Origin of the sequence: Methylobacterium sp. J-078 (assembly GCF_022829285.1) — a bacterium.
Taxonomy (GTDB): domain Bacteria; phylum Pseudomonadota; class Alphaproteobacteria; order Rhizobiales; family Beijerinckiaceae; genus Methylobacterium.
Genome location: NZ_JAKSYI010000062.1, coordinates 1 through 55,829, shown reverse-complemented (window position 1 = coordinate 55,829; position 55,829 = coordinate 1). Strand labels below are relative to the sequence as shown.

Annotated in this window: 57 protein-coding genes and 1 tRNA gene (1 of these 58 running past the window's edge); 40 read left to right on the top strand and 18 right to left on the bottom strand. The window is 66.7% G+C overall.

Annotated features, from left to right (window positions below):
- On the top strand, positions 1-45 hold the final stretch of the coding sequence (locus tag MKK58_RS09610; RefSeq protein WP_243911863.1) for a hypothetical protein. 171 nt of this gene lie to the left of the window's left edge; the window shows 45 of its 216 coding nt (coding positions 172-216); its start codon lies beyond the left edge, outside the window; its stop codon occupies positions 43-45.
- Here MKK58_RS09610 and MKK58_RS09605 read toward each other — a convergent pair.
- Both MKK58_RS09605 and galU read right to left on the bottom strand, forming a co-directional pair.
- Positions 33-971, bottom strand: coding sequence for a DUF817 domain-containing protein (locus tag MKK58_RS09605; protein WP_243911862.1), 939 nt, complete (start codon positions 969-971; stop codon positions 33-35). The two genes, MKK58_RS09610 and MKK58_RS09605, sit on opposite strands and share 13 nt — an antisense overlap.
- A 281-nt stretch (positions 972-1,252) precedes the next feature.
- A complete protein-coding gene (gene galU, locus MKK58_RS09600) occupies positions 1,253-2,119 on the bottom strand; it encodes a UTP--glucose-1-phosphate uridylyltransferase GalU (protein WP_243911861.1) in 867 nt (288 codons plus the stop codon).
- Between the two features lie 167 nt (positions 2,120-2,286).
- Here galU and galE point away from each other — a divergent pair, with 167 nt between their 5' ends.
- From galE to MKK58_RS09585, 3 genes are all read left to right on the top strand, one after another.
- Positions 2,287-3,276: a UDP-glucose 4-epimerase GalE gene (gene galE / locus MKK58_RS09595; protein ID WP_243911860.1), complete on the top strand. Its 990-nt coding sequence runs from the start codon at positions 2,287-2,289 to the stop codon at positions 3,274-3,276.
- 104 nt (positions 3,277-3,380) lie between these two features.
- Complete coding sequence (locus MKK58_RS09590; RefSeq protein WP_243911920.1) at positions 3,381-4,499, top strand: lytic murein transglycosylase; 1,119 nt, start codon at positions 3,381-3,383, stop codon at positions 4,497-4,499.
- Between the two features lie 69 nt (positions 4,500-4,568).
- Complete coding sequence (locus MKK58_RS09585) at positions 4,569-5,981, top strand: DUF459 domain-containing protein (protein WP_243911859.1); 1,413 nt, start codon at positions 4,569-4,571, stop codon at positions 5,979-5,981.
- 24 nt (positions 5,982-6,005) lie between these two features.
- On the opposite strand, the gene gor is transcribed toward MKK58_RS09585, so the two are convergent.
- From gor to MKK58_RS09535, 10 genes are all read right to left on the bottom strand, one after another.
- Positions 6,006-7,403: a glutathione-disulfide reductase gene (gene gor, locus MKK58_RS09580; RefSeq protein ID WP_243911858.1), complete on the bottom strand. Its 1,398-nt coding sequence runs from the start codon at positions 7,401-7,403 to the stop codon at positions 6,006-6,008.
- A gap of 162 nt (positions 7,404-7,565) precedes the next feature.
- The gene (gene rpmG, locus MKK58_RS09575; RefSeq protein ID WP_018044575.1) at positions 7,566-7,733 is read right to left on the bottom strand and encodes a 50S ribosomal protein L33; all 168 of its coding nucleotides are present in this window, start codon (positions 7,731-7,733) and stop codon (positions 7,566-7,568) included.
- Positions 7,734-7,850: 117 nt separating this feature from the next.
- Entirely contained in the window at positions 7,851-9,023 is a 1,173-nt protein-coding gene (locus MKK58_RS09570) for an MFS transporter (protein ID WP_243911857.1), read from the bottom strand.
- 81 nt (positions 9,024-9,104) lie between these two features.
- Complete coding sequence (locus MKK58_RS09565) at positions 9,105-10,382, bottom strand: efflux RND transporter periplasmic adaptor subunit (RefSeq protein ID WP_243911856.1); 1,278 nt, start codon at positions 10,380-10,382, stop codon at positions 9,105-9,107.
- A 61-nt stretch (positions 10,383-10,443) separates the two neighbouring features.
- Positions 10,444-13,668 carry an efflux RND transporter permease subunit gene (locus tag MKK58_RS09560; protein WP_243911855.1) on the bottom strand — a complete coding sequence of 1,075 codons (3,225 nt, stop codon included), beginning with the start codon at positions 13,666-13,668 and terminating at the stop codon, positions 10,444-10,446.
- Positions 13,669-13,842: 174 nt separating this feature from the next.
- Positions 13,843-14,067 (bottom strand): YbdD/YjiX family protein, encoded by a 225-nt coding sequence (locus MKK58_RS09555; RefSeq protein WP_243911854.1) that lies wholly within the window; start codon positions 14,065-14,067, stop codon positions 13,843-13,845.
- A gap of 5 nt (positions 14,068-14,072) precedes the next feature.
- A complete protein-coding gene (locus MKK58_RS09550; RefSeq protein WP_243911853.1) occupies positions 14,073-16,139 on the bottom strand; it encodes a carbon starvation CstA family protein in 2,067 nt (688 codons plus the stop codon).
- Positions 16,140-16,295: 156 nt separating this feature from the next.
- The gene (locus tag MKK58_RS09545) at positions 16,296-16,928 is read right to left on the bottom strand and encodes a TPM domain-containing protein (protein ID WP_243911852.1); all 633 of its coding nucleotides are present in this window, start codon (positions 16,926-16,928) and stop codon (positions 16,296-16,298) included.
- Positions 16,918-17,721, bottom strand: coding sequence for a TPM domain-containing protein (locus tag MKK58_RS09540; protein ID WP_243911851.1), 804 nt, complete (start codon positions 17,719-17,721; stop codon positions 16,918-16,920). The genes MKK58_RS09545 and MKK58_RS09540 overlap by 11 nt, the downstream gene beginning before the upstream one ends.
- 6 nt (positions 17,722-17,727) lie before the next feature.
- Positions 17,728-18,366 (bottom strand): LemA family protein, encoded by a 639-nt coding sequence (locus tag MKK58_RS09535; protein WP_243911850.1) that lies wholly within the window; start codon positions 18,364-18,366, stop codon positions 17,728-17,730.
- Positions 18,367-18,582: 216 nt separating this feature from the next.
- Between MKK58_RS09535 and MKK58_RS09530 the strand changes: the two genes are divergently transcribed.
- From MKK58_RS09530 to MKK58_RS09485, 10 genes are all read left to right on the top strand, one after another.
- Positions 18,583-18,885 (top strand): SelT/SelW/SelH family protein, encoded by a 303-nt coding sequence (locus MKK58_RS09530; protein ID WP_243911849.1) that lies wholly within the window; start codon positions 18,583-18,585, stop codon positions 18,883-18,885.
- Between the two features lie 71 nt (positions 18,886-18,956).
- Positions 18,957-21,107, top strand: a complete 2,151-nt coding sequence (locus tag MKK58_RS09525) for a sensor histidine kinase (protein WP_243911919.1) — start codon at positions 18,957-18,959, stop codon at positions 21,105-21,107.
- 413 nt (positions 21,108-21,520) lie between these two features.
- Positions 21,521-22,894, top strand: coding sequence for a methyl-accepting chemotaxis protein (locus MKK58_RS09520; RefSeq protein ID WP_243911848.1), 1,374 nt, complete (start codon positions 21,521-21,523; stop codon positions 22,892-22,894).
- Between the two features lie 73 nt (positions 22,895-22,967).
- Complete coding sequence (locus tag MKK58_RS09515; RefSeq protein WP_243911918.1) at positions 22,968-24,500, top strand: class I adenylate-forming enzyme family protein; 1,533 nt, start codon at positions 22,968-22,970, stop codon at positions 24,498-24,500.
- A 96-nt stretch (positions 24,501-24,596) separates the two neighbouring features.
- Positions 24,597-24,688: transfer RNA gene (locus MKK58_RS09510), tRNA-Ser, on the top strand.
- Positions 24,689-24,824: 136 nt separating this feature from the next.
- Entirely contained in the window at positions 24,825-26,024 is a 1,200-nt protein-coding gene (locus MKK58_RS09505; RefSeq protein ID WP_243911847.1) for a tyrosine-type recombinase/integrase, read from the top strand.
- 3 nt (positions 26,025-26,027) lie between these two features.
- Complete coding sequence (locus MKK58_RS09500) at positions 26,028-26,612, top strand: hypothetical protein (protein ID WP_243911846.1); 585 nt, start codon at positions 26,028-26,030, stop codon at positions 26,610-26,612.
- An 84-nt stretch (positions 26,613-26,696) separates the two neighbouring features.
- Positions 26,697-26,948, top strand: coding sequence for a helix-turn-helix domain-containing protein (locus MKK58_RS09495; RefSeq protein WP_243911845.1), 252 nt, complete (start codon positions 26,697-26,699; stop codon positions 26,946-26,948).
- A gap of 216 nt (positions 26,949-27,164) precedes the next feature.
- Complete coding sequence (locus MKK58_RS09490; RefSeq protein ID WP_243911844.1) at positions 27,165-27,437, top strand: hypothetical protein; 273 nt, start codon at positions 27,165-27,167, stop codon at positions 27,435-27,437.
- Positions 27,434-28,702 (top strand): AAA family ATPase, encoded by a 1,269-nt coding sequence (locus MKK58_RS09485; protein WP_243911843.1) that lies wholly within the window; start codon positions 27,434-27,436, stop codon positions 28,700-28,702. Before MKK58_RS09490 ends, MKK58_RS09485 begins: the two co-directional genes overlap by 4 nt.
- Positions 28,703-29,249: 547 nt before the next feature.
- Here the strand turns inward: MKK58_RS09485 and MKK58_RS09480 are convergent.
- From MKK58_RS09480 to MKK58_RS09470, 3 genes are all read right to left on the bottom strand, one after another.
- Positions 29,250-29,606, bottom strand: a complete 357-nt coding sequence (locus MKK58_RS09480; RefSeq protein ID WP_243911842.1) for a VanZ family protein — start codon at positions 29,604-29,606, stop codon at positions 29,250-29,252.
- A 311-nt stretch (positions 29,607-29,917) separates the two neighbouring features.
- Positions 29,918-30,244: a hypothetical protein gene (locus MKK58_RS09475; RefSeq protein WP_243911841.1), complete on the bottom strand. Its 327-nt coding sequence runs from the start codon at positions 30,242-30,244 to the stop codon at positions 29,918-29,920.
- A 2-nt stretch (positions 30,245-30,246) separates the two neighbouring features.
- Positions 30,247-30,486, bottom strand: coding sequence for a hypothetical protein (locus MKK58_RS09470; RefSeq protein WP_243911840.1), 240 nt, complete (start codon positions 30,484-30,486; stop codon positions 30,247-30,249).
- Between the two features lie 289 nt (positions 30,487-30,775).
- Between MKK58_RS09470 and MKK58_RS09465 the strand changes: the two genes are divergently transcribed.
- From MKK58_RS09465 to MKK58_RS09420, 10 genes are all read left to right on the top strand, one after another.
- The gene (locus MKK58_RS09465; protein WP_243911839.1) at positions 30,776-31,165 is read left to right on the top strand and encodes a hypothetical protein; all 390 of its coding nucleotides are present in this window, start codon (positions 30,776-30,778) and stop codon (positions 31,163-31,165) included.
- Entirely contained in the window at positions 31,162-32,640 is a 1,479-nt protein-coding gene (locus MKK58_RS09460; RefSeq protein WP_243911838.1) for a hypothetical protein, read from the top strand. The genes MKK58_RS09465 and MKK58_RS09460 overlap by 4 nt, the downstream gene beginning before the upstream one ends.
- 11 nt (positions 32,641-32,651) lie before the next feature.
- Positions 32,652-32,981: a hypothetical protein gene (locus tag MKK58_RS09455; protein ID WP_243911837.1), complete on the top strand. Its 330-nt coding sequence runs from the start codon at positions 32,652-32,654 to the stop codon at positions 32,979-32,981.
- Between the two features lie 41 nt (positions 32,982-33,022).
- On the top strand, positions 33,023-33,688 hold the full coding sequence (locus MKK58_RS09450; RefSeq protein WP_243911836.1) for a hypothetical protein: 666 nt from the start codon (positions 33,023-33,025) through the stop codon (positions 33,686-33,688).
- 166 nt (positions 33,689-33,854) lie between these two features.
- The gene (locus MKK58_RS09445) at positions 33,855-34,184 is read left to right on the top strand and encodes a hypothetical protein (protein WP_243911835.1); all 330 of its coding nucleotides are present in this window, start codon (positions 33,855-33,857) and stop codon (positions 34,182-34,184) included.
- A complete protein-coding gene (locus MKK58_RS09440) occupies positions 34,184-34,735 on the top strand; it encodes a hypothetical protein (protein ID WP_243911834.1) in 552 nt (183 codons plus the stop codon). Before MKK58_RS09445 ends, MKK58_RS09440 begins: the two co-directional genes overlap by 1 nt.
- A complete protein-coding gene (locus MKK58_RS09435; RefSeq protein WP_243911833.1) occupies positions 34,725-36,629 on the top strand; it encodes a hypothetical protein in 1,905 nt (634 codons plus the stop codon). The genes MKK58_RS09440 and MKK58_RS09435 overlap by 11 nt, the downstream gene beginning before the upstream one ends.
- Before the next feature lie 178 nt (positions 36,630-36,807).
- On the top strand, positions 36,808-37,302 hold the full coding sequence (locus MKK58_RS09430) for a Panacea domain-containing protein (RefSeq protein WP_243911832.1): 495 nt from the start codon (positions 36,808-36,810) through the stop codon (positions 37,300-37,302).
- The gene (locus MKK58_RS09425) at positions 37,303-37,635 is read left to right on the top strand and encodes a hypothetical protein (RefSeq protein WP_243911831.1); all 333 of its coding nucleotides are present in this window, start codon (positions 37,303-37,305) and stop codon (positions 37,633-37,635) included.
- 221 nt (positions 37,636-37,856) lie between these two features.
- The gene (locus tag MKK58_RS09420) at positions 37,857-39,245 is read left to right on the top strand and encodes a hypothetical protein (protein ID WP_243911830.1); all 1,389 of its coding nucleotides are present in this window, start codon (positions 37,857-37,859) and stop codon (positions 39,243-39,245) included.
- 42 nt (positions 39,246-39,287) lie between these two features.
- Here MKK58_RS09420 and MKK58_RS09415 read toward each other — a convergent pair whose 3' ends face one another.
- Positions 39,288-39,524 (bottom strand): multiprotein-bridging factor 1 family protein, encoded by a 237-nt coding sequence (locus MKK58_RS09415; RefSeq protein ID WP_243911829.1) that lies wholly within the window; start codon positions 39,522-39,524, stop codon positions 39,288-39,290.
- 150 nt (positions 39,525-39,674) lie between these two features.
- Here MKK58_RS09415 and MKK58_RS09410 point away from each other — a divergent pair, with 150 nt between their 5' ends.
- From MKK58_RS09410 to MKK58_RS09385, 8 genes are all read left to right on the top strand, one after another.
- Positions 39,675-39,932 carry a hypothetical protein gene (locus tag MKK58_RS09410; protein WP_243911828.1) on the top strand — a complete coding sequence of 86 codons (258 nt, stop codon included), beginning with the start codon at positions 39,675-39,677 and terminating at the stop codon, positions 39,930-39,932.
- Between the two features lie 12 nt (positions 39,933-39,944).
- Positions 39,945-40,889 carry a hypothetical protein gene (locus MKK58_RS09405; RefSeq protein ID WP_243911827.1) on the top strand — a complete coding sequence of 315 codons (945 nt, stop codon included), beginning with the start codon at positions 39,945-39,947 and terminating at the stop codon, positions 40,887-40,889.
- The gene (locus MKK58_RS09400) at positions 40,886-41,134 is read left to right on the top strand and encodes a hypothetical protein (RefSeq protein ID WP_243911826.1); all 249 of its coding nucleotides are present in this window, start codon (positions 40,886-40,888) and stop codon (positions 41,132-41,134) included. Before MKK58_RS09405 ends, MKK58_RS09400 begins: the two co-directional genes overlap by 4 nt.
- 1,536 nt (positions 41,135-42,670) lie before the next feature.
- Complete coding sequence (locus MKK58_RS09395; RefSeq protein WP_243911825.1) at positions 42,671-43,588, top strand: toprim domain-containing protein; 918 nt, start codon at positions 42,671-42,673, stop codon at positions 43,586-43,588.
- Positions 43,581-45,017, top strand: a complete 1,437-nt coding sequence (locus tag MKK58_RS09390) for an AAA family ATPase (protein ID WP_243911824.1) — start codon at positions 43,581-43,583, stop codon at positions 45,015-45,017. The genes MKK58_RS09395 and MKK58_RS09390 overlap by 8 nt, the downstream gene beginning before the upstream one ends.
- An 83-nt stretch (positions 45,018-45,100) precedes the next feature.
- Positions 45,101-45,226: a hypothetical protein gene (locus tag MKK58_RS26830; RefSeq protein ID WP_279578301.1), complete on the top strand. Its 126-nt coding sequence runs from the start codon at positions 45,101-45,103 to the stop codon at positions 45,224-45,226.
- Positions 45,219-45,623 (top strand): HNH endonuclease signature motif containing protein, encoded by a 405-nt coding sequence (locus MKK58_RS27130; protein WP_409565225.1) that lies wholly within the window; start codon positions 45,219-45,221, stop codon positions 45,621-45,623. Before MKK58_RS26830 ends, MKK58_RS27130 begins: the two co-directional genes overlap by 8 nt.
- Positions 45,623-47,248 (top strand): terminase large subunit, encoded by a 1,626-nt coding sequence (locus MKK58_RS09385; protein WP_243911823.1) that lies wholly within the window; start codon positions 45,623-45,625, stop codon positions 47,246-47,248. Before MKK58_RS27130 ends, MKK58_RS09385 begins: the two co-directional genes overlap by 1 nt.
- A gap of 13 nt (positions 47,249-47,261) precedes the next feature.
- Here the strand turns inward: MKK58_RS09385 and MKK58_RS09380 are convergent, their stop codons facing one another.
- Positions 47,262-47,495: a hypothetical protein gene (locus MKK58_RS09380; protein WP_243911822.1), complete on the bottom strand. Its 234-nt coding sequence runs from the start codon at positions 47,493-47,495 to the stop codon at positions 47,262-47,264.
- 279 nt (positions 47,496-47,774) lie between these two features.
- Here MKK58_RS09380 and MKK58_RS09375 point away from each other — a divergent pair, with 279 nt between their 5' ends.
- The 8 genes from MKK58_RS09375 (at position 47,775) to MKK58_RS09340 (ending at position 53,503) form a co-directional block, all read left to right on the top strand.
- A complete protein-coding gene (locus MKK58_RS09375) occupies positions 47,775-48,008 on the top strand; it encodes a hypothetical protein (RefSeq protein WP_243911821.1) in 234 nt (77 codons plus the stop codon).
- A complete protein-coding gene (locus tag MKK58_RS09370) occupies positions 48,005-48,304 on the top strand; it encodes a hypothetical protein (RefSeq protein ID WP_243911820.1) in 300 nt (99 codons plus the stop codon). The genes MKK58_RS09375 and MKK58_RS09370 overlap by 4 nt, the downstream gene beginning before the upstream one ends.
- 243 nt (positions 48,305-48,547) lie before the next feature.
- Positions 48,548-49,039: a hypothetical protein gene (locus MKK58_RS09365; RefSeq protein WP_243911819.1), complete on the top strand. Its 492-nt coding sequence runs from the start codon at positions 48,548-48,550 to the stop codon at positions 49,037-49,039.
- A gap of 87 nt (positions 49,040-49,126) precedes the next feature.
- Entirely contained in the window at positions 49,127-50,386 is a 1,260-nt protein-coding gene (locus MKK58_RS09360; protein ID WP_243911818.1) for a phage major capsid protein, read from the top strand.
- Positions 50,386-50,928 carry an HK97 family phage prohead protease gene (locus tag MKK58_RS09355; RefSeq protein WP_243911817.1) on the top strand — a complete coding sequence of 181 codons (543 nt, stop codon included), beginning with the start codon at positions 50,386-50,388 and terminating at the stop codon, positions 50,926-50,928. Before MKK58_RS09360 ends, MKK58_RS09355 begins: the two co-directional genes overlap by 1 nt.
- Position 50,929: 1 nt before the next feature.
- Entirely contained in the window at positions 50,930-52,153 is a 1,224-nt protein-coding gene (locus MKK58_RS09350) for a phage portal protein (protein WP_243911816.1), read from the top strand.
- An 8-nt stretch (positions 52,154-52,161) separates the two neighbouring features.
- Complete coding sequence (locus MKK58_RS09345; protein ID WP_243911815.1) at positions 52,162-52,416, top strand: helix-turn-helix transcriptional regulator; 255 nt, start codon at positions 52,162-52,164, stop codon at positions 52,414-52,416.
- Positions 52,406-53,503 (top strand): tyrosine-type recombinase/integrase, encoded by a 1,098-nt coding sequence (locus MKK58_RS09340; RefSeq protein ID WP_243911814.1) that lies wholly within the window; start codon positions 52,406-52,408, stop codon positions 53,501-53,503. The genes MKK58_RS09345 and MKK58_RS09340 overlap by 11 nt, the downstream gene beginning before the upstream one ends.
- 172 nt (positions 53,504-53,675) lie before the next feature.
- On the opposite strand, the gene MKK58_RS09335 is transcribed toward MKK58_RS09340, so the two are convergent.
- Positions 53,676-55,139, bottom strand: coding sequence for a site-specific integrase (locus MKK58_RS09335; RefSeq protein ID WP_243911813.1), 1,464 nt, complete (start codon positions 55,137-55,139; stop codon positions 53,676-53,678).
- Positions 55,140-55,829: the final 690 nt, after the last annotated feature.

The window sequence follows — 55,829 nt, the reverse complement described above, 5'->3', positions numbered from 1 at the left end:
GGCGAAGTCCTGTCCCCGAACTGGATCCGGACCTACCTCAACTGAAGCCCGCAGGTCGGTGCCGTCCCGGCGCCGCACGCTTCGCGAGCCGACCGCCGGAACTCCCGCGGCCGGCTCACGAGCGTCACCAGCACGTACGAGACGATCATCAGCAGGAACCACGACCCGAATTTCTGCCACGGCACCGGGGCCCAGCCGGCCACCTGCGCCGGATAGAGCCAGACCCGGGTGTAGGTGCCGATGTTCTCGGCAATCCAGATGAACACCGCCACGAGGCAAAAGCCCAGCAGCAGCGGCATCCGGCGGTGGACCTGCCAGACCTTGAAATACACCCAGGTTCGGCCGAACAACAGCGCGGTCGCCGCGAACAGCACGATCCGCATGTCCCAGACGACGTGGTGACTGAAGAAGTTCAGGTAGATCGCCCCGGCCAGCGGCAAGGTGAAGCGCAGGCGCGGATGGTGCGCGAACCGGAAATCGAACAGGCGCCAGACGCGCGCGATGTATGACCCGACGCTGGCATACATGAAGCCCGTGAAGAGGGGCACGCCCGCGATCCGCAGGAGGCTCGCCTCCGGGTAGATCCACGATCCGACGCTGGTCTTGAAGATCTCCATCACCGTGCCGACGACGTGATAGAGGGCGATGATCTTCGCCTCCTCCCAGGTCTCCATCCGCGCGAGGAGCAGCCCGGCCTGGATGGCGATGGCCGCCAGGGTGAGCGCGTCGTAGCGGCTCAGGGCGGCATCGGGCGGATAGAACAGGTAGCTCCCGATCAGGGCCGCGCAGAGCAGGCCGCCGAACAGACAGGCCCAACCCTGCTTGATCCCGAAGCGCAGAAACTCGTAGCTCCCGGCGACCCAGGGCCCCCGCGCCTGCGCCCAGGCCCCGACGCGCGCCTCCGCTGCGATGAAGCGCGCCAAAGGTGGCCAGAGCCGCGCCGCGCTCGCGGCCGTCGTCCCGTCTTCCATACCGTGCCCCCCGTCCCCGGCAGCCTAGGCGTGGGTTGAGACAAAAAAAGGCCGCTCCGAAGAGCGGCCCGAAGTCTAGGGAGGAAACGCCCAAGAAGGGCTGCCGAACCGCGACGCCATCGCGATCCCGCAATGCACAACCTAAGCTGCGACGCACAAAACGCAAGGGCGTCGCGTACCGGCTCCCGCACTTTTCTGGCATGCCACCCGCGCGCCCGGCGCATCGCTGCGCCGGCGCCCGGTTTCGTCGCCCCGTGGGCGCTCGCCCCGGGGGGGGGCGCTCAATGGTCCTTGAGAAGCTGGGCGATCTCGGCCTTCAGGGCTTCGGCGAGGTCCTTGCGCTCCAGCGCGTAGGCGATGTTCGCGGTCAGGAAGCCGAGCTTCGATCCGGTGTCGTAGGTCCGGCCCTGGTAGTGCATGCCGAAGAACTTCTGATCCTTGGCGAGCTTGATCATCGCGTCGGTGAGCTGGATCTCGCCGCCCGCGCCGGTCTCGCCGGCCGAGAGGATGTCGAAGATCTCGGGCTGCAGGATGTAGCGCCCGGAAATGATGAAGTTCGACGGCGCGGTGCCGGCCTTGGGCTTCTCCACCATGCCGTCGATCTCGAAGGTCTGGCCGAAGGTCTGGCCGACGCCGACGATCCCGTACTGGTGGGTCTCCTCGGGCTTCACCTCCTCGACGGCGATCACGTTGCCGCCATGGCGCTCGTAGGCCGAGAGCATCTGCTGCATGCAGCCGCGGCTGAGCATGTCGGGCAGCAGCACCGCGAAGGGCTCGTCGCCCACGATCTCGCGCGCGCACCAGACCGCGTGTCCGAGGCCGAGGGGGGCCTGCTGGCGGGTAAAGCTGGTCTGGCCGGCGGCCGGCAGATCGCGCTTGAGTTCCTCGTAGGCCGCGGTCTTGCCGCGCTCCTGCAGCATCCGGTCGAGCTCGAAGGCGACGTCGAAATGGTCCTCGATCACCGCCTTGCCGCGACCGGTCACGAAGATGAAGTGCTCGATGCCGGCTTCGCGGGCCTCGTCGACGACGTGCTGCACCACGGGCCGGTCGACCACGGTGAGCATCTCCTTCGGCACGGCCTTGGTGGCCGGGAGGAAGCGTGTGCCCAAGCCGGCGACGGGCAGGACGGCCTTGCGAATCGGTTTCATCGAGCGGGACCCGGTAACGAGGAAAGTGAGAAGAACCCGGAAGGGATTGACGAACCTTCAATGCAGCCGCGCTTAAACCCGGACGGCATCGCCATCGACCGGACGGGCATAACCGAGAAGCCGGTTTTCCGATATATCGGCGATGGTACGATTGGGGAGCGGGTCTGATGGCGGTTCTGGTGACGGGCGGGGCCGGCTATATCGGCAGCCACATGGTTCTGGCCCTGCTGGATGCCGGCCATGAGGAGGTGGTGGTTCTCGACGACCTCTCGACGGGCTTCGACTGGGCCCTGCCGCCCGAAGTCCGGCTGGTCGTGGGCGACGTCGCCGACCAGTCCCTCGTGACCGAAATCATCCTCCAGAATCGCATCGACGCGATCGCGCATTTCGCCGCGCGGATCGTCGTGCCGGACTCGGTGGCCGATCCCCTGCACTACTACCTCGCCAACACGGTGAAGACCCGCGCGCTGATCGAGACGGCGGTGCGCTGCGGGGTCAAGCACGTGATCTTCTCCTCCACCGCCGCCGTTTACGGCGAGCCCGAGACCGTGCCGGTGCCGGAGAACCTCCTGCCCGCGCCGATCAACCCTTACGGCCGCTCGAAGCTGATGAGCGAATGGATGATCGCGGACGCTGCCAAGGCGCACGGCTTCTCCTACGTGATCCTGCGCTACTTCAACGTGGCGGGGGCCGACCCGCGCGGACGCACCGGGCAGTCGACCCCGAACGCCACGCACCTCATCAAGGTGGCGACCCAGGCAGCCCTCGGCCAGCGCACGCATCTCGAGGTGTTCGGCACCGATTACCCTACCCGGGACGGATCGTGCCTGCGCGACTACATCCAGGTCTCCGACCTCGCCGAGGCCCACCGCGTGGCCCTGAGCCACCTGCGCTCCGGCGGCGAGAGCCTGACCCTGAATTGCGGCTACGGCCGGGGCTACTCGGTTCTGGAGGTGATCGAGGTGGTCAAGCGCGTCTCCGGCCGGGATTTCGAGGTCCGGCTGTCGCCGCGCCGGCCCGGGGACCCGGCCCAGATCATCGCCGAGGCCCAGCGCATCCGCGACCTCGGCTGGTCGCCGAAGAACGACGATCTCGATGCGATCGTCGCGCAGGCCTTCGCCTGGGAAGAGGCCCTGACCCGGCGCAACCGCACGTGAGGCTTCTCCCGGCCCTGGTCCTGGCCGGCGCGATCGGGCTCGGGGCGCCGGCCGGGGCCGCCCCACAATCCGCCAAGGCTCCTGCGGCCGCGGCGACGCCCGAGGTGACGGCGCGCTTCACGGCCTTCGTCGAAGCCCTGCGGCCGGAGGCCGAGGCGCGCGGGATCTCGCGAGCCACCTTCGACGCCGCCTTCGCGGGGATCGCTGGGCCCGATCCCGACATCCTGGCCCGCACGCGCCGGCAGGGCGAGTTCGGGCGCCCGGTCTGGGACTACCTCGTGGGTGCGGTCTCACCCGCCCGGATCGCCCGGGGACAGGCCCAGGCCGCGCGGCTCGCGACGACGCTCGCCGCCATCGAGGCGCGCACCGGCGTGCCGCGCTGGATGGTGCTGGCGATCTGGGGCGTCGAATCGGATTTCGGGGCCAGCGGCGGCACGGTCTCGACCATCCGCGCCCTGGCGACCCTGGCGGAGGCCCGGTTCCGCGGCACCCTGTTCCGCGACGAACTCCTGGCCGCCCTCGCGATCCTTCAGCGCGGCGACATCACGCCCGAGCGCATGAAGGGCTCCTGGGCGGGCGCCATGGGACAGGTGCAGTTCCTGCCCTCGAGCTTCCTCGCCCACGCGGTGGATTTCGACGGCGACGAGCACCGCGACATCTGGGGTTCGCAGGCCGATGCCCTGGCCTCGATCGGCACCTACCTGAAGACGCTGGGCTGGAACCCCGCCCTGTCCTGGGGCTACGAGGTCGCCCTGCCCCGCGACTTCGATCTCGGCCGGTATCGCGGCAACCTCTCGGACTTCGCCCGGCGCGGTGTGCGCCGCACCGACGGCAAGGCGCTGCCGGGGGCGGGCAACGCCAGCCTGTTCCTGCCCGGGGCACTCGGCGGCCCGGTCTTCCTCATCACCGACAATTTCGAGGTCGTGCGGGCCTACAACACGTCGGATTCCTACGCCCTCGCCGTCGGCCACCTCGCCGACAGGCTGGCCGGCGCGCCCGCGCTCTCCGCGCCCTGGCCCATCAAGGCCCCGCGCCTGGACAAGGCGGGCCTCCAGGCCCTGCAGGCGGCCCTGTCGGCGCGCGGCCTCTATGCGGGCGAGGCAGACGGCCGGGCCGGACCGAAGCTGCGGGAGGCCGTGCGGCAGTTCCAGATCGCCGAGGGCCTTCCGGCGGACGGCTACGCGACGCCCGCCCTGCTGGCCCGCCTCGGGGGCAACCTTTAGACCTGTGCCGCGTCGTCGTCTAAGGTGGTGGCATCGATCGGCTCGCCGGTCAGAAGCGTGAGGCGTTCCATGACCTTGCCGGCAGCACGCGCGGCCCGGTGTTTCCTGACGCTGTGTGCCCTCGCGGGCGTTCTCGCCGTGTTCGCGGCGGGCGATCCCGCCCGCGCGCAATGGGGCGATTCCTACGACGCACCCCGGGGCGGCGATTATGATTCCCCGCGCCGCCGCGCCCGCGACTATTATCGCGACGACGGCGGGTACGGCGGGCGCTCAGCGGCCCGTCGCTACGCGCCGCCGCCGCAGGAAGCGCCCCGGCAGTTCTACTGGCCGTGGGAAGACCGTCCGCAGCAGGCCCAGCCCGCGCCGGTGCCGAGCGCCCGCCCGCAGGCGCCGCGCACCCGCTCCTACGCGGACGACCCGCGCGGGTCCCGCGAGGAGGCGCGGCCGCCGCGCCGCCGGCCGCGCCCGGTGCCCGCCGTCGCCCAGCCGAAACCCGTCGTGCCGAAGGCGGAGCCGACCACGCGGATCGCGGTGTTCGGCGACACCCTGGCGGGCCATCTCGGCAGCGGCCTCTCCAACGTCTTCGAGGACAATGCCGAGATCGGCGTCGTCGATCGCTCGAAGGCCGATAGCGGCCTCGTGCGCAAGGACGTGGTCGATTGGCCCAAAGCCGCCGAGGAGTTCCTGAAGGCCAATCCGAAGACCAGCTATGCCCTCGTCATGCTCGGCGCGAACGACCGCCAGCCCATTCGCGAGGGCGACCAGACCCTGGAGCCCCTCGGCGATCGCTGGCGCGCCGTCTACGCCGAGCGCGTGGACGCCCTGATCAAGGTCTTCTCGGACCAGAAGGTGCCGGTGATCTGGGTCGGCGCCCCGCCGATGCGCAGCGAATCTCTGTCCAAGGACATCGCGGCCATCAACGAGATCTTTCGCGAGCGCGTGGCGAGGGCCGGGCAGACCTACGTGGACATCTGGCCGGCCTTCGTCGACGACCGCAACCGCTACACCGCCACCGGTCCCGACCTGGAAGGGCAGGACGCGAAGCTGCGCACCGCCGACGGCGTGCATTTCACCAAGGCCGGCGCGCGCAAGATGGCGCATTTCGCCGATGTCGAGCTGAAGCGCATGATGGGCACGGGGCCGACCGCGCCGGCCGCGGTCCCGGCCATCGCCACCGCGCCGCCGCCGGTCCAGCCGGGCGAGGCGCCCAAGCTCGACGACGCGGCCTCGATCGACCGCCAGATCACCGCCATGCTCCCGAGCCTGCCAGAGCCGCCCGGCATCCCGGCCCTGCCGGTCAAGCCCCTCGCCGGCCCCGTGGTGCCCCTCGGCCGCGCCGAGGTGACGCCCGGCGGCACGCTGGTGAGCGGACGCCCGCGCGACACCGACCCGTCCGGCACGGTGGAGCGCGCGCTGATGCGGGGGGCGGCCCCACTGCCCCAGCCCGGCCGGGCCGACGATTTCAAGTGGCCGCCGGGGTGAAGCGGCCCCGGAGCACGTCCGTGCCTAGCCGACGCCGACCGGGTGCTTCGTCACGACGGGGCTGCGCATGGTGACGAGTTCTTCCCCGGCCGTCGGGTGGACCGCGATGGTGCGGTCGAAATCCGCCTTCGTGGCGCCCATGGTCACGGCGATGCCGACCGCCTGGATGATCTCGCCGGCATCGTGCCCGACCACGTGCACGCCGACCACGCGGTCGCTGGCGCAGTCGACGATCACCTTCATCAGCAACCGCTCGTCGCGCCCCGAGAGGGTCGCCTTCATGGGGCGGAAGCTGGAGCGGTAGACGTCGATGGCGCCGAAATGCCGGCGCGCCACGTCCTCGTTGTGGCCGACGACGCCGATCTCGGGCGTCGAGAACACGGCGGTCGGGATGAGGCCGTGATCGACGCACCAGGGCTTGTTCCCGAACACCGTGTCGGCGAAGGCATGGCCCTCGCGGATGGCGATCGGCGTGAGGGCCGCGCGGTCGGTGACGTCGCCGACAGCGTAGATCGACGGGACCTTCGTCCGTGAATACGCGTCGACGGGGATCGCCCCCCGGGCATCCGCCTCGATGCCGACGGCCTCCAGCCCGAGGCCGGCGATCTTGGGGCGCCGGCCGGTGGCGGTCAGAACCTGGTCGACCTCCAGGGTCGTGCCGTCGTCGAGGGTCGCGCGGATGCCGTTCTCCACCTTGTCCAGGCGCTCCACCATCCGGTTGAGGCGCAGGTCCATGCGGTGTGCGTAGGCCGCGTCGAGGGCGTCGCGCACCTCCTCGTCGAAGCCGCGCAGGAGCTTGTCGCCCCGATGCAGCAAGGTGATGCGCGCGCCCAGATGCGCGAACACCCCGGCGAACTCCACCGCGATGTAGCCGCCGCCGACCACGAGGATCCGCTCCGGCAGGGTCTCGAGCTCGAACACCTCGTTCGAGGTGATCGCGAGTTCTGCGCCTGGGATCAGCGGCTCCTTGACCGGCTCGGCGCCCACCGCGATGAGGATGAAACGGGCGGTCACGCGCTTGTCCTGGCCGACCAGCCGCACCGTATGGGCGTCCTCGATCACCGCGCGATCGGCCACGACGGTGACGCCCGCCTTGCCGAGGTTGGTGTCGTAGATCCCCTCCAACCGGGCCACCTCGGCGTCGCGGCGCGCCTTCAGCACGCGCCAATCGAAGCGCGGCGCGGGCACATCCCAGCCGAAGCCCGCCGCATCCGCGAACTCGTCGGCGAAGCGCCCGGCATAGACCATCAGCTTCTTGGGCACGCAGCCCCGGATCACGCAGGTGCCGCCGACCCGGTACTCCTCGGCGAGCTGCACGCGCGCGCCGTGGCCGGCCGCGATCCGCGCGGCGCGCACGCCCCCGGAGCCGCCGCCGATGACGAACAGGTCGACGTCGTAGGAATGGGCCAAATCGTCAGCCATGGAGTGATCCCGCGCGAGGAGACGTTCGGCCCTGCATCGCCGAACCCGACGTCATATCGAGCGCCGGGCCGTTCCGAGGACCCCTGAACAACGAAAAGGCCGCCCCTCCTCCCGGAGAAGCGGCCCGACGGCCGGTGCGACGCGGCAGGCGCGCCGCTGGACTTACTTGATCTTGGTTTCCTTGAAGTCGACGTGCTTGCGCACGACGGGGTCGTACTTCTTCATGGACAGCTTCTCGGTCTGCGTGCGGGAGTTCTTCTTCGTGACGTAGAAGTAGCCCGTATCGGCGGTCGAGATCAGCTTGACTTTAACGGTGACGGCCTTGGCCATGGACGCGGCGCTCCTGTGATCGCGGCATTCCGCATCAGCGAAACGCAAAAGGGCCGGCGATGGCCGGCTGAATACCGGCCCGTGATTGCCCCAATCGCCGGGATTCGTCAAGGCGCCTCACGCACGGGGCCGCTGAACGAGGCGCACGCCCACGACCCCCGCATAGGCGAGGAAGAGGAGGCAGAGGCTGTAGGCGAAGCCCTGCGGCGGGAGCAGATCCATGCCCCCGCCGATGATCGGCGGCCCGAGCATCAGCCCGACATTGTAGAGCACCACGAAGGCTGCGTTGGCGCCCGCGAGCTCCGGCCCCCGCACCGTCGCACCGAGATGGGCGAGGCCCACGGTGTAGAGGGTGCCGGCGATGCCGCCCCACAGGAACAGCAGGACCAGCAGCGCGGGAAACGAAGCGGACGCCAGGGGGATCAGGCTCGATCCGAGGGCGCCTCCGAGGCCCACCATCAGCAGGACGCGGCGACGGTCCATCCGGTCGGCAAGCCAGCCGAACGGGATCTGGAACAGGACGTTACCCAGTGCCAGCGCGCTGACGAGACCCGCCGCGGTCTCGGCGTCGTAGCCCAAGCGCAACCCGTAGAGGGGCAGGATCGCGAAGCCCCCCGTCTCCACGGCGCCGTAGGTCAGGGCCGCGAGGGCGGCGGCGGGCGCGAGGCGCAGGTAGGCCGCGAAGGAGCGGGTTCGGCCCGGCCCGAGCACCGGTGAGAGCCGGCGCGCCAGGAGAAGCGGCACCATCGCGGCGAGGAAGAGGGCCGCCCCGGCGAGGTAGGGCCCGAACCCTCGGGTGCCCAGGAGCGTCAGCAGCGCCGGGCCGACCGCGAAGCCCAGCGCCAGGACCGTGGCGTAGATGCCCATCACGAGGCCGCGCCGTTCGGGTGGAGCCGCCGCGTTGATCCAGTATTCCGACAGGACGAACAGCGCCCCGAGGCTCGTCGAGAATACGAAGCGCAGGGCGAACCACCAGGCGAGGCCCGGCAGGAGCTTGAACGCCACGAGGCAGGCGGCGCCGACCGCGATGGCGAGGAGGAGCAGACGCACGACCCCGATGCGCGCGGCCAGACGCGGCACGAACGGCACCGTGACGATGGCCGCTAGCCCCGCCACCGCGGTGTTGATGCCGATCACCGTGCTCGACGCGCCCATGCGCTCCATCTCGATGGAGAGAAGCGGGATCGTCAGGCTGAGACCGATGCCCACCACCGCCACGCAGGTGATGGCCGCCGCGATCGAGGCCGCGCGGGCGCTGTCCGCGAGGTCTGGCTGGGTCTGGGCCGTCATGGCGGGGTCCGCTGCGGGCTGCGAGGGCGCCGGGACCGCCTTGTCCACGCCGTGGCCGATCGGCGCAACCGGGTGGTACGGCTACCGCGCGGCCGATTTCAACGGCTTGTTGTCCGCCGGCGGCGGCTGTCGCTCGATCTTCTGGCCGTCGCGCAGGTCGGCGGGCGGGCTCAGCACGATCTCCTCGCCGCCCTCCAGGCCCTGGCCCAGTTCGACCGTCGTTCCGAGATCGCGCCGGATCTTGACGCTGTGCCACGCCACTGTGCCATCGTCGCGCGACACCGCGACCTGGGTGCCGCGCTGGTTGAAGACAAGGCTCTCGGCCGGGACGACCACGTTCGGCTCGGTGCGCGGCACCTTGAAGGTCACGTAGACGTAGAGGCCGGCCCGGAGGGCGCCGTCCTTGTTCGGCACGTCGACCTGCGTGGTGAGGGTGCGCGATGCGGTGAGCAGCGCCACGGAGCTGCGCGCGACCTTGCCGGAGAAGGCCCTGTCGGCCATCTGCGGCACCTTGATCGTGGCATCGACGCCCGGTTTGACCCCCACCGCGACGTTCTGGGGCACGTTGACGGAGACGCGCAGGACGTCGTCGCGGTCCATCGACAGGAGGGCCGTGCCGGTGCCGTCGGCGTGGACGAGGTCGCCCACATCGACGCCGCGCTGCGTGATGACCCCGTCGAAGGGGGCGACGATGTCCTTGAAGCCCGTCAGCGCCCGCAGGCGCTCGACGGTGGCGGCCTGCGCCTTGATGTTGGCCTGGGCCACCTTCACCCCCGCCTCCGCCGAGGCGAGGGTCGCGGCCTGGCTCAGGACGCTGGCCTGGGAGTTGTCGGCGTTCTGCTTCGAGGCCCAGCCCTGCCCGGCGAGCGTCGTGGTGCGGTTGTTGGTGACGTTGGCGAGGTTCACGTTGGCCTTGGCCTGGTCGACCATGGATTTCGCCTGAAGGAGGGCTGCCTCCAGCTGCCCCGTCTGCGCCTCGGCCTGGGCCAGCTGCTGATCGAGGTCGGGGGCGGCGATCCGCATAAGGATGTCGCCCTGGCGGACGCGGCTGCCGATATCGACCCGGCGCTCGGCGATGTAGCCGGTGGCGCGCGCGTAGAGGGCGGCCTTGGCGAAGGCGTCGGTCTGGCCCGGCAGGGTGATCTCGATCGGCTTGTCGGCGCGCTCGGCGGCGGCCGTGCGCAGCGTCGGCACGAAGCTGTTCACCTTACGCTGCGTCTCGGCGGCGGCGGCCCGCCGCTGCATCTGCCCGTAGCCGCCCCAGGCCAGGAGGCCGAGGGCCGTCACGGCGACCAGCAGGAACGGCGCCTTTCCGGGCGGCGGCGGGATGTCGGACGGATCACGCTTCGGATGTGTCACGGTCGTCCCATTCCCTGCCGAAGCCCTTGCCCCGTGACAACGCCCAACTCCCTGTCCCGGCTCACGCGTAATCCTCCAGCGGCTTGACCTCGCCCCGGCGGAGCAGGGTGTAGAGGAAGGGCACGAACAGCAGCGTGGCGGGCGTGCCCACCGCGATGCCGCCCATGACGGCGCGGGCCAGCGCCGCGTTCTGCTCGCCGCCCTCGCCCGTGCCCAGCGCCATCGGAATCAGGCCGAGGAACATCGCGCTCGCGGTCATCAGCACCGGCCGAAGCCGGGTCTCGCCCGCCAGCAGCGCCGCCTCGACGGCCCCGCAGCCCGTCGCCTCGCGGTGCTCCTTGGCGAAGGTCACCAGCAGGATCGAGTTCGCGGAGGCGATACCCACCGACATGATCGCCCCGAACAGCGAGGGAATCGAGAAGGTCGTGCCGGTGACGAACAGGCTCGCGACGATGCCGCAGAAAGCGAGCGGCAGGGCCGCCAGCACTACGAACGGGTCGCCCCAGCTCTGGAAGTTCACCGCCATCAGCAGGTAGACCGCCACCAGGGCGATGGCGAGGCCGACCTGGAGCCGGAAGAAGGCCGATTCCATGTTCTCGATCTGGCCGCGCACGGTGATCTTGTCGGGGGCCGGCAGCGCCTTCTGCTCGTCGGCGACGATCTGGCGGATCTCGTTCGCCACCGAGCCGAGGTCACTGTCCTGCACGGCGGCGTAGATGTTGAAGGTCGGCTGCGTGTTGACGTGGTTGATCACCGTCTGCGACCCCTCGCGGCGCATGGTCGAGACGCTGGACAGGAGGGTCAGCACGCCGGGCGCGTCCGCACCGCCGTTGACGAGGAGCGGCGTGTTCTGCAGCGCGCTCAGGGAGTCGTTGCGGTACTCCGGGGTTTGCACCCAGAGCTGATAGGGGATGCCGGTCTTCGGATCGGTCCAGAAGTTCGGTGTCACCTGGAAGGAGCCCGAGAGGGAGACGTTCAGCCCCTGCGCGATCTGCTGCTGGGTCAACCCGAGCTCCGAGGCGAGGCGGCGGTCGACGTCCACGAAGAATTGCGGCGTGCCGACGATCTGGTGCAGGTGCACGTCGACGGCGCCCCGCACGGCCTTGAGGCGGCGGACGATGTTCTGCGCGACCTCCAGGTCCTTGGCGGTGTTGCGGCCCGAGACCTGGATGTCGATCTGAGCCAGAGTGCCGAAGTTCAGGATCTGGGTGATGATGTCCGAGGGCTGGAAGTAGAACACCACGTCGGGGAAGCGCTCGCGCAGCACCTCGCGCAGGCGCTTGGTGTAGTCCGCCACCGGGCCGTGACCTTCCTTGAGGTTGATGAGCATCTGGCCGTCGTTGTAGGCAACGAACGAGCCGTCTGAGAACGCGAAATTGTAGTTGTTCGCCGGCAGGCCGATATTGTCGAGGATCTGGTCGATCTCGCCCTCGGGGATCACCTCGCGAACCACGTTCTCGACCTCGGCGAAGACCTGCTCGGCCGTCTCGATGCGCATGCCCGGTCGGGTCCGCAGGTGCAGGGTCATCTGGCTGGAGGCCACCTGCGGGAAGTAGTCCCGGCCCACGAACACGAAGAGGCCCGCCGTGGTGGCGAACACCGCCGCCACGAGGACGAGGGTCACGATCCGGTGGGCGATGACGACGTGCAGGAGGCCGAGATAGCTGCGGTGGAAGCGCGTGAAGCGGGCCTCGAAGCCGTGCCGGAACCAGCCGGCCAGCCGGAAGACGGGACCGGCGATCCAGCCCAGCGCCCGCGCGATCCGCCCGCGCGGCGGCTCGGCGCCCGCGCCGTGCTTGGACTCGTACTCCCGCGCGACCAGCACGTCGATGAGTACCGGGACCAGGGTGCGCGAGAGGACGTAGGAGGTCAGCATCGCGAACACGACCGCGAGGGCCTGCGGGGTGAACAGGTACTTCGGCGTATCGGTCAGGGCGAAGACCGACACGAAGGCGGCGCAGATCGACAGGGTCGAGATCAGCGCTGGCTTGGCGATGCCGGCCGCCCCCTCCACCACCGACTTGCGGAAGGGCTCGCCCTCCTCGAAGAGCCGGTAGGTGTTCTCGATCGCCACGGTGGCGTCGTCGACGAGGATGCCGACCGCCAGCGCCAGGCCGCCGAGCGTCATCACGTTGATGGTCTCGCCGAGCGCCGCCAGGATCGCCAGCGAGGTCAGGATCGAGAGCGGGATCGAGACCAGCACCACGATGGTGGAGCGCCAGGACCCGAGGAACAGCAGAATGGTGAGGCCCGTGAGGCCCGCCGCGATGATCGCCTCGTGGATCACACCCTCGATTGCGGCCGAGACGAAGACCGACTGATCGAACAGCGGCTTCAGGCTCATGCCCTCCGGGGCCGCGGCCTGGATGTCCGGCAGCGCCTTCTTCACGTTGTTGACCACGTCCAGGGTCGAGGCGGTGCCGTTCTTGAAGATGCGCATCAGCACCGAGTGCAGGCCGTCGGCGCGCACGATGTTGACCTGCGGCGGGCCGCCGTCGCGGACGTTGGCGACGTCCCGCACCAAGATCGGCTGTCCGCCCACCACCTTGATGGGGATCTGGTTCAGCGCGTCGATGGCTTCCGGCGATGCGTTTAGCTGCACCGGGTATTGCTGCTCGCCGATCTTGGCGAGGCCGGAGGGGATCGTCAGGTTCTGGGCCGTCACCGCGTTGGTGACGTCCAGCGCCGTGAGCCCCAGCGCCTGGAGCGCGTGCAGGTCGAGGTCGACCATGATCTGGCGCGGCGTGCCGCCGAAGGGCGACGGCAGGGTCGAGCCCGGCACCTGGGTCAGGCGCTGGCGGATGCGGTACTGGGCGTAGTCGAAGACCTTGGTGAGGCTCTCGCGGTCGGAGGAGAGCGCGAGCTGGATCACCGGCACCGAGGAGGCCGAGAAGCGCAGGACGATGGGCGGCTGCACGCCGGGTGGCATCGTCGCGCGGATCGAGTTCATCGCCGAGACGACCTGCGCGATGGCGAGATCGATGCTCACCGAACCGTCGAAGTAGATCTTCTGGATCGCCGTGCCCTGGAGGGTCGTCGATTCCATGCGGGCGATGTTGTTGACGTTGTTGGAGAGCGAGAACTCGGCGTAGGTGGTGATGCGACGCTCCATCTCGGAGGTCGACAGACCGTTATAGGTCCACACCACCACCACGACCGGGATATCGACGTTCGGCAGCACGTCCTTCGGCGCCACCACGACCGCCGCCGCCCCGCCGAGCATCATCAGCACGGCGAGCACGTAGATCGTGATGCGGAACTTCAGCGCGTATTGAACGAGCCCCATGCCGTCTCCGTCGCGACCCTCGAGGCGGTCGCACAGGTCGTGCCGCCGCAGAGCCGGGGCGCCGCGCGGCATCAGCCATGACGAGAGATTGTTTCTCCTTGAATAAAGAATCCGTGCGACACACCGACACGATCACGTCGGAGATCGCCTGACGAAGACTGTCGCGCGCGTGTTCTAGCAGCAGCGGAACCCGCTGCGGTTGCCGACACCGAAGCGGGCGTTCTCCCGGTTCCGGAAGAACTCCCGCTCGGTCATCGGCTCCTGGTCCGCATGGGTCTTGCGGATATGGGCGGCGTAGGCCTCGTAGTCGCCCTGTCCGACCATGAGGCGGGCGCCGTCGCAGACGCATTTCGAGAAGGTCCTGAGACGGTCCCGCAATTCGGCCGACGACAGCGCCATGGTGCTTACTCCGCGGGGACGACCGAGGGGCCGCCGCTCTCGAGGGCGGTCCAGCGATCGGCCCGGTAGGCCTTGACGCAGGCCATGATGCCGAAGGTGGCGATGGCAAGCACGAGGCCGACGAACAGGACGGCCAGGGCGGCGTCAATCCGATCGTTGAAGACGATCTTGTGCATGTCGGCCATGTTCTTGGCCGGCGCCAGCACCTTGTTCTCGGCGATCGCCGCCGAGAAGCGGTCGGCATGCGACAGGAAGCCGATCTTCGGGTCGGCCGAGAAGATCTTCTGCCAGCCGGCGGTGAGGGTGCAGATGCACAGCCACACGGTGGGGATGATCGTGACGAAGGCGTAGCGCTCGCGCTTCATCTTGAAGATCACCACGGTGGCGAGCGTCAGGGCGACGGCCGCCAGCATCTGGTTCGAGATGCCGAACAGCGGCCACAGGGTGTAGATGCCGCCGAGCGGATCGGTGACACCCTGGTAGAGGAAGTAGCCCCAGGCGCCGACACAGAGAGCGGTGGCCAGGATGCTGGGCGCCCAGGCCGTGGTGTCCTTGAACTGCGGCGAGACGAGGCCGAGCAGGTCCTGCAACATGAAGCGGCCGGCCCGCGTCCCCGCATCCACGGCCGTCAGGATGAACAGGGCCTCGAACAGGATGGCGAAGTGGTACCAGAACGCCATCATCGTCTTGCCGCCGATGGCCGAGGAGATGATGTGGGCCATGCCGACCGCGAGGGTCGGGGCGCCGCCGGCGCGGGAGATGATCGAGTGCTCGCCGACATCGACGGCGGTCTGGGCGATCTCAGCGGCCGTGATCGTGAAGGCGGGGTCGAGCTTCGTCACCGCGGCGGCGGCGCTCTCCGGCGTGGTGCCGACGAGACCGGCCGGCGAGTTCATGGTGAAGTAGATCCCCGGCTCGATGACGCTGGCGGAAACCAGCGCCATCACGGCCACGAAGCTCTCCATGAGCATGCCGCCGTAGCCGATGAAGCGGGCGTCCGACTCACGGTCGATGAGCTTGGGGCTGGTGCCGGACGAGATCAGGGCGTGGAAGCCCGAGACCGCGCCGCACGCGATGGTAATGAACAGGAACGGGAACAGCGACCCGGCCCAGACCGGCCCGCTGCCGTCGACGAACTTGGTCACGGCCGGCATCTTCATGTGCGGGGCGACATAGGCGATGCCCAGCGCCAGGCCCACGATCGTGCCGATCTTGAGGAAGGTCGAGAGGTAGTCGCGGGGAGCGAGCAGCAGCCAGACCGGCAGGATCGAGGCGACGAAGCCGTAGCCGATCAGCAGCCAGCACAGCTGCGTGCCGGTGAAGGTGAAGAAGGGACCCCAATAGGGATCGGCCGCGACGTTTCCGCCATACACGATGGCGAGCATCAGCAGCACGAAGCCGATGATGGAGACCTCGCCGACCTTGCCCGGGCGGATGTAGCGGGCATAGAGGCCCATCAGCATCGCGATCGGGATGGTCGCCGCGACGGTGAAGGTGCCCCAGGGGCTCTCGGCGAGGGCCTTCACGACGATCATCGCCAGCACGGCCAGCAGGATCACCATGATCATGAAGGTGCCGAACAGGGCGATCACGCCCGGGATGGTGCCGAGCTCGGCGCGGATCAGCTCGCCCAGCGAGCGGCCGTCGCGGCGCATCGAGATGAAGAGGACCATGAAGTCCTGTACGGCGCCGGCCAGCACCACGCCGGCCAGGATCCAGAGCAGGCCCGGCAGGTAGCCCATCTGCGCGGCGAGCACGGGGCCCACCAGGGGGCCGGCGCCCGCGATGGCGGCGAAGTGGTGGCCGAACAGCACGTTGCGGTTGGTCGGAACGTAGTCGAGCCCGTCATTGTGCACGTGGGCGGGGGTGCGGCGATTGTCGTCGAGCCGCATGACCTTCTGGGAGATGAAGAGCGAGTAGTACCGGTAGGCGATCAGGTAGACGCAGACCGCCGCCACCACGATCCAGAGGGCATTCACGGTCTCGCCGCGGGTCGTGGCGACGATGGCGAGGGCGGCTGCCCCCAACGCTCCCACCAGGGCCCAGGGCCCGTGCTTCGATAGCGCACTCATGACGTCTCGCTCCAGCGACCTGTCCTTCGTGGCAGATCGTCAAGGGTCTTTCTGGCGTGAAACGTTGAGAAGAGCCAGGGGAGGCAGGTTTCAAAACCCGGCGTTTGAACGCAACGTTGTGGTCTCGCATCGCGCGGTTGCGCCCGAGCGCCCCCTTCAACCGATGAGAATGACCCGGTTCGAGAGCGCGTCGACCGGCGCTGCTTCCGCCGGCAGCGCGCGCGCCAGGATCGTTCCGACCGCGTCGACCGCCGCGATCAACCCGCGCTCGGCCTCGCCTCGGCGCAGGGCGGCGAGGAGCGGATCGATCGCCCCCGCCCAGGCCTCGGCCGGGACGCGCGCCGCCACCCCCCGATCGGCGACGATCTCCGCATGCCCTTCCGCGCGGGCGAGATAGATGAGGACGCCGGTGCGGCCGGGGGTTTGGGTCAGGCCGCGGGCGCAGAATTCGCGCCGGGCCGCCTCGTGGGCCCGGGCCCTGCGGATCGCGCGCGGCACCAGGGCGAGCCGAGCCCGCGGATGGCAGGAGGCGAGGATCGCGATCAGCACGAGGCCGGCCTGCGCCAGGGCGATCGTGGCGGCACTCCACGGCGTCAGGAGGATCAGCGGCCAGGGCGCAACGAGTCCGCAGGCCAGGGCGAGGAGCAACGGTGCCGATCGGTAGAGGCCCGCCCGGGCCGAGACCAGGACCACGATTTCCCCCGCCGTGCCGACCTCGGCCCGCCGGATCGCCTCGGCGACGCGCTCGCGCGCCTCGCGGCTCAGGAGTTCGCGCGTTTCACCAGTCACCCGACGCCCCTCCCCCGCCGGACGAGCCGCCGCCGCCCGTAAATCCGCTGCCCGAGAAACCGCCCCCGTCGAACCCGCCCGAGACACCGCCGCTCCAGCCGCCCGAGGACGGGCCCGGGAGGACGACGAAGCCGCCGCGCCGGCGCCCGCCGCGGTTCATCCGGTAGACCACGACGAGGATCACGAGGAACAGGATCACGAACAGGACGACCTGACCGGGATCGGCCTCGTCCCGGCGCACCTCCGCCTTGCGGTGCCATTCCTCCGCGTCGCCGGAGAGGATCGAGAGCATCGCGTCGACGCCCGCGTTGATACCGCCGGCATAATCCCCGGTCTTGAAGCGGGGGGCGATCGCCGTGGTGATGATGACCTTGGACAGGGCGTCGGTCAGGGCGCCCTCGAGGCCGTAGCCGACCTCGATCCGGACCTTGCGCTCGTTGGGTGCCACGAGCAGCAGGGCACCGTTGTTGGTCTTGGCCTGACCGAGCTTCCAGGCCCGGAACAGCCGGTTGGCGTAATCCTCCACCGTGCGGTCCTGCAGGCTTGGGATCGTGGCGACCACGATCTGGTCCGAGGTCTTGTCCTCGTAGGCCTTCAGCTTCGCCTCGAGGCTCACCTTGGCCTCCGGCGCCAGGAGGCCGGCCGCATCGACGATGCGACCCGAGAGCGGCGGGAAGGTGGGCTCGGCGGCGTGGGCCGCCACGGCCCCGAGGATCGGGCCGAGGAGCAGCGCGACGAGGAGACCGAGACGGGCGATGGCGTCGCAACGTGCCGCCGCGCCGGGACTGCGCATGATGGTCTAGAACTTCACGTTCGGCGGGCGCTCGGAATTGGGCGTCGCCGTGAAGGTCTCCATGGGTTTCGCCTCGGGGTAGAACCACGCGGCGATCCAGCGGCCCGGGATGGTGCGGACCTCGGTGTTGTAGGCCTGCACGGCGCCGATGTAGTCGCGCCGCGCCACGGCGATCCGGTTCTCGGTTCCCTCCAGCTGCGATTGCAGGGCCAGGAAGTTCTGGTTCGACTTGAGGTCTGGATAGCGCTCCACGGTGACGAGGAGCCGTCCGAGGGCGCCCGAGAGCTGATTCTGCGCGTCCTGGAATTCCTTGAACTTCTGCGGGTCGCTCACCGTCGAGGCATCGACCTTGACGCTCGAGGCCTTCGCGCGGGCTTCCGTCACGCCGACCAGCACGTCCTTCTCCTGCTGAGCGTAACCCTTCACCGTCTCGACGAGGTTCGGGATGAGGTCGGCCCTGCGCTGGTACTGGTTCTGCACCTCGCTCCAGGCGGATTTCGCCTGCTCCTCCAGGGTCGGCACCCGGTTGATCGCGCCGCAGGCGCTGAGCGAAGTGGCGAGAAGGACCGCGGCCACCACGGCCCGGGCGCGTCCGAACCAGACCCGCCCGGCGGGGCCTTCGGCGATGGCGGCACCTGAACGCATGATCGACACTCCCCGAAACGTCTTCGTCCGCGCGGCTCCGGCGGTCCGGCCGGCCCCTGCGACAGATAGGCAACCCTGGCCGTGCGGAAAGGTGCCGGTCCGAAGCTCGACTTTCACGGGTTATCCGTCCCGGCCCGCACATCCGGGAAGGACGCGCCGCGAATACGGGGCGCGGCATGGTTGACAACCCGAAGGGGATCGGTCGCTTTACCCGCCATGGTCGAGAACGCCCGCCCATCGCCCGGAAAGCCACGGGTTTCCATCACCTACTGCACGCAGTGCCAGTGGCTCCTGCGCGCCGGCTGGATGGCGCAGGAACTCCTCTCGACCTTCCGGGAGGAACTCGGAGAAGTCGCGCTGGTCCCGGGCAGCGGGGGCGTCTTCGTGATCCTGTGCGGGCCCGACACGATCTGGGACCGCAGCCGGGACGGCGGCTTTCCGGACGTGAAGACCCTGAAGCAGCGGGTGCGTGACCGCCTCGCCCCGGAGCGCGACCTCGGTCATATCGACCGGCCATGAGCGATCCCGTGCGGAACGACAGGGCGGACGAGACGGTGGGCTGGCGCTGGTGGTGGCGCCACGCCCCACTGATGCGCGCCCTGGCGCGCATCCGCCAGCGCGGATTCTCGACGCAGGTCTACCTCGTCGCCCTCGTGATCGCCCTGATCGGGCCGGGGCTCATCTTCACCGCCATCCTCCTCGTGCGCTACGCCGGCACGGAGCGGGCCCGCTTCGAGCAGGATTCCCGCGAGACCGTTCGGGGCATCGCCCTTTCGGTGGACCGCGACACCGCCGGCCTCGTCTCGGTGCTGCAGACGCTGGCGACCTCCCCGCGCCTGAAGGACAACGAGTTCGAGAACTTCGACGCTCAGGCCCGCCTCGTGCGCGACGCCATCGGCCTCGACCTCCTCCTGCGCCGGCCCGACGGGCAGCAGGTGGTGAACACCGCCGTCCCGCGCGCCGCCCCCCTGCCGCGCAGCGCGCTGCCGTTCGACCGTGAACTGGCGACGGGGACGCAGCGCGCGATGGTGTCGGGCTTCATCAAGGGGATGCAGCCCGGGGACGCCACCTACGCGGTGGCCGTGCCCGTGCTCAGCGACGGCAGCGTCACTCACATCCTCAGCTTCACCGTTCCGATCTCGCGCCTCGAGGGCCTGGTCGGCCGCGAGGCAATCGCGGGCTGGACCACGGGGCTGTCCGACCGGGAAGGGCTCGTCCTGGCCCGCGTGCCGACGCTCGATTCCATCATCGGCACGCCTCGCCTCGCCACCCTGCGCCAGCACCAGACCGCGACGCCCGGCGTCTGGGAGGGCAAGGACCGGCAGTCGAAGCCCGTCACGGTGGTGGAGGCCCGCTCCCGCCTCACGGGCTGGACGGCGGCCGCGGTCATTCCCCAGGCCCTGGTCGAGGCGCGCCTGCGCAACTGGATCTGGGCCTTCTGCGGCTTCGGGCTGCTGGTCCTGGCGACCTCGTCGATCCTCGCCGTCCACCTGTGGTCCCGCGTTTCCCGTCCGCTGCGGCGCCTCGCGGCCACGGGGCCGGCCCTGGCGCGCGGCGAGGTGATCCCGCGCATCACCTCGCCGATCCACGAGATCCGGCGCCTGGGCGACGTTCTGGCCGAGGCCTCCCTGCGCCTGCGCACCCGCAGCGACGAGCGCGATCGGGCGCTCGCCGAGACCGAGCGGGGCTTGAGTGCCCTGCGGGAGAGCGAGGCCCGCTTCCGCCACATGGCCGATTCCGCGCCGGCCCTCATCTGGATGACGGACGAGACCGCGCAGATCAGCTTCGCCAACATGCATTTCGATCACATGTTCGGCCTCTCCACCGCCGCGCAGATAACCGGTGACGATTGGCGGCGGATCATCTTCCCCGAAGATTACGAGATCTTCTCGACGCTGTTCGGCAATGCCTTCGAGAACCGGGTCCCCTTCCAGGCGGACGTGCGCGTGATCGACCGGAACGGCATCGTGCGCTGGCTCCGCTGCGAGGGCGTGCCGCGCACTGACGATACCGGCAACTTCCTCGGCTATACGGGCTGCAACGTCGACATCACCGATGCCAAGCGCGCCGCCGAGCATCAGCAGCTTCTCATCCACGAGCTCAACCACCGGGTGAAGAACACGCTCGCGACGGTGCAGTCCATCGCCGGGCAGTCCCTCCGCCGCCTCGAGGGTGCCGAGGCCAGCGCCGCCCGCGGCGCGTTCGAGGCGCGGCTCCTGGCGCTCGCGCGGGTGCACAACGTGCTGACGCGGGAGAGTTGGGACGGGGCCGAACTCAGCAATGTCGTGGCGGATGCCATCGCCCCCCTCGACGCGGCGGAGGGGCAACGCTCGCGCTTCCACGTCTCGGGCCCGGCCCTTCGCCTGCCTCCCCGCCTCGCCCTCTCCATCGCGATGGCGCTGCACGAACTCGGCACCAACGCGGTGAAGTACGGGGCCCTCTCTCAGGAAGGCGGGACCGTCACCATCGCCTGGACGGTGGATCGCGAGGCCGAGACCCGCCTGAACCTGCGCTGGAGCGAGCAGGGTGGCCCACCCGTGGCGCCGCCGACGCGGACGGGTTTCGGCTCCCGGCTGATCGAGCGCAGCCTCGCCCGCGAGCTCGACGGCGAGGTCCGGCTCGTCTTCGCCGCAACCGGCGTGATCTGCACCATCGAGGCACCGGTCCCACCACCGACCCTGATCGAGCGCAAGGCCGGCCTGATCGGGCCCCGCGAGATGCTGCTCTCGCGCTCGGCTTGAACGCGCCTCGCATCCCCGCTGAAGGACGCAGGACCGAGGCGTCGAGCCGAGGGTGAATCGGGAGGAGCGGAACGCGATCCGGGCGTGTTCCCGGTCGGACCGCCCGATCGGCTCTGCCGCGCGGCCACCTTCGTTCGGCGGTCGCAGGTTGCGGTGTCCACGATGTCCGTCCGCGTATGATTTCGTGTGGGCCCGAAAATAGGCAATCCTCGATTGTGAGCCGTGGAACATCAGCATCACGACGTTCAGGGTCTGCGAGAGTCGACGATGTTGTTGCGGTGCAAATTATGGGGACGCGGCGAAATCTGTCCCTCCGAGCGTCAGAGCCTTCAGGGCTGCAGGCCGGTGCTGATAAGGGGGCCTTAATAGTGTGTCGCTAAGGCTTGGCGAAACACCACCTGGATTGGCCTTCGATGCTCGGATTTTCGTTCGCACGTTCTGACCGGAAGCAGATCCCCGCTGCCGCCGCATCGGAGCCCGTCGCCGATACCGAGGAGGGGCGGCTGATCAAGGCCGTAGAAAGCCTGCTCGCTAACCCGGACATTCCGGCGGTCGATCTACCCGAAGGGCCGCTGCGGGGCGCACTCGAGAGCCTCTGGGCCGGTCGGGACAGGGCCCTTCTGCACAGCCTCGGCAGCACCGCCGCCCTGGCGCGGGAAGCCTCGGAGGCTGCCACCAACACCGGGTGGATGACCTACGACGTGGGTGAGGTCGCACGCGCCACCCAGACCATCGCGGGGGCCACGGAGGAGATGGCCGCCTCCGTGGCCGAGGTGGCGCAAACTTCCGACACGGTCGTCACCGTGGCGCAGGACGCCCTTTCGGCGATGCAGGCCTGCATCGGCGACGCGCAGCAGGCACGCGCCGCCATGCACGAGATCGATGCCCGCACGGGCCAGATCGTGGAGCGGGTCACCGTGCTGGAGCACGCCATCGCCCAGATCGAGGTGATGGCCACCGCCATCGCGGCGATCTCGGCGCAGACCAACCTGCTGGCGCTCAACGCCACCATCGAGGCGGCGCGGGCCGGCGAGGCGGGCCGGGGCTTCGCGGTCGTTGCCGCCGAGGTCAAGGCGCTCTCGGCCCAGACCGCCAAGTCGACCGGCGAGATCCGCGGCCTGCTCAGCACTCTCACCACCGAGATGGTCACCATCTCGAACGCCGTCGGCGAGAGCCGGGGGGCCATCAGTTCGGGCCGCGCCATCGTCGATCATCTCGAGCAGCGCATCGCCGACGCCAACGGACGCATCGCGCAGGCGAGCGACATGAATCAGGCGATCTCGCAGATGCTGAGCCAACAGCGCGCCGCCACCGGCGAGATTTCCGACAGCGTGCAGAGCATCGCCGCCAAGGCGGCCAAGACCCACGAGGAGATCGAGAAGATCACCACGCGCCTGGTCCGGGCGGAAACCAGCGGCCAGGGCGTGCTCGACACGGCCGCGCACCCGTCGTCCCTCTATCCCCTCGTCCGGCTCCCCGCCGATGTGGGCGCCTGGAAGCGCAAGCTCGCGCGCATCCTCGTCGGGCTCGCTCAGCCGGATGCCGCCGTCGCCACGCTGACGGGCCGGCCCGGCGACAGCCTCGCCGGGCGCCTCGCGGGCACGGCGCCGGCGTCCCACCCGGCCTTCCCGCGCTTCGCCGCGGCGGAGGCCCGGGCGCTCGCGGAAGCTGGCAAGGTGATCGAGGCGATCAAGGCCAGCAACTGGGAGGTCGGGACGCCCGCCTACCAGGCCGCGTCGGACGCGATGAAGGAGATGCTGACGGCGGCCCGGGAGATCACCGCCTGAGTGGCGCTTCGCACTTGTGCGGAGGCCCGGTTTGCGCATCCGTAGGGTCGTCGAGACCACGGAGCTCCAGACCTTGTCACCAGCGCCCGACACCGCGACCGCCCCGGACCTCTTCAACGGCGCGCGCCACTGCCTGGCCGAAAATGCCCGCCTGCGCCCGGACAAGGTCGCGCTGGTCATGGCGGGAGCCGGCTCGGACGTCCGGACCCTGACCTTCGGTGAGGCCGATCGCGCGGTGCGGGGGATCGCGGCCGGCCTGCGCGACCTTGGATTGCCGCAGGGTGCGCGGGTGATGATCCGCATGGGCAACGAGGCGGACTACGTCCTGGTGTATTTCGGGGCGCTCGCCGCCGGCCTCGTCGCGCTGCCCTCCTCGCCCCAGCTGACCCCGGCGGAGGCCGCCTTCCTCCTCGAGAATTCCGGCGCCGCCGCGGTTGTGGTCGGCGACGCGAACCCGGTCGACCCGGCGAGCCTCGGGTCGTGCCTGAAGCTCGGCCCGGCCGACATCGCCGCCATGAAGGCGGGGCCTCCGATCGCCGCGTACGCCGACACGCGGGCCGACGATCCGGCGACGCTGGTCTACACCTCCGGCACGACGAGCCGGCCCAAGGGCGTGCTGCACGCGCACCGTGCCATTCGCGGGCGGCGCCCGATGCACGCGCACTGGCTCGGCCTCTCCGAGACGGACGTGATGCTGCATGCCGGCACCATGAACTGGACCTACACCCTCGGCGTCGGCATCACTGACCCCTGGGCTTGCGGCGCCACCGCGGTGCTCTACGACGGCCCGCGCGACCCGGCGCTCTGGCCGAGCCTGATTGCCCGGCACCGGGCGACCCTGTTTGCCGCCGTGCCGAGCCTCTACCGCCAGATCCTCAAATACGGCGATCTGCCGGCCCAGGATCTCGGGGCCCTGCGCCACGGCGTGACGGCGGGCGAGGCGCTGTCGCCCGAACTCCTGGCCGCCTGGCAGGCGGCCACGGGCAAGCCCCTCTACGAGGCGCTCGGCATGAGCGAGATCTCCACCTACGTGTCGAGCGGCCCGACCGTCCCGGTCCGTGCCGGTTCCCCGGGCAAGCCGCAGCCTGGCCGCCGCGTCGCGATCCTGCCCGTCGACGGGCCGCCTGAGCCGTTGCCCGCCGACGCGATCGGCCTGTTGGCCGTGCATCGCAGCGAGCCCGGGCTGATGCTCGGCTACTGGAACCGGCCGGAGGAGGAGGCCGCCGTGATGCGGGGGGACTGGTTCGCTGGTGGCGATCTCGCCAGCCTAGACGCGGACGGCTACCTCACCTTCCACGGCCGCAACGATGACCTCATGAACGCCCTCGGCTACCGGGTCTCGCCCAACGAGGTCGAGGGGGTGCTCATCGGCCATCCGGAGGTGGCCGAGGTAGGTGTCACGGAACTCGCGGTGCGCGCCGACCTCACGGTCATCGCGGCCTTCGTGGTCCGCACCCCCGGCGCGACGGTGGATGCCGAGGCCCTGATGGCCTGGTGCCGCGAGCGGCTCGCCGCCTACAAGTGCCCGCGCGCCGTGCGCTTCCTCGATGCCCTGCCCCGCACGCCCAACGGCAAGGTGCAGCGCAAGCGACTCATCGAGGCCTGATGCGGGTCCAGCACAGCGCCTCGAACCGACATTCTGCCGGATGCCGCGAAACGTCGCTTGACCCGCCCGGCGCGAAATTCTAGATCGGCGGCCTGCGGAGACGTGGCCGAGCGGCTGAAGGCACTCGTTTGCTAAATGAGCATACCCCGAAAGGGGTATCGAGGGTTCGAATCCCTCCGTCTCCGCCAGATAACTGTTCGCCACCGTCCATCTTCATCTATAACCCCACTGACAACGAACGGTTTTTCGGAACCAGGGCGTTGCCAGCGTTCGCCGTTGTGCGCCACAATCCGCGTTTCGGATGTGGGTAGAGGCGGGGGAAGGATGGCGGCGCCGGGGAAGCTCAGTGCCCTGACGGCGGGTCGAATCAAGGCTGCCGGCATGTATGGTGATGGCGGCGGTCTCTGGCTCCAGGCATCGGGAAGCGGCGCTAAGAGCTGGATCTTCCGCTTCACGCTGAACGGCCGGTCCCGCGAGATGGGCCTGGGGTCGTTCTCGACCTTCACCCTGGCCGAGGCTCGCGAGAAGGCGCTGGCCTGCCGCAAGCTGTGCGCTGAGGGCATCGACCCTATCGAGGCACGCCAGGTCCAGCGCGGGGAGGCCCGGTTGGAAGCCGCCAAGGCCATGACCTTTGCCGAATGCGCCTCAGCCTACATCGAGTCGCACAAGGCCGGCTGGCGAAACACCAAGCACGCCGCGCAGTGGCAGGCGACGCTGAACACCTACGCCAACCCTGCGTTCGGCAACTTGCCCGTCCAGGGCATCGACACCGGCCTCGTGATGAGGGCCATCGAACCGATTTGGGCGACGAAGTCCGAGACGGCTAGCCGGGTGCGAGGACGCATCGAGGCGATCTTGGACTGGGCCACGACCCACGGCTACCGGCGGGGCGAGAACCCAGCCCGGTGGAAAGGACACCTTCAGAACCTGTTGCCGAAGCGGTCCAGGGTCCGGCGGGTCCAGCACCATGCCGCTCTGCCTTACTCCGAAATCGCCGGCTTCATGGTCGACGTCCGGTCGCAGGATGCCATTGCAGCCCGTACGCTGGAGTTCGCCATCCTGACGGCGACCCGTACCGGCGAGACCATCGGCGCGCAGTGGTCCGAGATTGATCTGGCCTCGGCAATGTGGACGATCCCCGCCGAGCGGATGAAGGGCGGGCGTGAGCACCGCGTGCCGCTGTCGGCGGTTGCGATAGATCTTCTCGCCGTCCTGCCGGGCCCGTCTGGTGGTCCCTTCGTCTTTCCCGGCGGCCGGCGCGGCAAACCTCTTTCCAACATGGCGATGCTGGAACTGCTGAAGCGGATGGATCGGTCGGATCTCACGGTTCACGGCTTCCGATCCACGTTTCGCGATTGGGCGGCCGAGACGACTGCCTTCGCGTCCGAGGTCGTGGAGATGGCGCTGGCCCACATCGTGTCCGACAAAGTTGAGGCGGCCTATCGGCGTGGCGACCTCCTGCTGAAGCGGCGCGAGTTGATGGAAGCTTGGGCAGCTCGCTGCATTGGATCAGGTCAAAGGTAATCTATGGCAACCGATAGGCTTGATGCCATCGATCAGAAGCATACGCGCCAGATCGATAAGATTGTTCGCTCGACGCTGACTACTCTAATGCTTGCCGAAAAAGACGGCGGTATCCTAGAGAGCGACGCCGCAATCTTCGCCCAGGGCGCTCTGAGCCTTGAAGTAGGCGCCGAGATTTTCCGAGCAAGCATTAATGCCATCGCGGCAAACGACGAAGTGCTTGCGCGTAGGCTAAACAGTGCAGTCGCAAATATTATGTATGGATTGTTTGCGGCCGGCGGCTTGGTACTGACTTCCGATTCTCTGAAAAAACAGTTCGGCAAAGATAGGACCGCAAACGCCTTGCGCGCTTTGGCCGATCTTGGATCTCAGGAAGATGATGCCATTCGCTATGCTCTAACCCAACCTTTGTCCAGGCCTTTGAATAAAAGGGTCGGCGTAAACGCTTACGCTGAGCGCATCGTCGATAAAGCTAACGAGTGGATTGTTGAACGCGGGGGGAAGGGGGACCTCACCAGCACAGCAATCGCCAAGCGACTCCAGAGGCGGCCCGGCGATTTTCCGCCATCCGACAAGTGGCCAAAATAGTTTCCGGCCATCCGCCAGATGTCTGAATAAACCAATGGCTTATCGAATAGACCGATCCCATTAATTGTTCACCGCCGGACGGCGATGAATACAGAGGGACTTGTCAATATGGCTTTGCAACAAGCACGGACGTTCCAGGGAGACCTGTGTGCGTCTTCAGAGAAGCTTGCCTACACGGTACCTGAAGCGCTGTACGCGACCGGCCTGGGACGCACGACGCTCTACGGGCTGATCGGTGAGAAGAAGTTGCGGACCATCAAGGTCGGAAGCCGCACGCTCATCCCGGCCGACAGCCTGCGCGGGTTCCTCGCATCTCTTGAGATGGAGGCTGCGTAGAGGGATGGCTTTCCAAAACGACGAAACCCGGCGCGACGGCCATCGCGCTCGGGCTTCGGTAACTGTCTCTCGGCAGATCGACAGTGCTGAAGGTATCGCACCCGCCTCTTTCCTTCAAGCGTCCCGGCTCGCTCGGCGCTTCAATCTTTCGCCTGCGCTCGCCGCGCAAGTGGCCGAACTCGCCTTCGCGGTCCCTGAGACATGGGGGAGCCGCAAATGAGCGATCCTCACGATCACATCGCCTACGGCACGCCCGAGGCTTACCGGCAGTTCATCGCCGAGACGCTGGCTGGCGCCGAGATCCACGCCAACGTGGCTCGGACTTATGCCGAGATCGGCAATGATGCCGGCCTCGCCTACGCCATCCGCTGCCTTGTCGCCTGCACTAGGGCCTCGGTCAGCGCGATGGCGGACCTCAAAGACATGAAGGCTGAGCAGGCGCAGCGCCGGCAGGCTCAGCCGGCCTCCTTGCTGAAGGAGACTGCATGAGAGCGGACCCCTTCGCGGCCGAACTGGAAGCGCTGGGCCCTGAGCGCGATTGGCCGCCTCTCATGGGCGTGCCGGTCACGGAGCCGGCGGACAAAAGGGTGTCGCTTCAAGCGACGCCGTACGTCTACCGCGAGCCGAGCCAGATCCCGCCCCGCGCATGGATCTATGATCGTCGACTGATCAGGGGCTTCATCTCCACGACGGTGGCGCCCGGCGGCATCGGTAAGTCGAGCCTGGAGTTGGTGGAGGCGATCGCCCTCGCTAGCGGGCGGCCCCTCCTTGGCGTTCCCATCACCACCCCGTGCCGCGTCTGGTACTGGTGCGGTGAGGACCCGTTGGAGGAGATCGAGCGCCGCGTCGCTGCGATCTTGCTGCACTATGGGATCAAGCCGGAGGAGCTTGAGGGACGTCTGTTCCTAGACTCCGGCCGCACGTCCGAGATCGTCATCGCCGAGACGACACGCGCCGGCACCGTCCTCGCCCAACCGGTGATCACCGCCCTCGGCGACACCATCATGGCCAACGCCCTCGACGTGGTGATCCTCGACCCCTTCATCTCGACCCACCGCGTCTCCGAGAACGACAACGGCGCGATCGACATGGTGGCCAAGGCGCTCAACCGCATCGCCGATCAGACCGGCTGCGCCTTCGAGTTGGTCCACCATGTCCGCAAGGGCATCGGCACGCCCGGCAACACCACCGTCGAGGATGGGCGGGGTGCCGGGTCCCTGCTGGCCGCCGCCCGCTCGGCGCGCGTCCTGAACCAGATGACGAAGGAGGAAGCCGAACGGGCCGGCGTCGAGAACCACCGGGCTCACTTCCGGGTCGACAACGGTAAGGCCAACCTCGCGCCACCGCCAGACCGCTCGTCCTGGTACAGGCTCGCGTCGGTGTCGCTCGGCAACGGGCCGGAGAGCTTCCACTTCCTCGACCTCAGCGACCATGTCGCCGTCGTGGAGCCGTGGGAGTGGCCCGATCCTCTAGAAGGACTGGAGACCAAGGATCTCTTAGCTGCACAACAGGAGGTTGCCGGCGGCATCGCAGCAGGCGCACGCTATCGCCAAAGCGTCCAAGCGAACGATTGGATTGGTAAGCCGATCGCGCGAGCCCTTGGGCTAGATCCAGCAAATGAGCAGCACAAGCAGCGGATCGGTCAGCTTCTGAAGGTCTGGATTACGAATGGCATGTTCGTAGTGGTTGAGGAGCGCGACAGTAAGGGCAAGCTCCGGCCGTTTGTTGAGGTCGGTGAGCCAGCTTCAGACTGACACCCCAAGAGCCGGTTCCGCCACCACCACCACTTCTCACCCCCTATAGGGGGTGGAGAAGGTGGAGAAGTGGAGATCGGAACTTAGAGCCCCCACTCTCCACCCACCTCCACTCCACTTTCGGGGGGTGGCGCAAAAAGGCTCGTAGCGCGATCGCTTCGTCGGCGCTTTGATCCGTAAATGGGGGGGTGGTTGAAACGGTCCTGTCTACGGGTTGTTCGGGCATGAGACAGCCGAACGGAAGCGGGTCGCTACAGAGCGTGCGCTGTATGGATGCGGTGGCTTCAGAATGCTGGGAGAGAGCCGCAGAGACACACCGACTCGCCGAATAAATCGCTGCGCCAACGGAAGCGCGTCGCCGGGATGGCTAAATTCAACTTAGGGCGTAAGGCGAACTGACACCCTTGGCGGATATGGTATCCGCCTCGGCGTGCGAATTAGATGCCTATCTCCAATCGCTTAGTATCTAAGGCGCAGCGACTACCCACGCTCAGACCCACGATCTGCGATCCCTGGAGAGGAAATCCGGGCATCCAGGACGCCACGTTTAGGCGCAAGCTTTGGCAGGACGAGAAGCGAAGCGGCTGATCACAAACGCCCCGGCAACTCCCAAGACGGCACCGAGTGCTTTCACTGCGAAATCTGCAACACGGCCGTGGCGAGAGGGGTCGAGCATCTGGGATGCCTCAAGGCCGCCGGCTGCGACAACGATCAGCACACAGACCCGCCAACGGTGCTGTGGGTAGCCAATGGCGAAGAGGAACGCGATCAGGGCGAAAGCGCCCAACCGCTCAACTGTGACCGGAAAGCCCCGTGGATGTGGCCGGTACTCAATCGGGCAGACTGTCACGATAACCAGGGCGGCGAGTAGCAGCCAGGCGATAACGCGGGCAGATTTGAGCATCGTTCAAATTCGGTCCGCTTGCGAGGCGAGTTCCACCGTATGCAAGCGGTAAGCCGGCAACATTAAGGGGCCCCTAACCAAACCGGAGCAATGTCGCCGACACTGTTAGGAACGCATCATGCACCGCGCCTTCGGCCGACTCTGGACGGTTCTGAAAGCCTCGTTGGCGATTGGCCTCCTTGCGGCCGGCTCCCTGTACTCCGCCAACGTCGTCGACCGACAGGCCCCCAACTCGCTCGCTGCGGCTCTGACTGAGCCGGCAACGACGGGAGCGATCAGGCCTAGGCACGCTCTTTAGCGGTGAGGCCAGGCTACCTGGAGGGCATCCGGCAAGAGGCAGGCGTGTCGATCGCACACGACGGAGGCGCCTCGCGGTAGATCCGCACCAGCGGCGGTTCCTCACCGTTCTCGATGGCGTACAGCCGCTCGTCCTCAGCGTGCGACCAGCTCTTCTCGTCCGAGTGCTCCGCCTCAAGGAACACGCCCGACCGGCAGCCCCAGCCGTGACCCCGGGCGATCTGCGCCTGCTCGTAGCTGACGGAGAAGTAGCCGAACTCGTGAAGCTCGCGGTCCCGGCAGAGGATCTGTCCGTCCGCCGTCAGGATGTCACCGGGCTTGGCGTCGGCTGGAATGTCCATGGTCATTGGCTTGCTCCAGGGGCGGGATGAGACGGCCCTTCGATCGCGGCTTGGATCAGATCACGCAAAAGGTCTGGTGCCAACTCGGGATCGTCCTGCGGGATCTCGGCCTCCCGCGATGCCGACTTCAGAAGCTCCACGATCTCGGCGACCCGCGCATCGATACCGCCCCCGTGAGACGGATCGCTCCGGACGTTCTCGCTGATCCAATCTCGCACGAAGTTCGATGGGTTCTCGGCCATGGCGTCCTCTGTGGTCTGACGGCAAACGGGTCTCGCCGGACGAAAGTTCGGTTTACGTCATGGGGATGACACCCCCGCAGAATGTTTTCGAGTGGGCGCGTCAGAGCGTCAGGCGCAAAGCATTTGCGGCCAGCCACGAACAACAAGGAACACCTGCGGACAATATATCTCCTGATTAGACAAGTACAGATTTTTCTGTTAACTTGCTAAGAGCAAGATCAGGATCTGACAGAATGCTTGTCGCGCAATCTCATCATCGCTTTGCTGGCTGTGCCTGGACTATGTCGGCATGAGCCAGCACGCGCCCCGGCAGCGCTCCCGCGTCACGAACGGCACGGCCCTCTTCGTCGTGGATGATGCGGACGGGCGCGGCCCTGAGGCTCGCCGGTTCCGGGATATCCTCAGTGCGGTCGCGTCCGATCTCGGTGGCGGTGGTGATCTCTCCGAGGTGCAGCGCCAGTTGGCCCGGCGCTTTGCGGCACTCGCCCTCAGCCTGGAGCTTCAGGAGGCCGCACTGGTCGCCGGCCAGAACGTCGACCTCGACCTGTTCGGCCGCCTCTCGGGCCAGCTCAATCGTCTCGCCAACACCCTTGGCCTGCGCCGGGTCGCGAAGGACGTCACCCCAGATCTGGCCACCTACGCCGCCTCTCAATCCAGGCGGGAGGCTGCTGCGCGATGAAGCGCCTCTTCAGCATGCGGCAAAGCCTGGAGGACAAGAACCTCTTCGCCGGCATCCTCGACGGGGATAGCTGGTTGCCCTGGCGCGTGCTGCTCATCGCCTCGCAGGGCGAGCCCCTGACGGCGAGCGAGCGCGAGCTGTTCCGCGAACTCACCGGCCGCGAGCGCGAGCCTGACGAGCCCGTGCATGAGATGTGGAATATCGTCGGGCGCCGTGGGGGTAAGACCCGCGCTTGTGCGGTCGCCTCGTCCTACTTCGCGGCGCTGTGCGATTTCACGGACGTGCTGGCGCCGGGCGAGCGGGGTGTGATCCCGATCATGGCGGCGACGCAGGTGCAGGCCCGCAAGGCACTGTCCTACCTGTCGGGTATCTTCGATCCGCGCACGGGGCCGCCCCTGCTACGCAAGCTCCGTACGGGCGAGACGGCCGACAGCATCAGCCTGTCCACCCGCGTCGACATCGAGGTGCGGCCGGCATCCTGGCGCACCATTCGCGGCATCACCGCCGTGGCGGCGATCGCGGACGAGGTGGCGTACTGGCGTTCGGACTACTCGGCCAACCCGGACAAGGAGATCCTGGACGCGGTGCGCCCGGCGCTCGCGACGACGGGCGGGCCCCTCATCGTGATCAGCAGCCCCTACGCGCGCAAGGGCGAGGTGTTTGAGGCCTATCAGCGGCACTACGGCCCTGATGCCGATCCAACCGTGCTGGTGGCCAAGGCAGCCTCGCGGGTGATGAACCCGAGCCTGTCCGAGCGTTTCGTGGCCCGGCAGTACGAGCGCGACTCCGCTGCGGCTTCGGCCGAGTTTGGCGCCGAGTTCCGCTCCGACGTGGAGGCCTTCGTGACGCTGGAGGCCGTCCAGGCCTGCATGCTGGATGGCAGCCTTCAGGAGCGGGCACCGTCTTCGAGCACGCGCTACACGGCCTTCGTGGACCCGTCCGGCGGTGGCGCCGACAGCATGACCCTGGCCATCGCGCATCGGGACGGCGACGTGATCGTGCTCGACGCGGTGCGCGAGGAATACCCCGGCACGAACCCGGATGCGGTGGTGGAGCGCTTCTGTGGGCTCCTGAAGACCTACGGCATTCGATCGGTGACGGGTGATCGCTACGCCGGCTCGTGGGTCCCTGAGCGCTTCAAGCAGCACGGCGTCAGCTACGTCGCGTCCGAGCGCTCCAAGACCGACATCTACCGTGATTTCCTCCCCGTGCTGAACAGCCAGCGCGTGCGGCTGCTCAACGTGCCCAAGCTGGAAAAGCAGCTTGTGTCCTTGGAGCGTCGGACCTCGCGCGGCACGGGCCGGGACACCATTGACCATCCGCAGATGAAGGGGGCGCACGACGATGTCGCGAACGCGGTCGCGGGCGCCATCGTGAACGCTGAGAGCGCGTCAAAGCCCCTGATCGTCACCGCTGCACAGGCTGCTGCCTTCGGCCCGCTCCGAGCCGGCCGCTTCGCATCCATTCGCTACTGAAGGAGAGAACTATGACCCCCAATACCATGAACGCCATCCTCGAATTCTGCGCTCCGAAGCTGTCGGAGGCAGACGTGCTCAAGCTGGATGAGTTGCTGGACAAGTGCGTGCCGGCCAAGGCCATGGCGGCGGACGCGGCGATCAAGCGACGGCAGATGCTGGCCCTCGACAGCCAGAACCGCCGTGCAGTGGGAGGCGGCACCCGTGGCGGTGCTCTTTCCGTAACGGAGAAGCTGGCTCTGGATAGCCGAGCGCGCAGGGCGGGCAACCAGCCTGAGCGAAGCCCAGCCGCGCAGGAAGCCTTTGAGAAGATGTTCCCGCACAACGGGCGACTGAACTGATGGGCCGCCCAGCACTCAAGCAAGAAGTGTCGCGCGACCCCATGCGCGCCGCCCTTGCAGCCGAGATCGAGAAGCTAACCCGTAGCCGTGCAGATTTCGCCGAGGCGAGCACGGCAGCCAGCCGCTTGGACGAGCAACTGAGCGGCATCTATGCGGAGATGTCTGAGATCGAAGACGAGATCAGGCAGGCGGGGGCCGGGCAGCGGGAAGCCGTCATGGCATCCGTGATGCGGGGCGATGCCATGCCCGGCAACGACCGGCTCACCGAAGCCGAGGCCCGGAAGGCGGCTGCGGAGCGACGCAAGGCGGCGATCCAACAGGCGCAGGAGGTAATGCGCGAGACCCTTCGCCAGCGCGGCGACACGGTTCGCATGTCTGAGAGCAATGTCGCAGATGCCCGCACAGCGATCCTCTGGGAGGCACTTCCGGCGGTCGTCGCGGCGGCCACGCCTCTCCGCATCGAACTCGCGAAACTCGCATCTGTCGTCAGCCTGATTGGGCAGGGGGCTCCGGTCGGCATGTCGTCCGACGATCCGCGCCGGCATCTGATGTTTGAGGCCCAGCGCATCCTTGCGCCGATCCTGTCGAATGACGCGGCCTTGCCCCCGGCCGATATCGGAGCCTGGACGACGGCGGCGCATAGCCTCCTAACCGATCCCGACGCGCCGCTTCCGGGTATGCTTTTGCCCTTCTCGAACGCCGCGTGATGCTGCGCCCGGATTGCGGGTCCGGGATCATCAGCCCACGCAGCCAGCACGGCGCTCCCCCTGCCGTGTCGCGCCAAGTCCCCGAGTGGCGTGCCTCAAGTAACCAGGACAGGCGGCGCAGTTTCCCTAGTGCGCTGGTGGCCGCCACCCTTTTGGAGTGCGGGATATGAGTGAGATCACCCGACTACCGATCCGGCGCAAAGGCGCCTTCGAGTTCGAGGACGAGATCCTGCACGCCCGTGTTGGCTCGGTGGAGGTGATCGCCGCGCGGATCGTCACGACGGTCGGGCCGGAGACCTGGGGCATCATCTTGCGCTCGCCGGGTGAGCCGGATGCCATGCCGTGCACCATCCAACGGTTGGTGCCCGAGGGCTTCGGCATGGCCCTCGCCAATCTGGCCTGTGCGATCGAGGTGACGCTTCGGCAGGCCCTAATCCGCAACGTTGCGCTGCTAGCCGACGGCGACGGCGACGGCCCACCGAGGGGTGCAGCCTAATGCCAGAAAAGGACGTCGCACGCGCTGTTCGCCGCGCACTCGCAATTCTGGATGCTTCTCAGGTCCTTGTCGGCATTCCGGCAGAAGCGGGCGAGCACGAGGGTGGGATCAGCAATGCTGCCCTCGGCTACATTCTCGACACGGGCGACCTGGAGACGAATTTGCCCCCGCGCCCGTGGCTTGTACCCGGCGTTGAGGCCGTGCGCGACCAGATCACGAAGCAACTTGCAACAGGCGCTCGCAAAGTCATCGACGCAGCTATCGCGAGTGACGGGGACGTCCGTGCCGCCCGCGCCGAAGCCGCGAAAGCCCTAGAGCGTGTCGGATTGATTGCACAGGGTTCAATACAGCGCCGCATCTCAGAGGGCATCGCCCCCGCTTTGTCCGAGCGCACGGTCTACGCAAGACTTCACCGCAGGAAGAACCGCCGCTCGGCCGGCAAGATGACGCCGCTCATCGACACGGGCCAGTTCATCAGATCCATCACCTACGTCGTGAAGATTTCGAATGGCTACGTGAAGCATGACGTGAGGAGCCGCTATGTCCGATGACGTTCTCAAGACCTTCCAGCTTGCTCTTGGCTTCAAGATGGATGGCAATCAGCAAGCCAAATTCGAAGGCGCCATCACATCGGCCGTCACGAAGGCAAATCTTGCGGCGGCTGCTCTGATCGAGGCGGCCAAAGCCGCCGCGCAGTTTGCGGCGGGCATCGTCTCATCCTTCGATCAGCTTTACTACGCCTCCGGTCGGACGGGCGCGACGGTCCAGAACATCAAAGCCCTTCAGTACGCCTTCAGCCAAGTCGGTGGTTCCGCGCAGAGCGCGAACGCGGCCATCGAAGCGTTCGCCAAGGCGCAGCGGACCAACCCTGGGGTTAAGCAGTACATCAAGGATCTGGGCGTCAAGGAGACTGGGGACGCTGTGACGGACCTGATCGCATCCGTCGATAAGATCCGGGAAAAGAACCCCTATGCCAGCGGTGCGCTGATGGCTGGATTGCTCGGTATCAGCGAGGAACAGTTTAATCTGTTCGATAAGAACGCGGACAAGATCAAAGCCAAGATGGCCGAGATCAATTCGCTGCGACGGGTGTTCGGTGTCGACTCGCAGAAGGTCGCTAAGCAGTCGGCCGATTTTTCCGCAGCGCTCGGAACTTTGGGCAGCGTTGTGACGGTCGCGGGTGAAGCACTCACGTCCATTATGTTGCCAGCCATCGAGAAGATCAGCGGTGCCGTCACACGGTGGCTAAACGCTCATCCAGAGCTAGTCCAGACGGTCTTCCAGGGTATCGAGACGGCTGTAACCGCCGCCTCGACCGCGTTCGGCATGGTGATCGACAAGGGCACCGAACTCTTCGGCTACCTGTCGGATCGCGCAGCGGAAATGACCTCGGACGGCTCTTTCCTGCGAATGTGGGAAAAGGTCGTTGATGTCTTCGAAAAGGTGGCCACCGCCATCAAGAGCGTGATGACGTGGCTGGCTGAACTGGACCGCGCGACAGACATGTCGGCGGGGCTGAACGCAATCAAGCGCCTGCTCGGGTGGGTCGAAGGTAAGACGACCGGGTTCGTCGAAGGCGGGGCTGCGGCCGCAGGAGCCGTAGACCGAGCCACACAGACCGGCGTCGGTGTGCCAGGTAGCGCGGTCGACGATAAGAAGCCGGGGTTGTTGCGTAGGGGCCTGAGTGCTTTGAAGGGTGCGCTCGGAGTCGGATCGGCCAGCGCAGCGGTCAGCGACCGGACGCCGCTTGGACCGGTGCCCCCCGGCCTCCTCGACAACATCGCTCGGGCTGAGGGTACTTACCGCACCGGCTACGACACCTCGCTTGGGCACGGGCGGTTCCTGCCAGGCGGCAAGGAGGTCAAGCTGACTCAGATGACCCTGAGCCAGATCAAGGTGCTCGGCGACTTCATGCGCCGGCAGCCCGGCAACCCGAACTCGTCAGCCCTCGGGCGCTACCAGATCGTAGGCTCCACGATGAAGGATGCCGCGAAGGCGCTGGGCATGGATATGGACCAGACGAACTTCGATGCGGCTACTCAGGATCGGATGGCGCACTGGATCGCTCGCCGGCAGGGCCTCGGAGCATGGGAAGGGTTCAAGAACCATCCCGCAGAGCGCGCGGCCGCCGCAGCAGCCCTGGCACGGCAGGACTTGGCCGGCGGGACCAATCCGACCCAAAGAGCCGCCGCGATCCCGGCGCCAGGCTTCACAATCCCCAAAGGCTTCGGCCCCGGCAGCTTCGACGTAAACCGTCTCGGCGCAGCCCCCCTCGGCAGCAGCACGGTCAACAACACGGCTGGAGCTACGGTGACGATGGCGCCTGTGACCAACATCAAGATCGATGGTGCGAGCGATCCGGCGTCGGTCGGGGCTGCCGTAGAGCGGGCGCAGGGACGGGCGAATGACCTCAGCCTGCGGAATGCTCAGTCGGCGATCCGGTAGCGGGTTCGATGACCTCGGTGAAGCGCCTGCGTGGCAAGTGGCAGCAAACCAAAAGCCACAATCCATGCGTCCGTGAAATCAGGCCGCTGTGATCGCTGTGAAAACTCTGTGGAAACTGTTAGTAAGCCAAACAAATCCGTGCGATGGAAGAGTCGCGGTTCGAAGCGGAAAACCTGCCATGCCGTACAAAGCAAAACAGGTGGCCAACGCCTTCATCACGTTAGCCAACCGAGATGGATCGCCTCTCGATCCGATGAAGCTCCAGAAGCTGCTGTTTTATGCTAACGGCTATTACATAGCTGAGAGGGATGGGCAGCCTTTAATCAACGAGTATTTTGAGGCGTGGGACTACGGCCCGGTTGTCCCAACGGTATACTATGAGTTCCGTGAGTATAAAGATCAGCCCATACGCAGGTTTGCATACACGTGGAACGAGGCATTGCGAAGAATGATTATCGCGCCGCAACCAGTAAACGACCCGGACGCCGAAGAAACAATTGCTTGGGTATGGGATAACTATAAGCGGTTCTCCGGCAGAGAATTGTCAGACATGACACATAAGGACGGCGCTCCCTGGTCCCTGGCTCGGCGACGCGCAACTAACTCTTGCATGCGCAATGAACGTCTTGAAATCAACGAGATCCGCGATCATTTTGCCCAGCTTGCTACTTGAATGTCGCGCAAAGTCGATACACCTGGACACGCTTCGGAACCTTCGCCTCCACTACAGCCTGGAGAAGAAGCTGCTCCGCTTCTCATAGAAATTCCGTTGTGGAAATTCGGTCGAGTAAAATTCGAAAGCCGTTCGCAAAAAGCTTCGTTGGCTTTGGTGGCGCTTGTAGTTTTGGTTTTTATCATTGCAATACTTTCGGGCATGGAAGCAATGCCTGGAGAGCACCCAGGTGTATCAACCCTGATTAGCAGTCTCGGGCAAGCGCTAATGCTGGTACTTGGTGTTTTGCTTGGAGTTGATTGGAAAGGATCCGGCCCCAACCCCAAGGACTGATTGACTTGCGAGTGTTTATGCTTCAGCGCATCCCCAGCCACTCGCCATTTTGCTCAATGAAAATGACGCCTGCCCCCTCGTAATGAGAGGGTCGGGGGTTCGAATGACAGATCCGCATTCGAACCCGTTTTCGGTTATGACGTCCACCCGAATCGCCCCGTTGGCGTTGTAGCGAAGACCGGCCTAGCCGCGCTCGTCTCGTTCCGTCCCCTGGAGGCCCGATGCAAACTTCCGCCTGGATCTCGCTGGCCCTCGCCACGCTCCTTCCATCTGCTGTACTTGCGTTCGAAAACCCAGGCTCGCCACCGCGCGGCAGTGGCCCGACCACACTCGATAAGCTGATCCTTGTTCAACCTGACTCGACCGGCCCCATCGGGGGCATGTGCGCTACCGCGCGGGGGGGCAACGTTTGCCGGTCCCTGAGCGACCGCGCGGCCGACCGCCTCGACGTGCGAAACTTCGGTGCCAAGGTCGATGGCACGACCAACGACGCTAGCGCCTTCGCGGCCACGCGCTCGGCCGCCAAAAAAGGGCAGGTCATCGCCATCCCACCCGGCGCCGTCAATCTCGCGGGGTATAGCGCCGCCGGTCCCTCGGACGTGCTGTGGAACATCGAGGGGCCGGCGTTCTTCGCGGACGGCGTCACCCCGTTGACCAACATCGGCACGGATCTCACCCGATCCATCCTCCATGGGAATTCCGAATTTCTCTCCCGGCTCGACACCAAGCCGGACCTCGCGCCGCCCTTCCGCATCGATCGCCAGATCAACTACACGGGGGGGAAAGAGGCGAATGTGATGCCGGCCGCCCTGATGAACTGCAACATCAACGGGGATGGCACCAAGGCGCCTTCCAAGAACTTCGTCTGGTGCAACCAGACCATCATGCGGGTGTACGACACCGGGCCGGCGGCCGAGCATGTGGCCGTCAACGGCACGGCTTTCCGGTTCGGCGCGCCCCCCGGAACGAAGAGTGGCGAGCGCACCTCCGCGACCTGGGCGGGCCTGTTCCTCAATCAGGACGACACCGGCAAGTACCTCGGCACGCAGGTCGGCATCGAGGTCGATGTAGTCGGCGCCAAGATCGACACTGAGAAGCGTCGCATCATTATCCAGGGGCAGATCGCCAACCACCCCGATAAGGACAACCCCGACGAGGTGATGTCGGTGGCTACGGGCGTTTCGCTCGGCACCAACTCACCGAACAGCTACATCGGCGTGGGCTACGAACTGACGACCCCCTACAACGTAGCGGCCTTCGACGCCTCGCGGGCCACGCCGATGGGGGATGCGCCCGGTGTTTTGTTGGCGCCTCGCCAGCGTATTGCGTTCGATGGGGGCGCCAATGGAGCTTACAATCGTTCCCTGACATGGGACTCAGGTCTTCTGACGTATCGATCGCAGAATGGGCCCATCTGGCAGGCTGATGACAACGGTGCATTCACGGTTTTTGGTCCGATCCGGGCACCTGTAGTCGTTCAAATAGACAGCGTCGCGCCAAGCAGCACCAGCGACCCCTCGGGTACCCTCGGTGAGATCAGGTATTCTGGTGCGTACATGTACCGCAAAACAACTTCTGGCTGGCTGCGCTTCTCCGGTTCAAAGTTTTAGGCAAAAAAGGCTGGCGACCTTATTTCAGGTAGCCCTTTGTCCTTAATTGGCTGCGGTTGCTTTTCGCAGCCGCACACCAGCCCCACCGCCGTTCTCAGGGATGAACTCGACGCCAGCCGCCTCAAGGGCCGAGCGTAGAGCGGCGACCGTGCGTTCCTTCAACACCTCGCCCCGCTCCAGGCGGGCAACTGTGTCTGGCGAAACGCCCGCTGCGGCAGCCAGATCTCGCACTCCCAAACCGAGCGCAGTACGAGCCATCTTGCATTGGACTGCGAGCATTTCCGAACCACGTTACGATTTTGATTGACGGCCGCCGCAGGCCGGCATAATCATAGCCGTGTTCTGATTTCAGAACAATAATTGGTTTTGGCGCTTCTGCGCCTGCCCCCACGCACATCCCGACCATCTCAGCCCCGGAGCACACCGGTTATGGCAACGAACCCGCTTGCGCCCTTGCATCCCAAGCGCCGCTTCTCAGGCGCCCTGTACGCTCGCCCGGCCCCAGCCCTGGAGCCCGACGAGCACGGCCCCGGTAGCGCCGAGGACTGGCGGGTCACGGCGCCCGTCCGGCCCGACACAGCACACGTCCGCGCACCGCGCTTCCTGGACCTGACCGGCGACTTCGTCTCGGCGGTCCTGATCATCGCCGGGGGCGTGTTCGCCTACGGCTTCGTGCAGATCGGTTGAGGGGAGGCCGGCATGACGACGAAGCACAAGACCGCCCACCGCACGGCAGAAGCCACCCCGAGCCTCCGCGAGCGCGCCGAACGCCTTCGGGATGCTGCCGGCCGGTTCATCCGACGTCCGGCGCCGAATCAGGAGCGGCCGCCGGCTGGAACCGTGCCCGCTCCGCTCGACGCCCATCCGGACGCCTACGGCTTGATGCTGGATGCCAATGGCGCTGGCCTTCGCTGCCCGCCCGGCTCCTCCGTGGTCGTCGAACCTGTGAGCCCAACCGGCGCCGGCCTCGCTATTTTCTACCGCAAAGGGGGCGGTCCAGAGATTTGGGACCTCACCCATAACTTCGCCCCTGGGATGCTCGACGTTGGCGATGGCGCAGAAATGACGCCCCTGGTGGAAGTGGTGGAGCCAAATTCTGGGCGTCGGGGCCAAATCAATGCCGGCTCGGTCGAGAAGGTGCACCGCGTGGTCGGCGTCTACATGCCCGTCGAGGTGATGGATGAGCACCGCTCCCTGCCATCCGATCTTCCGCTGATGACCGAGTGCCCTGAAGGTATGGTCCTCCACTATGCGGACTGCGCTGCGGCCTATCCACTGGTGCGCCATGGCGAGACCGTCGTTGTCGATCCGTCACGGCGAGATCTCGTCGACGGGGCGCTTTGCCTGCTGGAATGGAATAACGGCAGCCGGTCGATCCTCCAGACCAACCATCGCGCTGTTGGCAAAGGCAACTCGCCTTCATGGTGGGCTGATCCGATCAACCGCCCCGGCAGCCGCCAAGCAATGGAGCGTCTGCTACGCGACCGGGCGATGTTGTTCATGAGCGACGGCCCGTACAGCCCGCATCGTCTGCGCGAGAAGATCGTAGGAACCGTCGTCGGTGTTCTAGTGCCCGGCGACCGCCAGCAGGCTTCGCTGTCCGTCCAGACGACTGAAGGCTCTGAAGCCGAGGCAGCCCGATGACCAACATCATCCGCTTCCCCGCCTCCGGCTGGCTCCAGGCCACGACCATCCCGCGCGAGGAGTTCGAACGCCTCGCGGATCTCGCCCTTGATGTCGTGGACCGCATCGTCGCGATCCTCGACGCGGCGGATGGTGATCCAGACATGGAGCCGGATGCCGACGCTGAACCGTCTCTCGGCGCGCCTGAGGGCCAGGAGAGCCACGCGATGTGGCTGCGTGGCGGGGATAGGGACCTTGAGCTTTGACCGCACAAGCAGGTCGCGATGTCGTCCACGCCCGCCCGGAAACGGGGGAGAAGCCGAGCATAGGGGCGTGGACGGTCGATCCTCGGACCGACCTTTAAGAAAGCACCAATCGGCGCCGTTCGTTCGATCGAGCGATCAGATGCCGCGCTCGTCCGTGACGGTTCGCAACCAGCCGCCTTTTTCCAGGGACTCTATGTGGGTCAAAACGTGGGTAGTCAGCAGAGATAAAAGGCTAAGCCAATGACATCAAACATGATTTCTGAGCGGTCTGGCGGACTCCGTCTCCGCCAGACAATAGCGTTTTCGATAAGTCGCTGTAATCCTTCAGATTCGACAAGCGTCGAGTTTGCGGTTGTCTCCGCAAGGAGTGCCTGTGGACATTCTCTCGCTGAGGGTCGCCCTGGGACAGCGTCGGACAAACGAGCGGTTCGGACCTCAGGCGATGCAGCCGACTCTAGTCCGGCTGCGTAGGCAATGAGCCCGGAAGGGGTTCTTCACGCGTTTGCGGAAGGCTGTATCCGACCTTCCGAGCGACCCACATGCCAGTTCATGACTTCGGCGTCCCTGCCGACACGCCTGTCTCGGAAATGAAGCAGGCCTCGTACGCATCGCTTTGACGAAAACTGAAAAGCGCGGCGGCCACGGCATTTGGGATAAGGAGTTGAAGAAGCCCTTCTCCGACAGGCGAGAGTGCCGAGGCTACAAGGGGCATTTGGCTCTCCTCGACTTGCCGGAGGAGATGCAGGAAGGCCAGTGCGTCCTTCGCCGAGTCGGCAACGCAAGTTGCCGAGGCACGGGCAGGCCGCCCTGCCAGCCATTGCCCGGCAGGTTACCGACACCAACCTTCTGGAAGAGATGCAGCGCATCGGCAGCGGCCTGGAGTGACAGCTTGCATCCCTCTCCGGAGAGAACCTTACGTCCAGAGACCAGATCGCGGTACTGTCGCCCGTACGGTCCCGAAACGAGGTTTGCCGCCGTCGTCATCTCCGACGATCCGCTCGTGAGCGAACAGCTGGACGCCTTCGCATCCGACCCGAAGCAAGACTGTCCCTTCTGTGGGAAGCCATGCTGCCGGGCCCGGGGATTCTACGGCGGGGCCGTTGGCGTTGCGTATCGCGGGCCGGAGTTCGAGGAGCACGCCGCCATCCGTATGGTCGCCGACTGCCAGGGCGGCCGCCGCGACGATCCACGAGACGTGATGGCCGCCTGATGCGGCTCGGTCCAAATTACCGGTCAGGTCACCCCTAGTCCGGGGGCGGGGTGGGGCTGCCCTCTGGAAACGATGGTGGGCCCGGCAGGACTGCCGGAAATCAAGTACAGCAAAGACTTAGCAGAATGTTTGGGGCACGGTGGTCCCGTTGAATATCAAGGGCTTTCTGCGGCGCCCCCCAAACCTTCGGGGCCTGAAAACGGAACTGCCGTCCTGGGGGTAGGAGCCCAGAACGGCAGATACGAGGAAAGAGGCAACCACGCGACTTTCGAGGCCGGAAGCTACCACGGGGAGCCCAGCGCTTCCACCGCCGTGGGAGGCGCGGCATGACCGACCTCCGCACCATGGCCCGCGACCTCGGCGGCGAGGTGGCCGGCATCGGCCAGATCGTTTGCCCTGGCCCTGGCCATAGTCACCGTGACCGCTCTCTGTCCGTCCGCCTCGACGCGCGGGCACCCGGTGGCATCGTGGTCTATTCCTTCGCGGGAGACGACGCCCTCGCCGCCAAGGACTACGTGCGCCAGCGGCTCGGCCTGTCCGAGATTTTCGCCCGATCCGGCGCAAACCTGCCCCGGCGTGACGAACGCAAAGTTGCACCGGTAGAGGTCCCCGGATCGGGGGAGCGCACTGCCCGAGCCATGGCGATTTGGTCCGAGGCTCGCCACCCGGCCGGTAGTCCCGTCGAGTCGTACCTAGGGCGCCGCGGCGTCTCGCTCCCCGACGATCCCCGCGAGGTGATCCGGTTCCACCCTGCCTGCCCGTTCGCCGGCACCCGCACCCGCGCCATGGTGGCGCTCGTCCGGGACATCGTCACGAACGAGCCGGTCGCCATCCACCGCACGGCCTTGAGCCTCGACGGCCAGAAGATCGAGGTGAACGGCCACGACCGTCTCGCCCTCGGCCCGATCGGCGGCGGCGCGGTGAAGCTCACTCCCGACGAGGGTGTCACGACCTGTCTCGGGATTGGGGAAGGGATCGAGACGACGCTCTCGCTCCGGAGATCCACCGAGTTCGGGGAATCACCCGTGTGGTCACTCCTGGCGGCCGGCGGCATCAGCACCCTGCCCGTGCTCCCCGGCATCGAGGCCTTATGGATCGCCACCGACCACGACCCGGCCGGCCTCAAGGCTTCCCGTAGTTGCGCCACCCGCTGGCAGTCCGCCGGCGCCGAAACCTTCCTCATCACGCCGGACGCCCCCGGCGCGGACCTCAACGATCTCCTCACGGGGGCGCATCATGTCTAACCTCAACGGCTACTCGATCGAGCGCGGCGCCCCTTTTGCTCGTAATGTCCCCTCAGATTTGAGGGCGCCCCACGGTGGGGCGAAACCGGCTATCAAGCCGTCCATCTTCTCGATGGCCGAGTTGCAACGCCAGGAGTTTCCGGAAATCCGGTACATCGTGCCCGGCTACATCGCGGAGGGCTGCACGCTCCTCGCCGGCCGGCCCAAGCTCGGCAAATCCTGGCTCGTCCTTGAGATGGGATTGGCCGTAGCAAGCGGCGAAAGCTGCCTTGGCGGCATCCCGTGCGAGCAAGGCGACGTGCTGTATCTCGCCCTTGAGGACAACAAGCGCCGGCTTCAGCGCAGGGGCACGAAAATGCTCGGCGCCTACGGAGGGAATTGGCCCGCCGCAATGGAGTGCGCCACGGAATGGCCCCGCGCCAGTGAAGGCGGCATTGAGGCCATCGAAGAGTGGATTCTCTCGAAGCAGAACCCACGCCTCATTATCATTGATGTGTTCGCTCAGTTCAAAACCGAACGGGCCAGCAAAGATTCGCTTTATGAGGCCGACTATCGGTCGGTGAAGGCGCTTCAAACCCTTGCGGGCAAGTATCAGGTCGCCATCATCGTGGTCAGCCACACCCGCAAATCCAACGGCACCGAGGCCGACCCGTTCGAGAAGGTCTCGGGCACCCTCGGCCTGTCTGGCGCGGCCGATACCACGTTCATCCTGGATCGAGATGGCAATGGCGCCTCGATCTACCTCCGAGGCCGTGACATCGAGGAAACCAATAGCGCGGTCATATTCGACACGGTGTCCTGCCGCTGGCACGTCCAAGGCGACGCCAACGAGGTCCGGCGCACCGACGAGCGCGGCGCGATCCTGGGCGCACTGGACGAAGCGAACGAGCCGATGTCCCCGGGCGACATTGCCCTCGCCACCCGTATGAGCAGCCTGAACGTCAGACAGCTCCTGTTCAAAATGACCAAGGCAGGCGAGGTTTCGAAGACCGGACGGGGCTTTTACCAGCATCCTGGCCGTCAGCCATACGATAACAATGCCAGTGCCGATAACAACGATAACAAGATAACAACGGTCGCTGACGAGCAGCGTTTGCCCTCGGAAGACAGGCCCGCGTTGGATGCCAGCCAGACCGGCATCGCCCCCAAATCAGATGTTACCGATAACAACGGAACGGCGGTGGCTGAGACGCTCCTGACCAAGGCGGCCAGCGATTTCCTGGCGTGGCTCCGGTCCCGCACCGAGCAGCCGGTCAGCGCCCGCCTCATCACCAGCCACGCCCCGAAGCACATCCGAGCACAGCAGGTACGAGACCCGGTCCTTGCGGAATTGCAGCGGCATGGCCTCATCCGGATCGAGGAGACCAAGGCCGCCAACGCCAGCCGGACCACCCGCCTCATCCACCTCATCGGGGAGGCAGGCCGATGAAAGTCTGCAACCGGCGTTATCTTGTTACCGATGTTATCGGCCGTGTGGATGTTATCGCCCGCCCTCGGCCCGACAGCGTTCTCATGGATCTCGCGGAGCGCCTGCGCAGGCTGGCCCCCTCCTCCCGTGACCCCGAGCGCTTCCACGAGGAGAAGTCCGAGATCGTCCACGCCCTGCGCCTCATCGCGCGGGAGGTGGCCCATGGCTAAGTGGCCCTACGGGACCAGCGAGTGGAAGGCGTTGAGGCAGGCGAAGCTCCAGGCCTCGCCTCTGTGTGAGCCGTGCGACAAGCGAGGGCGCATCGTGTGCGCCAACACCGTGGACCATCGCGTGAGCATCGCGAAGGGCGGCCCCGCCTTCCCTTCCCTGTCAGGTCTCATGTCCATGTGCCCAGCCTGTCACAACGCCAAGACAAGGGCCGTGGACAGGCCCGGTGGTTCGGGCGTGGCATTCCCCGGCTGCGACGCCTCGGGCCTGCCTGTGGACCCGTCTCACCCGTTCTTCGGTGGACCAGCGAAGGGGTATACCCCCTCCAAGGACCAGCCGCTGAGGGGGCAGGACCGCATGGGTAGTCGTCCGCGCACTAAGTTTCGGGGGGGCCGCTGATGGGTCTCCGTGGTCCCGGCGCGAAGGCGATCAAGAAGCCTGCCGATCCCCTCATCGAAACGACATCGGCGCCGCATCCGTGGGAGGTCGCCGGCCTCACCAAGGCCGAGCGCGTCATCGCCTTCATGGAATCCCTGCCGGTCACGTCGGGTGCGCTCGCCGGGACCACGTTCCGCGTCCGCCCGTGGCAGCGCCGGTTCCTCAAGGCGGTCTACGCCACCGATCGGCGCAACCGCCGTCAGGTCCGCACCGCCGTGCTGTCCATGGCCCGGAAGAACGGCAAGACGGACGTGGCCGCGCGCCTCGCCCTCTGCCACATCGCCGGACCTGAAGCGGAGGAGCGTGGCGAGGTCTACAGCGCGGCCAACGATCGCTTTCAGGCCGGCCGCATCTTCTCCGAGATCTGCGCCATCATCGAGCGGGTGCCGTGGCTCGACGCCCGTATCTCGATCCGCCGGCACTCGAAGGAGCTTGAGGACATCGGCGGCACCGGCACCGTGTTCGCGGCGCTCTCGGCCGACGTGGCGACGAAGCACGGTCTCTCGCCGTCGATGTGGATCTACGACGAGCTCGGGCAGTCCCCGAGCCGGGACCTGTACGACACCCTCGACACGGCTATGGGCGCCCGCGCCGAGCCCTTGAGCGTCATCATCAGCACGCAGGCGGCGCGAGACGAAGCCCCGATGTCCGAACTCGTGGACTACGGACTGCGGGTGAACGCGGGCGAGGTGAAGGACCCGAGCTTCCACCTGACGCTTTACACGGCGCCGCTCGACGCGGACCCGTGGGAGCGCTCGACCTGGAAGCTGGCAAACCCTGCCCTGGCCGACTTCCGGTCCCTGGAGGATGTCCAGCGCCTCGCCAGCCAGGCCCAGCGTATGCCGAGCCGGGAAGCGTCGTTCCGCAACCTCATCCTGAACCAGCGGGTGGACGTGACCCAACAGTTCCTCACCGCGCCGGTCTGGAAGGCCTGCGGTGCGTCGGTGGACCTCGACAGCCTCAAGGGGCGGACTTGCCACGCCGCGCTCGATCTGGCGGCCTCGCGGGACCTCACGGCCCTCGTGCTCGTGTTCGAGGACGATGACGGGGGATTCGATGTCGTGCCGTTCTTCTGGCTCCCCGGAGACGATCTCCGGGACCGCGAGGATAGCGACCGGGTGCCCTACGTGCGGTGGCGGGACGAAGGCTACCTCCTAACCATGCCGGGCAAGACGACGGACCCGGCCGTGGTCGCCCGCAAGATCGCGGAGCTTCACGGGCAGTTCAGCTTCACAGCGCTGGCCTATGACCGGTGGCGGATCGAGGATCTACGTCGCGAGCTTGGGGCGATCGGCGCCGACGTGCCCCTAGTGGAGTGGGGCCAGGGCTTCAAGGATATGAGCCCGGCCATCGACGTCCTGGAGCGCTTGGCCGTCGAGGCGAAGCTACGGCACGGGATGCACCCGCTCCTAACGTGGTGCGCAGGTAACGCCAAGACGACGGCGGACCCGGCAGGGAACAGGAAGCTAGATAAGAAGAAGTCGACGGGGCGGATCGACGGTATCCAGTCCCTTGCAATGGCTCTCGGGGCAGCGAACCGCCACGAGGCGCAAGAGGACTGGAGCCCTATGGTTGATCTAATTTAAGAAATTTGACGCATCAGGCTTGCTTCAGTTCTTCGTTGAACCAAATACTGGCCGTTTGTTCAATTGTTCCAGTTGATCGGCAATGCAAAAAATGAGCATAGCCTCTCTTTTCCAGCCATAATTTAAAAGTGAGGAAGTTATGATAGGCTTCTGATGGTATAGAGATTTTCTCTTCGACGGCCCAAATCTTACAAAGATGACGGATCATCTTCTCGGCTTCTAGCTTTTCGGCTTGATCCCTGGTCATGGCTATTGTGAGCTCCAAGTGAGCGTTGAACAAGTCGCCTCACCGCCTCGGGCCGGGATGGCGTAGGATCGGGCTGGAATGCAATCCACGCATCAAGTTCAGCTAATAGCTCTGAGTTCATACGTACGTTAACGGCTTCGCTATCGACGCGAGGCCGACCTCGATTTTTCTTAGCGCTAAGAATTGACATGTCTAATTAATAGCGCCATCAAAGTCGGGCCGCAACGGTGTTTGCACCACCGAGGCGGCCCTTACCGAAATCGTCCCCGGAGAACGATCATGGCTGAATACGCCAATAGCACACCTGTGCCCGCTTCCGTACGCCCTCAACAAGTTGGGCCGGTTACACAGGCCATCTGGAATATCCGGGGGCCGCACCTCGATCCGATCGAAGCCATCCGCGCTGGCCTGGAGAACTACTTCGCTGGCCTCGGCATCGTGCTGGATTTCGATGCGCCAATCCCCATAGCCGAAGACATCGGCATCAGTGTTGTCGGAGGGCTTACGGCATGACCGAGCGCCTCGACACATCCAAGGAATTTCTTGAATTGTCCGAGGCCGTTAACTCGGTCAAGCATCTTATGTATGCTGTGGAGTCTATGGCCGACAATTTTCTCCAAGTCGCCAGCATGGACACCAAGATTTCGGATGCCAAGAAGAATGGATATCGTCCCGTACTAATGACGGAGGAGCAATTCCAAGCTCTACACTTCATGATCGCACATGCCGGGGAACTTGCGCGCAAAGCGGACGAGGGTGTCAACGAGCTTGAGGTATGGGCGCGCGATCAGTTGGAGGTCGCCGCATGAAGCTGATCCGCTCATGGCTCGCCTTGGCGAACACACGATGGGCGCTCGCAGACCTTGAGCGCTCTCGAATGCTGGACCGGAATTCGGATCAAGCTCTGAACCGCGCCCAAGCTCACATGGACCGCGCTTACGCACTCGCCGCACGGTGCGGCATGTCTCGGCGCTAGGCTTGCCTTCAATGAAACCTCTTGACTGTAGGCCAGAGGTTGCTAACCTCTGGTCATCAGCCAAGAGGATTTAGCCGTGCCGAGCAACCCCCGCCCCTATCAAGTCCGCGCGAAGACGGCGTGCGAAGCTGTCGGCCTCGACCGCGACCGCTTCAACGAAGACTGTGCGGCCAACATTTACACCTGCGCCCCCCCGACCGAGGCCGGCAAAGCCCGTATCTTCTACGAGCCCGACCTCATCGCCCTCTACTTTTACGCTCATTTGCGCCGCTGGGGCTTGACGGCCGAGCGCGCTGCAAATGTGGCCTGCCGTGTTGGAGAGCAGGCCCGGCAACTCGTCAACACCGGACAGGACATCGTCGGGGATGTGGTGATCGGCTTCGATCATGCCGGCTCGACCTACTGCGGGCTCGGTAAGGGCGTCAGCGAGACGGTTGACGGTACGCAGAACGCCTTCGGCGGCACGTATTCCCCCATGGTCATGTCCTGGAGGTTCGCCCTCCAGAACGTGCTCATCATCGTCAAGGAGCGCGTGGAGGACCTGACAGCGGCGCGCGGCGAGGACTGATTCCCACCGGCCGCGCAACCCGGCCCGCCGCGTCGGGCAAAGGTGCCAAGCATCAGGTTGCACCCCTTCCCCCTTGAGGACTTTGTAATGCGTACCCTCATCCATCTTCGCGAACAGCGCGGCCTCAAGGTCGATGCCATCCGCGCCATCCATGCCAAGGCCGCCACCGAGAACCGGGACCTGACGGACACCGAGCAGTCCGCCTTCGACACCGGTAAGGGCGAGGTCGAGCGCCTGGAGCGTGAGATCCGGAACCACGAGTTCCTAGCCGACGCCGAGCGCCGCGCCGAGGCCGAGCCCGTCACCGAGCGTGGTGGCGGCATGGCCGATCTCGAGGCGCGGTTCTCGGCCTCCAAAGCCCTGGCCGAGTTCACCGACACCGGCCGCCTCACGGGTGCCGAAGCCGAGTGGGCCGCCGAACACCGCTCGGGCCGGCCGGGCGCCATCGCCATGCCGACGAGCGTGTTCCTGGGCGAGCGCCGCGCACTCCTCACCACCAACCCGGTAGCCGGTCCTGGCGGCAACCTCGTCCCCACGAACCAGGGCGCCCTCATCGACCGCGTGCGCCCCACCCTCGTCACCGAGAGCCTGGGTGCCACCGTTCTCCAGGGCCTCACCGGCAACCTCGATCTCCCCCGCGTCAAGGATTCGGGACAGGCGTTCTGGGTGCCCGAGCACGGGAACGTCCAGCGCTCCGACATGAAGTTCGACAAGGTGTCGATGGGACCGAAGACGGTCGGCGCCGAGTACGAGGTCTCCCGCCGGATGCTCCTCCAGGCAACCGCACTGGAGCCGATCCTGCGGGCCGACATCTCGTTCCTCCTCCGTCAGGCCCTGGATGCGGCGGCCATCAAGGGTGGCGGTGCCAACGAGCCGGTCGGCATCCTGGCGACGCCCGGCCTCACGGTCCTACCCCTCGGCACGAACGGTGGCGTCCTGAGTATCGACACGGCGGCCGACATGATCGCGGCCATCGACGACGACGCGGACGGCTCGCGCGGCTTCCTCATCACCAAGCAGATCCGCACCGCGGCCTTGAAACAGAAGGATGGGCAGGGCCAGCCCTACGGCCTCGGCACCGTGTTCTCGGGCGAGCAGGTTCGTGTCTCCAAGGCGATGCCGAGCAACGGCACCAAGGGCACAGGCACCAACCTCTCGGCCGCGATCTACGGCATCTGGTCCGATCTCGTCATCGGCTACTGGTCGGCCGTGGACATCGTGCCGAACCCCTACCACAGCGACGTGGCGTCCAAGGGCGGTCTCCTCCTCCACGCCTTCCTGGACGCGGACGTGGCCTCGCGGCACATCGAGAACTTCGTCGCCGTAACCGATGCGAAGACCGCCTGATGGCCGGCGCGGCAACCCCCGAGCGCCGTTCAGCCTCAGTCGAAGTGCGGGCCAAGGGCCGGCGCCTTGAGGGCCACGCCGCGCTGTTCGGCGTCGAGGCTCGCATCGGCACCTTCTCGGAGACCATCCGGGCGGGCGCCTTTAAGGGCTCGCTGGGACGGGATGTCCTGGCCCTCGTGGACCACGATCCGGGCCGGGTCCTGGCTCGCACCAAGAGCGGCACCCTGCGGCTGGCGGAAGATACCCGTGGTCTCGCCTTCGACCTCGACGTGCCCGACACCAGCCAAGGCCGGGACATCCTGGCCCTGGCCGAGCGGGGCGACCTCGGCGGCATGTCCTTCGGCTTCACGGCGGAACCCGGCGGCGACGCCTGGACCGGCGAGAAACGCGAGCTTCGCAGCGTGACGCTCCACGAGATCAGCGTCGTGCTCGCTTGGCCCGCCTACCAAGGCACCGTCGTGAACGCCCGCTCCAGGGGTATCCAGACCCCTGCCCCGCGCCTGGCACTCGCCGGCCGCTACCTCGAAACCTTGAGGGGCTGACATGGGCCTGTGGAACCGTCTGTTCGGCGTCGAGACCCGGAGCGGCGACGTGCGCCTCTCCGACCCCTACCTGGGGGAGTTTTTCGGTATGCAGGGGCGTGGCGGCAACGTGACCCCCGACGCCGTGCTGTCCAACCTCGCGGTGGCCGCCCGTTGCGTCGCCCTGCGCTCCGAGATGATGGCGAGCGTCGGCCTGTACCTGTTCCGACGCACCGACAACGGCGGGCGCGAGCGGGCCGACGACAACCCGCTCTACGGGGTGCTGCACGACATCGCGAACCCCAACATGACCGCGTTCGAGGCGCGCGAGTTCTTGGTGCGCAGCTTGGACCTGACCGGCAACGCCTATGCCCGGATCGAGCGCAACGCGCGTGGGCAGGTCACGGCGCTCTATCCCCTGGCGCCCCTCACGGTTGGCGTCGAGCGCTTGGCCTCCGGGCGGCTCCGCTACCGCGTGGGCCAGGAGCGCGGCGCCCCCTACGTCCTCCTCCAAGAGGAGATGTTGCACCTGCGCGGGCCGTCCCGCGACGGCATGCTCGGGCAGTCCCCCATTTCGATCTCGCGAGGCTCCCTCGGCCTCGCCCTGACGAATCACGACACGGCGGCCTCGCTCTCGGCCAACAGCCTGCGCCCCTCGGGCATCCTGTCCTTCCCGGAACGCCTGACGCACGAACAGCGCCTCCAGGTCCGGCAGAGCATGGAGCAGCGCTACGTCGGCACCGACAAGGCCGGCAAGCTCATGGTGATGGACGGCGGCGCCAAGTTCGAGCGCATGGCCTTTTCTCCCGAGGACGCCGAGTTCTTGGATAGCCGTAAGCTCGGCAACGAGGACGTGGCCCGGATCTTCGGCCTGCCGCCCACGTCGGTCGGCATCACCGACAAGGCGACCTATTCGAACACCGAGCAGGAAGGCCGCGCTCTCGTCCAGAACGCCCTCGGGCCGCTGGCCGGCCGGATCGAGGCCGCGATGATTCGGTGCCTCCTCACGGATGTCTCGCGCCGTACCCTCTACGTCGAGCACGACCTTGACACCCTCCTGCGCGGCGATGTGAAGGCTCGCTTCGAAGCCTACCGCATCGGCCGCGAGACCGGCGCCCTGAGCCCCAACGACATCCGGCGCCGCGAGAACGATCCGCCTATCCCGAACGGCGATGTCTACCACCAGCCGGCCAATTGGGTGCCCCTCGGCACCGCTGCGCCCGCCGCCACGGTCGTGGAGGCCTGATAGTCGCCATGGGCAGACAGGTCGCCCTACCGCCAACGCTCGCGCCCCGGCTGATCAGCCGCGAGGCCGCTGCCGCCTACGTCTGCCTCTCGCCGAACAAGTTCGATGAGCTGGTGAAGGATGGGCGGATGCCGCGCCCTCGGCGGATCGACGCACGCAAGGTGTGGTGCGTGCGAGAGCTAGACGGTGCGGCGGACAATCTGCCGATCGACGGCGATGATGCTACCGGGGATGACACCTGGGGAGACATCGATGCCGCGTAAACTGCCGCCCTACGTCGAGCGCAACGTTGTGAAGGGAAACACCTACCTCTCGTTTCGGCGAGGGAAGGGCACCCGCATCCGCCTGCCGGCCGATCCGACTTCGACGGAGTTCCAGGACGCTTATCGTGCCGCCCTAATCGGCCAAACACCCGCCAAGACTGCGGGCCGTACCGCCGCCGCACCGGGCACGATCGAGGCTCTGGTGCAGTCTTACTTGCGCAGTCCCGACTACGTCGAGCTTCGCACCACCACGAAGCAGGGGTACCGGTCTCGGATCGAGATGATTCGTACCAAGCATGGCCATCGCACGATTGCCGGGCTCACCGCCTCGAGGATCAGTGCGGCCTTTCTTGAGCCGTTAGCTGGCAAGCCCGGTGCGCGGCTCTCGCTCCTCAAGATGCTGCGGATCTTGATCCGCCATGCCATCAGCAAGGAGTGGCTGAAGCACGATCCGTCGAAGTCCATTCGGCGGCCGAAGTCGAACGAAATCCGGTCCTGGACTGATGAGGAGATCGCGCAGTTCGAGGAAAGGTGGCCGGTCGGGTCTAAGCAACGCCTCGCGTTTGCGCTTCACATCTACACAGGGCAGCGTCGGTCCGACGTGCATCGCATGACCTGGGCTGATGTTGTGAGTGGCAAGATCCGTGTGGTCCAACAGAAGACGGGAGCCAAGCTGTCGATCTACTTGCACCCCGATCTTCGCCATGTACTGGACGCGACGGTGCGTCAGCACGTCACGATCCTCAACACCGGCTTCGGCAAGCCTTTCACGGTCTCCGGCTACGGCAATTGGCTCCGTGACGCGATTACGGATGCGGGCCTGCCAGTCGATTGCCAACCCCATGGGCTCCGTAAGGCCGCCGGGCGACGCCTCGCCGAGGCCGGATGTTCGGCGAACGTCATCATGGCCGTGCTCGGACACAAGTCGCTATCCGAGGCCGAGCGGTACACCCGCGATGCCGATCAGGCCCGCCTTGCCGAGGCTGGCATCGTCAGCTTGCCGGTACGGATCACGAACAACCATGCCCAAACCACCTCTGAGGAGTTTGGGGAAGTTGCGAAAAACACAGGAGGATCAACGCGATGAGTAGGGTAGTGGTGGGCCCGGCAGGACTCGAACCTGCAACCAGACCGTTATGAGCGGTGTGTAGGGAACGAAGTCCGCCCTGGGGAGGGTGAGAACAAACGACGTACCGGAACCGCTATTCCCCCCGGTTTCCCCCCGTTCCGGTTCCGGTGCGGTTCCGGTACCGCAAGCCTCAGGCGGCCTTCGCCAGCGTCGCGAGGGACCGGTGCGGCAGGCCGAGCCGCTTGAGCCGGGCGTCCCGGTTGGCCGCCGCGATCCGCAGATCCTTGTCGCGGTGGTAGTGGACCGAGAAGGCGTCGTGGAGCTCGGGCGGCGGGAGCGACCGCTTCTTGCGGCCGCCGGCGATGCCGACCTGGTAGTCGGCGGCCCAGTGGCCGTAGACCTCCAGCAGCACCTTCTCCGACATGCCGAGGAAGTTCGCCGCGTCCCACGACTTCACCCCGCGCTGGAGGAGCCACGTCGCGCACGTGTGCCTCAGCATGTGCGGCGAACCCTTGAGCCCTGCGTCGGCCAGGGCGACGGCGAAGCCCTTGTTGACCTTCTCGACCGGCTCGCCGTTGAACTCGACGACGTAGTCCTTCGAGACCCCGAGACGCTTCCACCGGCGGATGTGGGCGATCAGCCGGTCGGGGATTCGAACGGGCGGCTGACGCTTGTTCGTGGCGGCCTGCCCGACGGCGAGGCGGTGGAACGTTCCCGTCTCCAGGTCGAGCCACGACCGGCCGGGCAGCTTCTCGAACGAGGCGGTCGCGATGGCCCCGGCCCTGGTGCCGGTGTAGATCCCGAGCAGCACGAACCTGCACAAGTGCCGGTGCGGCCGCTTCCTCGACGACACCACCTCGCCGGCCCGCGTCGGCGAGTCCTTGCGGACCGTCATCACGGCGCGCTTGCGCCACATGCCGAGGAGCAGCCGGGCGGCGTCAGGGCGGTCGAGGTGGTACTCCTTCGGCTTCCCCTTCGCCGGCAGCGCGACCTCGACAACCTCGCGGCAGTAGCCCCTCCCGCGGTGCCAGTTGACGGCTGCCCGCATGTCTTCGAGCTCGCGCCTCGCCCCCTGTGGCGTCACCGTGCGGGCGGCGTTTCCGGTCTCCTTGGGACGCGCCGACTTCCATGCGTGGCCGCAGCGCCAGTCGACGTACTCGTCGCAGGAATCGCCATCGACGTCCGCCAGGGTCTTACCCTGCCAGAACTCGCCAAGCTGAAGGAGCCGCGCCATGCAACGGGTGGCGCGCCCCTCGTAGATCGGCGGCTTCGCGTGGACGATCCCGGCCTTGGCGTCCTCGGCCCGCAGGTCCTCGACGCGCTTCTGGACGACGCGCTCGCCCCACATCAGGAGAACGTCGACGACGGCGACCTCGCCGGCGCCGCGGCCCTTCTGGACGGAGGGGGTGTGCTTGGCGGTGATGTAGCCCGCGAGAGCCTGGGCGGCCTTCGCCTCCTCGGCCTCGTTGTAGGCTACGGCTTCGGCTTTCGCGGCTCCCTTGAGGCCGCGGACATCGCGCGCAAAGCAGCCAACGGGTCGGCGGACGTTGCCGTCGTCTTTGATGTGCCACTGGGCGAGGCGCTCCGTGCCGCCGTCCTTGGCGACCTCGCCGGGCCGGAGCCAGAGACGGGGTCCTGAGTTCCTGCGCGGCATGCTTCCCGCCACTCCCTGATGATGCGCCTGGTGACGACGATGTTTCGCCCGTGCCGCTCTTCGCGCAGGTCGCCCCGGTCGATGGCCTCCCGAAGCTGACGCGCCGAGAAGATCGGACGCCGGATCGGGACAGTCTCACCCGGCAGCCGGTACCGGAGGCAGAGCTCCGGGAGCCAGACCGCGGTCTCCAGGTCGAGCGGCGTGTCATCCTCGGCGAGGGACGCCATCTCGGGCCGGCCTTCGTGGATGTCGGTCGACACGATCAGTTGAAATGTCGTCATGAGATAGAGTCCCGAATTCGCTGGAACCGGTCAACGGTGATGGTGGGAGGTTCGAGTGCGCAGTTGTGGATCCCTTCCCGTCCCGGTCCCGCGGCCAGGGATTTCGTAACCGCCGTCGGGTAGGCCTGACGATTCCACCGGCCCCCGGAGAGACCCGTGAAACGAATACCCGCCCCCGATCCGAGACCTGTTCCCCCGGGGGCGTGACCGTGCGCGGCAGCCCCCTCGCCAGAGGATGCTGCCACGATGACGTTCAACATTTTTGCCACCGCCGACCATCACTTCGGGCACGGCGGGGTGCTCAAGATGATGTCCCGCCCGTTCGCCTCCATCGAGGAGCACGACGAGTTCCTCGTCGACGCCTGGAACTCCACCGTCGGCCCCCGCGACGAGGTCTGGCACCTCGGCG

Coding starts and splice junctions, on each gene's coding strand:
- MKK58_RS09415 (WP_243911829.1), bottom strand. CDS start 39,524: ATGCTCGCAGTCCAATGCAAGATGGCTCGTACTGCGCTCGGTTTGGGA.
- MKK58_RS09355 (WP_243911817.1), top strand. CDS start 50,386: ATGGCCGGCGCGGCAACCCCCGAGCGCCGTTCAGCCTCAGTCGAAGTG.
- MKK58_RS09435 (WP_243911833.1), top strand. CDS start 34,725: ATGTCCGATGACGTTCTCAAGACCTTCCAGCTTGCTCTTGGCTTCAAG.
- MKK58_RS09550 (WP_243911853.1), bottom strand. CDS start 16,139: ATGAGTGCGCTATCGAAGCACGGGCCCTGGGCCCTGGTGGGAGCGTTG.
- MKK58_RS09380 (WP_243911822.1), bottom strand. CDS start 47,495: ATGACCAGGGATCAAGCCGAAAAGCTAGAAGCCGAGAAGATGATCCGT.
- MKK58_RS09520 (WP_243911848.1), top strand. CDS start 21,521: ATGCTCGGATTTTCGTTCGCACGTTCTGACCGGAAGCAGATCCCCGCT.
- MKK58_RS09495 (WP_243911845.1), top strand. CDS start 26,697: ATGAATACAGAGGGACTTGTCAATATGGCTTTGCAACAAGCACGGACG.
- MKK58_RS09370 (WP_243911820.1), top strand. CDS start 48,005: ATGACCGAGCGCCTCGACACATCCAAGGAATTTCTTGAATTGTCCGAG.
- MKK58_RS09425 (WP_243911831.1), top strand. CDS start 37,303: ATGTCGCGCAAAGTCGATACACCTGGACACGCTTCGGAACCTTCGCCT.
- MKK58_RS09450 (WP_243911836.1), top strand. CDS start 33,023: ATGCGCGCCGCCCTTGCAGCCGAGATCGAGAAGCTAACCCGTAGCCGT.
- MKK58_RS09490 (WP_243911844.1), top strand. CDS start 27,165: ATGAGCGATCCTCACGATCACATCGCCTACGGCACGCCCGAGGCTTAC.
- MKK58_RS09345 (WP_243911815.1), top strand. CDS start 52,162: ATGGGCAGACAGGTCGCCCTACCGCCAACGCTCGCGCCCCGGCTGATC.
- gor (WP_243911858.1), bottom strand. CDS start 7,403: ATGGCTGACGATTTGGCCCATTCCTACGACGTCGACCTGTTCGTCATC.
- galU (WP_243911861.1), bottom strand. CDS start 2,119: ATGAAACCGATTCGCAAGGCCGTCCTGCCCGTCGCCGGCTTGGGCACA.
- MKK58_RS09335 (WP_243911813.1), bottom strand. CDS start 55,139: ATGCCGCGCAGGAACTCAGGACCCCGTCTCTGGCTCCGGCCCGGCGAG.
- MKK58_RS09500 (WP_243911846.1), top strand. CDS start 26,028: ATGGCAACCGATAGGCTTGATGCCATCGATCAGAAGCATACGCGCCAG.
- MKK58_RS09560 (WP_243911855.1), bottom strand. CDS start 13,668: ATGGGGCTCGTTCAATACGCGCTGAAGTTCCGCATCACGATCTACGTG.
- MKK58_RS09385 (WP_243911823.1), top strand. CDS start 45,623: ATGGGTCTCCGTGGTCCCGGCGCGAAGGCGATCAAGAAGCCTGCCGAT.
- MKK58_RS09555 (WP_243911854.1), bottom strand. CDS start 14,067: ATGGCGCTGTCGTCGGCCGAATTGCGGGACCGTCTCAGGACCTTCTCG.
- MKK58_RS09440 (WP_243911834.1), top strand. CDS start 34,184: ATGCCAGAAAAGGACGTCGCACGCGCTGTTCGCCGCGCACTCGCAATT.
- MKK58_RS09525 (WP_243911919.1), top strand. CDS start 18,957: ATGCGCGCCCTGGCGCGCATCCGCCAGCGCGGATTCTCGACGCAGGTC.
- MKK58_RS09360 (WP_243911818.1), top strand. CDS start 49,127: ATGCGTACCCTCATCCATCTTCGCGAACAGCGCGGCCTCAAGGTCGAT.
- MKK58_RS09605 (WP_243911862.1), bottom strand. CDS start 971: ATGGAAGACGGGACGACGGCCGCGAGCGCGGCGCGGCTCTGGCCACCT.
- MKK58_RS09460 (WP_243911838.1), top strand. CDS start 31,162: ATGAAGCGCCTCTTCAGCATGCGGCAAAGCCTGGAGGACAAGAACCTC.
- MKK58_RS09375 (WP_243911821.1), top strand. CDS start 47,775: ATGGCTGAATACGCCAATAGCACACCTGTGCCCGCTTCCGTACGCCCT.
- MKK58_RS09455 (WP_243911837.1), top strand. CDS start 32,652: ATGACCCCCAATACCATGAACGCCATCCTCGAATTCTGCGCTCCGAAG.
- MKK58_RS09390 (WP_243911824.1), top strand. CDS start 43,581: ATGTCTAACCTCAACGGCTACTCGATCGAGCGCGGCGCCCCTTTTGCT.
- MKK58_RS09430 (WP_243911832.1), top strand. CDS start 36,808: ATGCCGTACAAAGCAAAACAGGTGGCCAACGCCTTCATCACGTTAGCC.
- MKK58_RS09410 (WP_243911828.1), top strand. CDS start 39,675: ATGGCAACGAACCCGCTTGCGCCCTTGCATCCCAAGCGCCGCTTCTCA.
- MKK58_RS09585 (WP_243911859.1), top strand. CDS start 4,569: ATGACCTTGCCGGCAGCACGCGCGGCCCGGTGTTTCCTGACGCTGTGT.
- MKK58_RS09505 (WP_243911847.1), top strand. CDS start 24,825: ATGGCGGCGCCGGGGAAGCTCAGTGCCCTGACGGCGGGTCGAATCAAG.
- MKK58_RS09535 (WP_243911850.1), bottom strand. CDS start 18,366: ATGCGTTCAGGTGCCGCCATCGCCGAAGGCCCCGCCGGGCGGGTCTGG.
- MKK58_RS09420 (WP_243911830.1), top strand. CDS start 37,857: ATGCAAACTTCCGCCTGGATCTCGCTGGCCCTCGCCACGCTCCTTCCA.
- rpmG (WP_018044575.1), bottom strand. CDS start 7,733: ATGGCCAAGGCCGTCACCGTTAAAGTCAAGCTGATCTCGACCGCCGAT.
- MKK58_RS09340 (WP_243911814.1), top strand. CDS start 52,406: ATGCCGCGTAAACTGCCGCCCTACGTCGAGCGCAACGTTGTGAAGGGA.
- MKK58_RS09530 (WP_243911849.1), top strand. CDS start 18,583: ATGGTCGAGAACGCCCGCCCATCGCCCGGAAAGCCACGGGTTTCCATC.
- MKK58_RS09480 (WP_243911842.1), bottom strand. CDS start 29,606: ATGCTCAAATCTGCCCGCGTTATCGCCTGGCTGCTACTCGCCGCCCTG.
- galE (WP_243911860.1), top strand. CDS start 2,287: ATGGCGGTTCTGGTGACGGGCGGGGCCGGCTATATCGGCAGCCACATG.
- MKK58_RS09470 (WP_243911840.1), bottom strand. CDS start 30,486: ATGGCCGAGAACCCATCGAACTTCGTGCGAGATTGGATCAGCGAGAAC.
- MKK58_RS09445 (WP_243911835.1), top strand. CDS start 33,855: ATGAGTGAGATCACCCGACTACCGATCCGGCGCAAAGGCGCCTTCGAG.
- MKK58_RS27130 (WP_409565225.1), top strand. CDS start 45,219: ATGGCTAAGTGGCCCTACGGGACCAGCGAGTGGAAGGCGTTGAGGCAG.
- MKK58_RS09465 (WP_243911839.1), top strand. CDS start 30,776: ATGAGCCAGCACGCGCCCCGGCAGCGCTCCCGCGTCACGAACGGCACG.
- MKK58_RS09405 (WP_243911827.1), top strand. CDS start 39,945: ATGACGACGAAGCACAAGACCGCCCACCGCACGGCAGAAGCCACCCCG.
- MKK58_RS09485 (WP_243911843.1), top strand. CDS start 27,434: ATGAGAGCGGACCCCTTCGCGGCCGAACTGGAAGCGCTGGGCCCTGAG.
- MKK58_RS26830 (WP_279578301.1), top strand. CDS start 45,101: ATGGATCTCGCGGAGCGCCTGCGCAGGCTGGCCCCCTCCTCCCGTGAC.
- MKK58_RS09570 (WP_243911857.1), bottom strand. CDS start 9,023: ATGACGGCCCAGACCCAGCCAGACCTCGCGGACAGCGCCCGCGCGGCC.
- MKK58_RS09540 (WP_243911851.1), bottom strand. CDS start 17,721: ATGCGCAGTCCCGGCGCGGCGGCACGTTGCGACGCCATCGCCCGTCTC.
- MKK58_RS09400 (WP_243911826.1), top strand. CDS start 40,886: ATGACCAACATCATCCGCTTCCCCGCCTCCGGCTGGCTCCAGGCCACG.
- MKK58_RS09350 (WP_243911816.1), top strand. CDS start 50,930: ATGGGCCTGTGGAACCGTCTGTTCGGCGTCGAGACCCGGAGCGGCGAC.
- MKK58_RS09395 (WP_243911825.1), top strand. CDS start 42,671: ATGACCGACCTCCGCACCATGGCCCGCGACCTCGGCGGCGAGGTGGCC.
- MKK58_RS09475 (WP_243911841.1), bottom strand. CDS start 30,244: ATGGACATTCCAGCCGACGCCAAGCCCGGTGACATCCTGACGGCGGAC.